This window comes from Bradyrhizobium valentinum (genome assembly GCF_001440405.1).
Taxonomy (GTDB): domain Bacteria; phylum Pseudomonadota; class Alphaproteobacteria; order Rhizobiales; family Xanthobacteraceae; genus Bradyrhizobium; species Bradyrhizobium valentinum.
Genome location: NZ_LLXX01000205.1, coordinates 1 through 43,725, shown reverse-complemented (window position 1 = coordinate 43,725; position 43,725 = coordinate 1). Strand labels below are relative to the sequence as shown.

The window sequence follows — 43,725 nt, the reverse complement described above, 5'->3', positions numbered from 1 at the left end:
GGTGTTCGCAAACTCAGCTTACCCCTGACCACCTGCCACCCCATAGGATCTACGACCACTTTCACTTCAGCAATTTCATCGGGTCGGCAGCCTTCTGCCGGAGCTGATCGAAGGTGCATTGCCGCGGCGCTTTGTCGGGCCGCCAGCGCAGGATGGAGGTGCCGTGGCGAAAGCGCTCGCCGCTGAAATGATCGTAGCAAACCTCGACCACGAGCTTCGGCTTCAGCGGACGCCACTTTGCCGAGCGCTCGGTCGTCCATCGGCTTGGCCCGCCCGGTGCATTGCCGGTGAAGCCCGGCGGCGCAATCAGCGATTCGAGCCTTTCCGTCAGCGCCGGCTTCTCGATCTGCTTGATCGCGGAGGTGAAGCCGACATGATGCAAAAGTCCTTCATCGTCATAGAGGCCGAGCAGCAGCGAGCCTGCGACCTTGCGGTTCGCGATTCTGTTGGTGGCGTAACGGAAGCCGCCGACCACGCAATCGGCGCTCCGGAATTTCTTGATCTTCTGCATGCCGTCGCGGTTGCCGGCCTGATAGGGCAGGTCGATCCGCTTGGCGATCACGCCGTCCGAACCGCCGCCGAATTGCTTCAGCCATTTTTGTGCGATCGCATAGCTCGCCGTGGCGGGTGACAGGCGAAACGCCGGCTGCGATTTGAACTGGGCTCTTGCAAAGGCTTCCAGCGCGGGGCGGCGCTCGCGCAGGATAGATCCGGCCAGCTTCCTGTCCGCCGGGCTTCCCAGCAGGTCGAAAGCGAGGAACAGCGCCGGTGTTTCCTGCGACAGTTTCTGGATGCGACTCGCGGCGGGGTGAATCCGCTGCAGCAGATCATCGAACGAAAATGCTTTGCCACGCGGCACGACGATTTCTCCGTCGAGCACGAATATGCTTGCCTTCAAGGCCAGCGCGGCTTGAACCAGCTCGGGGAAATAGCGGGCAAGGTCCTCGCCGGACTTCGAACGGAGATCGACCTTTTCGCCGTGGCGGGACAGCAGGCAACGAAAGCCATCCCATTTGGGCTCGTACTGCCATTCGGCGCCGCGCGGGATGACATCGACAGAGCGTGCCTCCATTGCCGCGAGTGGGGTGGGGCGCCGACGCGCCTTTCCGGATGGCAGGCCCAGGGACTCTTCAACGGGAGACATGCCGTATCAACGCAAACGGCCGGCTATTCGCCGGCCGTGCTCGGAAAAATTATCTTTAAGCGCCGATCAGACCGCAGCCGTGATCCACTGCTGCAGCTTCGCCTTCGGCGCGGCGCCGACCTGGCGCGAGGCCATCTCGCCGCCCTTGAAGATCATCAGGGTCGGGATCGACATCACGCCGTATTTCGAGGCCGTCTTCGGGCTCTCATCGACGTTCAGCTTCACTATCTTGACCTTGTCGCCCATGGCGCCGGAAATCTCGTCGAGCGCGGGGGCGATCATGCGGCAGGGGCCGCACCATTCGGCCCAGAAGTCGACGACCACCGGCCCGGTCGCCTTGAGCACTTCGGCTTCGAAATCGGCGTCAGAAACCTTGCCAACGGCCATGGGAATTACCTCGTTCGGTTAGAAATTAAGGGGCGCGGTCAAGAATCGCGCCCCGGAGATGGATATGGCAAACCTATGAACGCGATCCTGCCGGGTCAAGCGCGGTCACACCGAGATGATGGATGCCAGCTCGGCTTCCAGCGCGGAAGCGGAAATCTCCATTAATTCAGAGCTTTCGGTCCAAAGCAGCGCGGTTCGGACCACCCGCTGCGGATAAAGCTTGACCAGCACCGCCCGGTACAGCGCGAGCTGGCGGACATAGCCCGTCGGCGCCTCGTCAGGCCGGCTTGGCGGGGCATGGTTGGTCTTGAAATCGACGATCAGGACCTCGCTGTCGGTGACGACGAGGCGGTCGATCTGCCCGGACACCAGCGCCGGTCGCCCGCCCGGCCGCTCCAGCCGCCCCACGATCGAGACTTCGGCGCGGCTGCCGGGGGCGAACACCGGCGCGAACCGCGCATCGGCAATCAGGGCCAGCGTGCTTTCGGCCAGCGCCTGCCGTTCCTCCCCGGTCCAGCCGTCGGCGTTGCGGGCCAGATAGGTCAGCGCGGCTTCGCGGCGGCGTTCGGCGGCGATATCCGGCAGCGATTGCAGGAGCCGGTGCACCAGCGTGCCGCGCTGCAGCGCGCGGGCGCGCTGCGTAACCGATTCGGCCGTCCGTACTCGGCGGCTCTCGCCGTCTGCGGGGTCCGAGGGCCGCAGCACGCTTTCCGGGGAAGCCTCGGGCTGCGCCGGCGTCAGCAGCCAGTTGGGCAGCACCATCGGAGCTGGCGAGGATGGCGCAGCAGCGGGAGCGGCCGACAGCGCGGTCTCCTCATCCCGCGTATAGCGCTTCACCCGGCCTGCGGCGGTCTCGATCTCCTGAAGCTGCAAGGTGGAGCTGGCGAGCCCCTTGGTGATCAGGTCGTACCAGGACAGCGGCCGGACATTCTTCATGTTGCCGGGCATGCAGCCGCCGACGATCAGGCGGTCCGCCGCGCGCGTCATCGCGACATAAAGGAGGCGACGGTATTCATCCTCGGTATCGTCGATCATCGCCGCGCGGGCGGTGGCGACAGCCGGAGGATCCTCGGCCTTGCGGCCGGCCCAGACCACCACACCGGGCGCATGCGGATCGGCATTGCCCTGCGGCAGATTGATGAGCTTCAGCCGCTGCGTATCCGAGGGCGAGGTCGTGGTGTCCACCAGGAACACGACGGAGGCCTCCAGCCCCTTGGCGCCATGCACCGTCATGACGCGGACTTCGTCGCGCGAAATTTCCATGTCGCGCTTCACTTCGAGGTCCGCCGTGCGCAACCACGCCATAAAACCCTGCAGCGAGGCCGGTGCCTTGCGTTCGTAGTTCAGCGCCAGCTCCAGAAATTCGTCGAGCGCATCATTGGCCTCGTGTCCGAGGCGGCCCAGGATTCGCGCGCGGCCGCCGTCGCCGCCGAGCAGCCAGGCATAGAACGCGAACGGCGTCTCGCTGGCAAAGCGGCGTTCGCACTGTTCGAGCCGCCACAGCGCATCCCGCAGCCGGCCGTCGGTTGGCGCGCACGCCGTCAATGCCGCGCGCAGCGATCCCTTGCGCTGCCAGGCGATCTTGAACAGGTCGTCATCGCCAAGGCCGAACAGCGGGCTCTTCAGCGCCACCGCCAGCGCCAGATCGTCCTGCGGCAGCAGGAGCGCGTCAGCCAGGTTCATCAGGTCGATGATCGCGATGTGCTCGGTGAGCTTGAGACGGTCGGCGCCGGCGACCGGGATACCGGCATGCTTCAGCGCCTGGATCACGGCATCGAACGCGTTGCCGCGCCGGCGTACCAGCACCAGCATGTCGCCATAGCGCAGCGGCCGGCGGTCGCTTTTGCTGCCGGTCATCACGCCGCTGCCGACCAGCGCCTTGATCTCGGCCTGAATGCGCCGAGCCAGCTTCACTTCGGGGCTGGTCGCGGAGACGCCGTCGAATGGCGCACGCCAGCCTTCGATGTCCTGCCGGTCGTCGGTTTCCGCGAGCTCCCAGAGATCGATCTGGCTCGGGCCTGCGTCGGCCAGCGAATGATGAATCGGATTTCCGATATCGACCGCGTGAATGCTGCGAAAGATATCCTGCTCGCGAAACACCTGATCAACCGCATGCAGGATCGCCGGCCCCGAGCGGAAAGAATAGGTAAAGGACACCGGATCGAACTTCAGGCCGGCGCCCTCGAATTTCCTTTGTAATGCCCGGCGGCGCAAATCGAATTCGCGCGGGGCCGCGCCCTGGAACGAAAAGATCGACTGCTTCTCGTCGCCGACCGCGAACACCGTTCGCAGCACGCCATCGCGCGCGCCTGCGCCGGAGGTGAATTCGGAAATGATGTGCGCGACGATGTCCCATTGCCGGGGGCTGGTGTCCTGCGCCTCGTCGATCAGTACATGATCGACGCCGCGGTCAAGCTTGTAGTGCACCCAGCCCGAGGAGACGCGGTCGAGCATTTCCAGCGTCTTGTCGATCAGATCGTCATAGTCGAGCAGGCCGCGTTCCTGCTTCTCGCGGCGATAGTTCGCCGCTGCAGCGGTTGCGATATATAGCAGCGCCTCAGTGCGGTCGCGCGCCACCAATGCGCGGCGACGTTCGATCAGGGGAAGGACGCGGCCGAATTCCGAATCGAACAATCGACCAACCGCAGGATTCTTTTTGACAAAGCTGTTGGTGACGACCGTTGCTCTTGGCGTGCGTTCGTCTGTGAGAAATAATCCGAGATACGCGTCAACTTGGGCAGCCCCGGTAAATGCCAGCGCCTCACGAAGTCGGTCGGCCTGTTTCTGGTCGGCCTTACTGCTAGTATCCAGAACCATGGCGATTTCCCGCCATTGCGATCGCGGCAGGTTGGGTCCTTCAACGATCTCACGCTCGACGTCTTCAATGCGATCATTGGGACCGACGCCAAGTGCGGCTGAAATCTGCGCGGCGGCCGCCTGCGCGCTGCCGGCGGCATCCGTCCAGGCCATGAAATGATCGCGGCTGAGACAGGCCTCGCGCACGACGTCCTTGAAGGTGACGTCGGCGGCACTCGCCATCGCCGTCATCAGCGCCCGCCCGGTGGGACTGTCGGGATTGCGCGATGCCTCGAGGAAAACCGCGAGATTGGCGCGCTCCATCATCTCGTTCTGGTCGCGGTCGTCGAGCACGGCGAAACGCGCCGGCACGTTGGCCTCGAACGGGAATTGCTGCAGCAGCCGGGTGCACAGCGCGTGGATGGTCTGCACCTTCAGCCCGCCGGGCGTCTCCAGCGCGCAGGCGAACAGTTTGCGTGCCGACTTGCGCAGGCGTGCGTTGGGGTGCGGAATGCCGGCCTCGCGGATCGCCGCGTCCAGCGCGTCGTCGTCGAGCGTCACCCAATGGCCGAGGGTGGTGAACACCCGCTCCGCCATGTTGGCGGCGGCAGCCTTGGTGAAGGTGATGCAGAGGATCTTTTCCGGCGCCACGCCGTCGAGCAGCAGCCGGATCACCCGCTGCACCAGCACATGGGTCTTGCCCGAGCCTGCATTCGCCGAGACAAATGCGGAAGCCGCCGGATCGGACGCGCGCGCCTGCGTCGCGCGAACGGCATCGGGAATGATGCGGGCAGCCTTCACCATTCCTCGATCCCCAGGCCGCCGGCCGCCGACCATTCCTTGATGCGCGCGAGATCGTCATAGGCGCCGTAGCGGTTCGACCACATCGACAGGTTCAGCGAAGTGTAGGCCGTCTCCTCGTTCTCGAATTTGCGGATCAGCGCTTCAAGCTGCTCGCGGGCGTAATCGGCCGCCTCGTCCGGCGGCTGCGGTGTATCGTTGTTCCTGATCTTCAGCTCCAGCGACCGCTGCTCGCCGGGCGGATTGTTGCCGCTGAGCCTGACATAGACGAGTTCGCCGACGGATGAGCCGGCGTGGATATTCTCAAAGCCGCCCTCGCGCAGGATCGCGGCCTCCAGCGTCAGTTGCGGCGACAGGCCCATGCGTACCTGCTTGCCGGTCGGCGGCTGGCCGGTCTTGTAATCGAGGATCGCAAAGCTGCCGTCATGGCGCTGTTCGATCCGGTCGGCGCGTGCCGACAGCGTAAAGATGCGCTCATTGCCGACCGGAATCTTGATCTCGCCCCTGATCTCGGCGGCAATTTTCTCGATATCGTCGCGCCGTGCCAGCTCCCAATCGGCAAACCAGGCGGCGATGCGCTGAAACCGCGGCCACCACAGCGCCCGCGCCTCGGGACGCTCCATCAGCGGCGCGAAATATTTTTCACCGATGCCGCGCAGCACCAGCGCTGGCTGTGGGGGAAGGGCGTCGGCGAATTCTTGCGTGAATTCGCCGAGCGCGTCATGGATCGCCGAACCGCGATCGGCCGCCGACAGCGGCATGTCCACGGGGTCGAGCGGATCGAGCCGCAGGATGTATTTCGCGTAGATCGTATAGGGATCGCGCAGCCAGTCCTCGATCGCCGTAACCGACAGTTTGAGCGGCCGCGTTGCGACGGGTGGCTTCGGCGCCGGCTGCTCGATCGGCTCGACCTCGTCGGGCTGGTCCAGTTCGGCGGCGAAGCGGACGTAATTTTCTCCGGCGGCTTTGGCCGCGTCCCAGCGCGCTTCGCCGGCGACGGCCTCCAACCGGTGCAGAAAGCGCGAGGCGACAGCGGGCGCGCCGCTGACTTTCGCCGAATGGGTCAGGATCACATCGTCCGTTCCCAACAATTGCGCGAAATCGTGCGCGGAAAGGCCGATGCGCCGCTCCGGTAGATCGAGGCCGAGTTCATGGCGCATCGGCCGGCTCAGCCAGGGATCGACCCGCGGCGCCGGCGGCCATACGCCTTCGACCAGCCCGCCAAGAATGACGCGATCGGATTCGGTCAGCCGCGCTTCGAGTTGGCCGTAGATGTGTAGTTGCGCGCTCGCCGATTCCGGCCGCCGCACCATGCGATCGGCATAGGCGGTCTGGAACACATCAGGGTAATCGCCGAGCTGAACCATCAGGCCGCTCGGCTTTTGCTCGGCAAGCAGGTCGTCGAACGCCGCCGACAATGCAGCGCCTTGCGCTTGCTCGAAGACGATTGCAACGCCGTTTTGATCCGACGACAGCGCGATCAGCGTCTCGCGGTGGCGCTGCGCCAGTTCGGCGAAATCGAACGGCTTCGACGTGCCCATGATTTCCAGCGGCGACAGCGCCTTCTGCAATGCCGCGATCAGCGCCTGCGCCTGATCGAGCTCGTCGTCTCTCAACTTCGCGCGCGGCTCGGAGGCGTGAAGCGAGGAGGTCTCATGGCTCCGGAGCTTCCTGAGCTCGACGCGGAAACGATCGAAGTCGCGCGCCAATCCGGCCGTTCCTGCCTGCGGCCGGGTGCCGCGCAGCAGCGCCAGTTCGAGGGTCTCGATGGCGCGCTTGAACGCGCCGTAGGCGCCGCCGAGCCGGAACAGCGGATGTTTCAGCAGCGCAAGCAACGTCGGCGGCTCCAGCCCTCTGGCGGCAGCTTCCGCGGCGAGGCGGGCAAAAATGCCGCTTGGCGTATCCATCAGCGTGTCGCCGCCGGAATCGTCGAATTCGAGATTCCAGCGCGTCAGCGCCGCCATCACCCGGCGCGCCAGCGCGCGATCCGGCGTCACCAGCGCCGCCGATTTACCCAGATGCCGCGCCTCGCGCATCGCCACCGCAATCGCCAGTGCCTCCATCTCCGAATTGGGCGCCTCGACGACGGCAAGCTTGGTCATGCCGCCGGCAATACTTGCGGCAACATCCGGCTGGATCAGGCGGTCGTGCCATTGTTCGGTCGCGCTCGAGGGACGCATCGTCTCCGACACCAGCACGTCGCGCCCATGCTGTGCCGGCATGCCCAGGATTTCGACGTCGCTACGCTTGATGCCGAAGCGATCCAGCAATCCGTGCATCGCGAATTGCGGATGGTTCGAGGAGGGCTGCGTGGTGAATTTGCCTTGCGCGTCCCTGACGCCGCCAATCGTCTGCCAGGCTTCCTCGTCGAGATCGGTATCGAGCCCGGGCAGCACCACCGCGCCCTGCTTCAGGCCGGCCACGGCGTTGAGGAATTTCGCGGTTGCCGGCATCGAGCCGGTCGAACCTGCCGCGACCACCGGCCCCTCATGATGTGCGGTGAGCCGCGCGGCTTCCGCCTCAATCAGGCGGTCGCGCCGTTCCGCAGGTTCGATCCGGCCGATTTCCTTCAGATGCTCCGGCCATGCCTTGCGCGCGATGCGCAGGAATTCCAGCGAGTGCTGCCAGTATTTGTCGAACTGGTCGGGCACCAGTTTGTCGAGTGCTTCCCAGGCGACCCCGCGCGTGACCATGTCGTCCATCAACCGCGCCAGATCGCCGGCCAGCGCCAGCGTCGAGGCCGGGCCGCCGACCACGAGCGGCGCCGACACCGGGCTTTTTGCCCATGCCGCAACCAGATGCGCCAGCGTCAACCGGCGCTCCAGTTCGCCGAGCCTTGGCGGAATGTCGAGCGGCGCGACGCCGCTGAATTGTTCGGAGCCTTCCGCAAACGTCAGCTCGTCCTCGTCGATGTCGCCGAGCGCCACGATGCGCGGCAGGATCGCCGCCTCCGTCTTCAATTCGTCGAGAAAGATTTCTCGCGCCAGCCGCCCGGCGCGCCGGGTCGGCAGATAGAGCGTCGCTCGCGCGAGATTAAGCGGGTTGCTGCGTGCCTCGAATCCGTCGACCAGCCGGCCGTCGACCAGCGCCGCGATGACGGTGCGCAGGAACGGTGCGGAGACGGGAACGCTGAAAACGCGCATGGACTTCCTGATTCGAGGTCAGGGGCCAATATAGGGGGCGATTTGGGGCAGGTCATGGGTTGGACGGTGGCGTCCCCGTTACTCACTGCTAGACCCTCATGGTGAGGAGGCGCTTTAGCGCCGTCTCCGGACGATGCTTCGCATCGCCGGGAGAACCACGAGGCCCCGCTGGTGCCATTCATCCTTCGAGACGCCGCGGAGCCTGTCATCGGGCGCGCGTTCGCGCGACCCGTTGGCGGCTCCTCAGGATGAGGTCTGACACCATACGGAACGCAACTAGGCCACGCTTTCCAGAAACGCTTCTTCCGCGGCCTGCACCGCATCGGGGGTTCCGACATGCATCCAGACGCCGTCGAGCCTGAGGCCGAACAATCGTTCCTGCTCGTTGGCGCGGTCGAACATCTTGGTCAGCGAGAACTCGCTCTTAGGCGCGTCGGCGAAGAGTGACGGCGACATGATCGCGGCTCCCGCATAGACGAACGGCACCACCTGATGCTCTTTCCGCTTGCGCAGCGCGCCGTCCGGCAGCATGGCATAATCGCCGCGGCCGGCATAGCCGATGCTGCTCGTGGTGGGCGCCATCAAGAGCAGGATGTCCATGCGATCAGGATCGAAGGTTTCGGCAAGCCGCGTCAGATTGGGCCGCACGCCGTCGATCCACATCGTATCGGCGTTGAGATGAAAGAACGGCTCCTTGCCAAGCAGCGGCAGCGCCTTCACCACGGCACCGCCGGTGCCGAGCACTTCGTCGCGCTCATCGGAGATGATGATGCGGGGGCGGGGGCGGCCGGCCGTATGCTGAATGATCTGGTCGGGCAGGTAGTGCACGTTGACCACGGCCTCGCTGACACCGGCATCGGCGAGCTTGTCGAGCACATGATCCAGCAACGGCTGGCCTGCCACGCGCACCAGCGGCTTCGGCATGTGGTCGGTTAGCGGGCGCATGCGCAAGCCGAGACCGGCGGCAAGGACCATGGCTTTGGTGGGCGTGACGGGCATTCCTGGAATTTCTTTCCAACCATTCAAATCGCGCCGCGGATCATACCACGGCGATTCGCCTGAACCAGCGACTGTGACGCCTTAGTCGCCGCAGGTGACGGCCATACGACAGCGCCCAGGTGGCCATTTTCAGGTCTCCGCATCCTCCCCGCGCCTGGCGGCCGCCTTCCTCTTCTTGTCGCCCTGCTTGAGGAAATTGACGCCGATCTGATCGCCATTGACCCAAGCTAGTTCGCAGCGCCGATAGGCCAGCCCCGTCGACGACAACAGGAGGAAGAATTCCTTCAGATGCAGGCCCTCGACCGAACCTTCGACCGTCAGCTTGGCGCCGGTCTCGGAGACGTCTTCCATCACGCAGTCGCGCCGCCAGGTGCCGTCGATGCCCATCATGTGCGCCGCAAAGCCACGCTCGAATACGACTCGATCCCCCCGGCGCCGTTCCGCCCCCGCCATGGCTGTCTTTCCGTTTCAAATTGGCATGCGCCATGCCTGCCCGGCGTGGCCGGTTCCAGATTAAAGGCAGGGTGGCTAACAGGAGGTAAATCAGGGCAGCGGCGGCGGCACGTTGGCGGCATACCATTCGCGAACTGCCGATAGCGCCGGATGCGCCAGCGAGCGGTTCAGATAGGTCCAGATCCGGGGCTGGTGGCGCAGATATTGCGGCTTGCCGTCGCGCCGGTTGAGCCGGGCAAAGGTGCCGAGCAGGCGCGTATTCCGCTGCGCCGACATGATGGCGTAAAGCTCGGCGAAGCTGGCCGGATCGAACTGATTATCGGTCACGCGGCGCGCCTTGATGTAGCGGGTCAAGAGCGCCAGCTCGAGCTGTTCGGGAACGTCGAGCCGCGCATCCTGCAGCAGCGACACCAGATCGTAGGCGGCAGGGCCAAGCACGGCGTCCTGGAAGTCGATGATGCCGATGCGCAAAATCCCCGTGCGGTCGCCGAGCCAGATGATGTTGGGCGAATGAAAATCGCGCAGCACCCAGGTCCGCGGCGCAGCCGCGGGTTTCTCGAGCAGCGCGCGCCACATCGTGACGAATTCATCGCGCCGATGATTGCTGATTTCAGCGCCGCGATCCGGCAGATACCATTCGAGCATCAACCGCATCTCGATCAGCCACGTATCGATACCGTAAACCGGAATATCGTAAGTGAGCTGCGGCGCCAGCGGCGCCGTTTCGGGCAGAGTTTCGCGATGAAGCGCCGCCAGCATGTCGGTGGCAGCCTCGTAGCATTCCACGATCGGCCGCGGCGGGTCACCTTCGACAATCGCGGCGCTGCCGAAATCCTCGGTGATGAGAAAACCGGAATCGATATCGGCATGACGGATCGCGGGCGCCGAGAAGCCGTGCGCGCGCAAGCCGTTGTCGATGGCGACGAACGGCTTGACGTCCTCGGCGAGATGAACGGCTGCGCTGTAGGATTTTCCGTCATAGATCGCCGGGCCGTCCGGACGGCGCGGCGAATTCATCAGGATCGACGTGCCGTCGTCGCGGATCAGCCGCGCGTAGGAGCGCGTCGAGGCGTCGCCGGGCATCCGCTCGCGCGCCGCATCCAGGAAGCCGGCGTCGGCTAAAAATTTGCGCAAGGCCTCCAATCGCGCCACCGGCGCCGCCGCCTTGCCATACCCGGTGATTTCGGCGGCGCGCGCGGTGGATCCAAGGGCGGGGCGATGGCTGAAGGCGATGTCGATGCGATCTTCGGGCAGCGCGTCCGGTGCGCGCTCCGGCCACTCGATCAGCGCCAACGTGCCCTCCGGCAACGGCGACAATCCGATTTCCTCCAGCTCGCTCGCATCATTGATGCGGTAGAGATCGGCGTGGAGAAGCGGAAACGGCAGGTCGTAGCTCTGCGCCAGCGTGAACGTGGGGCTTGGTACTTCCAGCGCGGAATCGTTGGCGAGATAGCGGATCATCGCCCGTGCCGCGGCCGTCTTCCCCGCGCCGAGATCGCCCGAAAGCGTAATCACGTCACCCGGGCCGACCAGGAGCGCGAGGTCGGCCATCAGATGCGCTGTTGCCGTCTCGTTCGCGAGCGCCACCGTAAATGTCGCTGATACGGTCATTCGGCGGCGTTGCGATGCGCGTTCTGGTCGATCGGAAAATCGCAGGCGACCGTCGTGCCCTTGCCGACCACCGAATCGACGCGCACCTTGCCGCCATGCAGTTCGACAAAGGAGCGCACCAGCGACAGGCCGAGGCCGGCGCCGCGATGCCGCGAGCCGTGCGAGTGGCTCTCGAACCAGTCGAACACCTTGTCTTTCACGTCAGCCGGAATGCCGGGACCGGAATCGCTGACGGTGAAGATCACACGATTATCGGTTCGCCGCGCGCTGATTGTGACCGCGGCATCGTGCGGCGAGAAACCGACGGCGTTGGCGAGCAGGTTATAGAGCACCTGCACCACGCGCCGCTCGTCGCCGGTGAAGTTGCCGATATCGGGATCGATATCCACCCTGAGTTCGATGCGATCGGTCGCCAGCCGGTCCTGAATGCCTTCGGCGGCAGCCTGGATGGCTTTTTCAATATTGACGGGGCCGAGCTCGAGCTTCATTGCGCCGGCATCGATGGTGGCGAGATCGAGGATGTTGTTGGTGAGCGCCAGCAGCGCGTTGGTCGACTTGGTGACGTAGTCGAGATACTCGGCCTGCTTCTGCGTCAGCGGGCCGGTTGAGGGATCGCTGAGGAAATGCGCAAAGCCGATGATGGTGGTGAGCGGCGCGCGTAGTTCGTAGGACACGTGGTGGACGAAATCCACCTTCATCTGGTCGGCGGCTTCGAGCGCCTCGTTGCGCTCGCGCAGCGCGCGCTCGACATTTTCGGTGTCGGTGATGTCCTGGAAGGTCAGCATGGTCGCGCCGTCGGGTAGCGGCATGGTCATGCAGTCCAGCACGCTGCCGTCCTTGCGCTCGAGCTTCAGCGCTACCTGCGCACGATTCTCGATCGCGGTGATCGCCTCGCGCAGCGCCCGCCAGGTCAGCGCGTCATCAAACAGCGGCTTGCACCAGGCTTCCACGGTCTCGATGTGGGGTTGCTCTTTCAGCGATTCCGCCGACAGCTTCCACATCTTCGCGAAAGCGGGATTGAACAGTTCCACGCGGCCATTGCTGCCGAACACCGCGACGGCTTCTGCCAGATTGTCGAGCGTTTCGTGCTGGACCCGGCTCAGCCGGTCGTACCGGCGTGCGAGATCAAGGCTCTCGGTGACATTGTCGAACAAATAGGTGACGCCGCCTTCGAGATTCGGAGTGGTGACGACGCTGACGGCGCGGCCGTCGGGCAGGAACCAGGTGTAGGTCTCCGGCTCGACGGCGCGATAGGCTTGGTGCAGCTTGGCCTTCCAGGCCCGGAAATCCGGTTGCTCGGGCAGCTTGCGCGCCGCGCGCAGCCGGTCGAGCACGCTTGAATCGTCGGGATTGGAGTCGAGGAAGGCCTGATCGAGGCCCCACAGCCGCCGGTAGGATTCATTGTAGAAGGCAAGCCGCCGCTGACCGTCGAATACGGCCACCCCCGACGACAACTGGTCGAGGGTACGGCGATGGGCTTCCGCCATCCGCTCCATGGCGTCGCGCAACGCGGTTGCCTCGCTGGCGTCGATGGCGATGCCGGCGCTGCCGCCGCCGAGCTTGAGCGTCTGAACGTCATAGATGCGCCGCTCGCCGCCGACCACGATCGGCAGCCGCGCGCTGAAGGTGGAATTGTCGTTCAGCACCCGGCCCATCTCGGCGCGCTGGTCTTTCTCCAGCAGTTCGAGGTTGCGGTGGATCGTATCCGCGACGCTTGCGCCCTCGGTGGCGCGCACATAGGCAGCGTTCGCGTAACGCAGATTGCCTTCTGCGCTCTTGGCCCACATCGGCCAGGGCGCCGCGGCGGCGAAGTCGCGCAAGAGCTCGGTTTCCTCCAACAGCGTCCGGTAGCGGAGATTGGACTCGGCGAGTTCCCGGCGCAACCCGCCGAGTTCGCGAATCCGCACAATGGCTTGCCCTCCGATGGCGCGGCCCATCGCTTCGATGGCGCGGCCGTTCGAGGTGGAGAGATTGAGCAGAAAGCCTTCGCCGGCCTCGCGTAGCGCATCCACCGCATGGTCCATCCGCAGCGCCGGTTCCGGTGGCAACCAGGTTCCAAAGGCGAGGATGCGTTGCGGGGAATTCGACAGCGCGTCCTGCGAGATCAGCAGCGAGGTGTCGCCGCTGATCTGGGGCCGGTTGTCGCCCGCGGCCCAAGCGATCAGGATCTGGGGCTCGGCGAACAAGAGCGCGCGCAGCCGGTCGGCCTGCACCTGGAGGTCGGCGATATCGGAGCGCAGGTTTAGTTCCGTTCGGGTGGCCTTAATGCGCGTGCGCATCAACAGGATCGCAGCGACGACGGTAAAGCCAAGCAGCGACAGCGCCGTCGTCAGCACGGCGAATTCCTGGTGATTGAGGTCGACCAAGGCCGAAATTGTCTGCGTGATGGTCGAATCAGCGGCCAATGCGGGTTCCGGCGCGGCGGAGAGGACGGTGGCGAGCGCAATCACACCGTGGCGCGCCAGTGAGGTGCACGACAGCAGGTTTCGACGCATCGCCGCGACTACGCCCGACATTATTTGCCCCAAGAACGCACGACTGCAGGCCCGGCGCTACCCCCAGCGCATAATCCGCCAAAGTGTGAGCGGTTTGGCGTGGAGATTATGCGCCGACTAATAGGAGTGAGCGCGCCCGGACGCAAAACCGGACCCCACTTTTGCTGGTCGCGCTCTGCACGAATCGGGTCGAGAGTATCCCCTTCGGGAGTCAGCCGGTAAGAGTCCAGATCGTGAACGCAAATTTGGCTGTGAAAAATTCGGCCGTTACCGTTGAGAGTTGTCTTTACTAACAGATTCAGCGTCCAGTCGAGCCGAAACCGCCACTGCCGCGGTCGGTTGTTGAAAGCGACACCACCGGAACGAGTTGCGCCTGCACGACAGGCGCGATCACCATCTGCGCGATCCGCTCGCCGCGCCGGACCGGGAACGGCGCGTCGCCATGATTGACCAAGAGCACGTTGACCTCACCGCGGTAATCCGCGTCCACCGTGCCCGGCGAATTCAAGACGGTAACGCCATGTTTGGCGGCAAGCCCGGAACGTGGCCGTACCTGGGCCTCAAAGCCCGAAGGCAGCGCGATCGTCAGCCCGGTCGGAACCATCGCGTATTTCCCCGGGGGCAGGATCAAGGGCGTGTCCGCCGGGACTGCCGCGAGCAGGTCGAGCCCGGCGGCGTCGGCGCTCTGATAGGCCGGCAGCGCGAGACCTTCGCCGTGCGGCAATTGGCGGATGTCGACCTTCACTGTCGCGTTCACGAACTCTTCTCCACGGTTTTGGCAATCTTCGCCACCAGTTCGGCTGCGACCTGTTCCTTGGTCATTACCGGCCAGGAGTCCACCTTGATGTTGTCGATGTTGATATCGCCGTCGCGCGTCAGCAGATGAACGGTGTTGCGGTCGCCGCCCATCACGCCTAGCGCGGGCGAGACGTCGTTGGCGACGATCCAGTCGCAGCCCTTGCGCGCGATCTTGGCCTTGGCGTTGTCGATCAGATGCTCGGTCTCGGCGGCAAACCCGATCACCAGCGGCGGGCGCTTGTCCTTCAGTTTCGAGATCGTCGCGAGAATGTCCGGGTTTTCCACCAGTTGCAGCGGTGGCATGCCGGCGGAAGTCTTCTTCAGCTTCTGCTCGCCTTCATTGGCGACCCGCCAGTCGGCGACGGCGGCCGCGAAGATCGCAACATCGGCCGGCAAGGCGGCTTCGACCCGATGCAGCATGTCGCGCGCCGATTCCACCCGGATAACGGTCACGCCTGCGGGATCGCGCAATTCGACCGGGCCGGAGACCAGCGTGACATCGGCGCCCGCTGCCTGCGCGGCGGCGGCGATGGCAAAGCCCTGTTTGCCGGAGGAACGGTTGGCGATATAGCGCACGGGGTCGATCGCCTCATGCGTCGGCCCCGCCGTGATCAGCACGCGCTTGCCTGTGAGCGGACGCGGCCGCGGCGGGCGGAGAATGTCGGCGGCAGCGGCAGCGATTTCGATCGCCTCCGACATCCGTCCGACGCCGGCCTCGCCCGTTTCAGCCATCTCGCCGACATTGGGGCCGATCATATGGATGCCGTCGCGCCGGAGCTGCAGCACGTTGCGGCGGGTGGCGGCGTTGTTCCACATCAAGGGGTTCATCGCCGGCGCCACCAGAATCGGCCGGTTCGCCGCCAGCAGGATGGCGCTGGCGAGATCGTCGGCGTGGCCGTGCGCCATCTTCGCCATCAGATCCGCGGTTGCCGGCGCCACCACGATCAAATCGCATTCGCGCGCCAGACGGATGTGACCGGCGTCGAATTCGCTGCCGGGGTCGAACAGGTCAGTGTAGACACGCTCGTGCGACAGTGCGCTGGCGGAAAGCGGTGTGACGAATTGCTGCGCGGCCTTGGTCAGCACGCAGCGGACGTCGATGTGGCGCTCCTTCAGGCGCCGGATCAGTTCCAACGATTTGAAGGCAGCGATGCCGCCGCCGATGATCAGGGTGACATTCCGCTCGCTGGAAGGGCTGACGGACCGCAAGGTCTGCCCGGGGGCTTCTGTGGACGGTGGCGGGGAGGCGCCGCCTGGTAATTCGGGGCGCCCCTGTATCAGCTCCCCGAGGATGACCCGGACTTCCTCTTCGACCGAGCGGCCGTTGCCCGCCGAGCGAAGACGCAAATAGGCTTTGACGGTTTCGTCGAGTTTTCGGATGGTCAGGCTGGCCATGGCGGCCTCCGGCGAACGCAATCAATGCTATCACACTATGACAGCATTGCAATCACAACTGTCGGATGGCGATCAAAATTCCGATAAAGGTCGCCGCGATGATCCAGAGCGCCACCGTCCGCCAGCGGCTCTTGCGGCCCTCGGCGCGGCCCATGGCCGCAATGGTGTCCGGTGACAGCGTCATGCCCTCCCGGGTCATCTTCTCCATGTTCTCGAGCACGGCAACCGCCCGGGAAGCGATCGCCGGCAGGCTCGCCGCCACGCGACCGAGTTCGCCGGCGCCGGACATTGCGCCCTGAACCCGCCCCAGGGGGCCGAGATTGCGCTCGATCCATTCGCGCACCACGGGATCGGCCACCTTCCAGATATCGAGCTTGGGGTCGAAGCCGCGCGCCACTCCTTCGACCACCACCATGGTCTTTTGCAGCAGGATCAGTTCGGGCCGGGTCTGCATGTCGAACAGCCCGGTGACCTCAAGCAGTAGCGTCAACAGCTTCGCCATCGAGATTTCTTCGGCGGTGCGATTGTGGATCGGCTCACCGATGGCGCGGATGGCTTGCGCGAAATTCTCGACCGAGTGATGGCCCGGCACATAGCCGGCCTCGAAATGCACCTCCGCGACGCGGCGGTAGTCGCGCGTGATGAAGCCCAGCAGAATCTCCGCAAGGAAACGCCGTTCCTTCACCCCGAGCCGGCCCATAATGCCGAAATCGACGGCCACCAGCCGGCCGGCTTCGTCGAGAAACAAATTGCCGGGATGCATGTCGGCATGAAAGAAGCCGTCGCGCAGTGCATGACGGAGGAAACTCTGGATCACCTTGCGGCCGAGATCGGGCCGGTCGACATGCAATTGCTCGAGCCGCGCGTGGTCGTTCAGCGCGACGCCGTCGATCCATTCCATCGTCAGCACGTTGTGGGTGGTGCGGTCCCAATCGACGGTCGGCACGCGGAAATCCGGATCGTCGCGGGTGTTCTCCGCCATCTCCGACAGCGCCGCCGCTTCGAGCCGCAGGTCCATCTCCATCGCGACCGAGCGCGACATCGTGTTGATGACTTCGATCAGCCGCAGCCGGCGCGCTTCGGCCGAATGCGCTTCCGCATTATGCGCGACGAAGAAAAAATCGGAGAGATCGCGGCGGAAGCGCGCGGCCACATGGGGCCGCAGCACTTTTACGGCGACCGGCTGGCGTACGCCATCGCGCTCGATCTCGCCGCGATGCACCTGTGCGATCGAGGCGGCGGCGACCGCCGGCCCGAAGCTGACAAACGCTTTAGCCAGAGGGCGTTCCAGCGACGCGGCGATCACGGCCTCGGCTTCGCTTTGCGAAAACGGCGGCAGCCGGTCCTGCAGGCTTTCCAGATCGCGGGCCATCGCGACGCCGACCACGTCGGGCCGGGTCGCCAGAAACTGTCCGAGCTTGAGGTAAGCAGGGCCGAGCCGTGTCAGCGCGCGCGATAGCCGCGGACCGGATTTGACGCCGGGGCGTTCGATCAATCGCGCCAGCCGGAGCGCGAGCTGACCGGGCGGTGGCACCAGGCTCGGATCGACGACGCCGAACACGCCTTCGCGCGCGAACACGTAAGCGGCGCGGACGAGCCGCGCGATGTGAGTGGCCGCAGAAATCACAAACGCCAGCCCGAATGCAACGCCACGATACCGCCGGAAAGGCTTTCCCACTTCACCCGCGAAAAGCCGGCGTCGCGGATCATCTCGGCAAATACACTGGGCCGGGGAAATTTCCGGATCGATTCCACGAGATACTGATAGGATTCAGCATCGCCTGTCACGGCGCGGCCGAGCGGCGGAATCACCTTGAACGAGAACAGGTCATAGAGCCGGTCGAGCCCCGGAACATCGACGGTGGAGAATTCCAGGCACAAAAATCTGCTGCCGGGCCGCAGCACGCGATAGGCTTCGCGCAGCGCGGCGTCGATCCGCGGCACGTTGCGAATGCCAAACGCAATGGTGTAGGCGTCGAAAGAACGCGCCGGAAACGCCAGTGCCTCGGCATTGCCCTCGACAAAAGACACCTGCTGGTCGAGATGACGCGTGAGCGCGCGGTTGCGGCCAACCTCGAGCATGTCGGTATTAATGTCGCAGACAGTGGCGTGGAAGCCTGCGCCTGCCGCCCCGGCTGCGCGGAAGGCGATATCGCCGGTGCCGCCGGCGACGTCGAGCAGCGCAAACGGCGCATCGCCCTTCGGCGGATTGAGCGCATTGATCATGATGTCTTTCCAGACCCGGTGCAGGCCTACGGACATCAGGTCGTTCATCAGGTCGTAGCGGGACGCCACGCTGTGAAATACGTCGTTCACCAGCGTCTGCTTGTCGCCCAGGGGCACGTCCCTGTAGCCAAAATGGGTGGTTTGATCCGGCCGATCCATCACTTTACTCCATTACCGGACCATAGCGCGCCCGCCGCAATGGCGCTATCACGTCACCTCCATAAGGTGAATGCCTGCATGCCTGAATTGCCTGAAGTTGAGACCGTCCGCCGCGGCCTGCAGCCCGCCATGGAGGGGTCGAAAATCCTCAAAGCGGAAGCCCGGCGCAAGGATTTGCGGTTTCCCTTTCAAAAAGACTTTATCGCGCGGCTGGAAGGCCAGACCGTGACCGGTCTCGGCCGCCGCGCCAAATACCTGATGGCCGATCTCGCCTCCGGCGACGTGCTGCTGATGCATCTGGGCATGTCCGGCTCGTTCCGGGTGCTCGAAGGCGACCTCAATAACGCGCCCGGCCAATTCCACCATCCGCGCAGCGAGGACCGCGCGCACGATCATGTGGTGTTTCACATGTCATCGGGCGCGGCGATCGTGTTCAACGATCCGCGCCGTTTCGGTTACATGAAGATCATCGCCCGCAACGCGCTGGAAGACGAGCCGCTGTTGAAGGGCCTCGGCCCCGAGCCGCTCGGCAACGAATTCGATGCCGCGATGCTGGCGCGCTCGTGCTTCAACAAGAAGACCAGCCTGAAGGCCGCGCTGCTCGACCAGCGCGTGGTCGCAGGGCTCGGCAATATCTATGTCTGCGAGGCGCTGTACCGGTCGCATCTGTCGCCGCGCCGGTTGGCGGCGACGCTGGCGACGAAGAAGGGCGAGCCGACCGACTATGCCGGGCGGTTGGTCGGCGCGATTCACGCGGTGCTCAATCAGGCGATCAAGGCCGGCGGCTCCTCGATCAACGATCATCGGTTGACCTCGGGCGAACTCGGCTATTTCCAGCATTCATTCCAGGTCTATGATCGCGAAGGCGAGAAATGCCAGACCAAGGGCTGCGGCGGCATCGTTCGGCGCTTCGTGCAGAACGGCCGCTCGACCTTCTGGTGCCCGAAATGTCAGAAATAACCCGTACGCCGACGTTGCATACGGCGCGACTGATCTTGCGGCCGCTCGCGCTATCAGATGCGCCGGCGATCCAACGCCATTTCAACAACTGGAACATCATCCAGCATCTCGCGTCGGTTGTCCCCTGGCCATATCCGGACGACGGCGCCAAGACCTTCATCGCGAGGGAATTGGAAAGGGTGGCCGCGGGCGAGGAAATCTATAATTGGATGCTGACGCTGCGCGGCGGTGACGGCGAGGCGATCGGGAATATTCGCTTTCGCCCGAGGTCGGACAATGCGAAGGGCAACCGAGGCTTCTGGCTCGCGGAGCGCTATTGGAATCAGGGCCTGATGAGCGAAGCCGTCTCGGCGGTGAACGATTTTGCCTTCCGTACGCTCGGGATCGAGAGCTTCTACGCCTGCAATGCGGTGACCAACGTAGCGTCACGCCGGGTCAAGCAAAAGACCGGCGCCGAACTTGTCGGCTACGTCGAGCTTGCCCATCACAGCGGTCAGGCGCTCGCGGAAAAATGGCGCGTGACGCGGGAGAACTGGCTGCGCCGAAACCGATAGCGAAGCGAAGGCAATCCGGCCGGGGGCTGGTGGCCTGGATTGCTTTCGCCTTCGCTCGCCGAATTTCGGCGGACAAGTCGTCGCGTTGCTCCCTTGCGCAAACGCTTCGCGTTTGTAGCAGGCAATGACGTTGCGGGGAGCTGGGTATCAGCTTCGAGCCGGCGCTCTCAGGAAGAAGGCGCTGTCGTTTTGGGTGGAGGGCAGAGCCGCCATGGCGGGAAGCCTCGCGGGCGTTTCCACGATTTCCTCGATGATCGGTTCGTCGATAGCCGCAGCCTCATTGCCCAGCCGCGCCTCGACCCACCGCCAGAGGTCGCGGATTTCTTCGGCGGATTTGCTGCCGGGTGCGTATTCGCAGACCGCGAGGCCGGCGCTCAGCGCGTCCTGGTGATCGTTGCGCATCATGATGATGGGTCGGGCAACGATATCGTCGATGTCGAGCGCGGCCTCGTTACTCAGCGCGTTCTCCGCGCCAGCGAGGCGCGCCGCGCCCCGGATCGGCGTCTGGTTCAGGACATAGGCGAACGGCTTGTGCCAAGCCCTGATGACGCTGAGGGTGGCGGCAGTCGCCTCGATGTCGGCGATGCTGGGGCGGGTCGGGATCAGGCAGAAGTCGGCATAGCGAATGGCTGAATTGGTCGCCGCGCTGATACCGCCGGCGGTATCCACGATCGTCACCGTCACGCCCTCGCCGCCAAGCGATTGCAGGCGTTGTTCGACCTCCCTGGCGGCATAGATCGGCTCGACGATCGGCGCGGCATGGGGGCGTCTCCGCTTCCAGTTCGAAAGCGTGCCTTGCGAGTCCGTCTCGATCACGCGGACGGTGTGTCCGGCCCGGATGGCGGCAAGCGCAAGGCTGATGGTGAGCGTGCTTTTCCCCGAGCCGCCCTTCTGGGTGGCCAATACGATCGTCTGCATTCTGGATCCTCTGGATGGCTTTCAGGCATTTGGATTACGCCACACGAGCCGCGCCGCATTCTGCGACGTCGAGATACGCGCTCGCTCAGACGTGCCCAGCCCGATCCAAAGGTCAGGGGATCGCGGTAGTCCGAATCAGTCAGCTTGCAATGATGCCCGATTCTGGAATGGTGGTCATCCGGGCAAATACTGCCGTGCGGCGCATTTTGCCCCCATTGAAACCACAACAAGAAACGGGGCGAAACAGCATGACGGGGTCATTGGCGAGGACTTACTTCCTCACGCAGATCACGCGGACCACCGACGCCTTCGCATCGCTCGCTCCGCCGGCCGCGCCGACGCCATTAGCCTTGAGGAAGTCGCGCACGGTGTTGGTGGTCACCAGCACCGCCTGCGCCGCGGGTGCACCGTTTGCCGGCCCGGCTATTTGAACCGGCTTCAACAGCGCGATGCCGGCAAACTTGCCGTCGCCATCCTGCGCGGGCGCGCCGGAGAAGCCGAGCGCCGGTGCCGGCGTCAGTGCGATGTCGCTGGCGCCGCCAAGCTGGGCTACCGAAGCCTTGACGCTGGTGACCGCGGCGCCACCACCCTGGTTCTGCGGATCGGCAATGCCGGTGAGGTCGAGCGCGGTTTTCGTCGCGGCGTTGGCGAGATCGAGCGGTTTCAATCCGCGCGCGCCATAGATGCGCAGCAGCGCGAGATCGTGCTCCTTGTCCTCGGCGACGCGATCGGCATTGCCAAAGCCCGCGATCGCGACTGTGAGGCAACCATCGGTGATCTGGCGGTCGGCAATGATGGAGCCGTCGTCACCAATGACGACACCGGTGCCATATTCCACGGTCTTGCGCGGGGGCGGCCCCGCGATTTGCGCCGCCGCCGGGAACGCGTTGAACGCGCTCGACATCGCGATCACGACCGGTTCCACGGTATTCTCAGTCGCCTGATCGTAGAGGATAGTGAGGATGCGGACCTCGTCACCCCTGAACGTGCCGCGCATGTAGAATTTCTTCAGGCCCTGCAGGCCGGACAGCACGAAGAAATCAGGCTTGACCACGGTGTAGTCGATGCTGCGGCCCGGCTCCTTCTTCTCGCGCTCGGCGAGCTTTGCCGTGGTGGGACCGGCTTCCTTGCGCCGCGCCAGTTGAACCTGGATCGTGCCGGTCGGGGAGGTCCATTTGGTGCCGTTCGCATCGCTGGCTTGCTGCGGCACCAGTTTGCCGGGAATGCCGAGCCGCACCCCGGTGCCGGGATCGGTGACGATCTTCCAGCCGACGCTTTCCTGTTTTTTCTTGGCGGTGTCGGCGAGGATGCCGCGCTCCTGCGGATTGAGCACACCGGTCTGCTTGGCTCCGCGGGATTTCTGGAATTCCTTGATCGCATTGACCATGCGCTCGCTGACGTCGCCTGTGATCGCGCCGTTATATTGTCCGACCCAGGCGAGATCCGACTGCAGCGCCAGCTGCTCGGCCTGCCCCAATGCCTTGGCCGTGTCCTCGGGCTTCTGCAGCGCGGGACGGATCGGCACCGTCATCACCGGCCTCGCCTTGGCTCCTGCGGTGGACGGCGGCGTCATCTGCGCCCGCGCCGGTGGTCCGGAGGCCGCCAAACCCAAGGCCGCCATCATCAATGTTGCCGAAAGCACCGATCTCATGACAAATCCAGGAGAATGCCGGAGTGGAATAGGGGAGCGCTCATTGACGTCCCGCCAATTAAGCACATCTGCTTAGTCGGCAACAACCGCGCCCCGGTTCAGAGCGTCTGCCCCTCATCCTGAGGAGCCGCGAAGCGGCGTCTCGAAGGATGAGGCCACCAGCCGGGCCTCATGGTTCGAGACGGCGCCAAGGCGCCTCCTCACCATGAGGGGCTGTCAGGTGCGACAGAGGATTTGACTGACCATGCTGACGGCTGACGAACTCGAACGCTATGCCCGCCATATCGTGCTGCGCGAAGTCGGCGGCCCGGGGCAGGCCGCGCTGAAAAAGGCGTCGGTGCTGGTGGTCGGCGCCGGCGGTCTTGGCGCGCCGGTCTTGATGTATCTGGCGGCGGCCGGCGTCGGCAGACTCGGCGCGGTTGATGACGACGTCGTCTCGTTGTCCAACCTGCAGCGCCAGATCATCCACACCACGCCGGACATCGGACGGCGCAAGGTAGATAGCGCGGCGGAGACGGTCCATGCGCTCAACCCCCACGTTCGCTTCGAGGCGCATGCGGTTCGCCTCGATGCGGGGAATGTGATGTCGCTGATCGACGACTACGATCTTGTGCTCGACGGCTCCGACAATTTCGAAACCCGCTATCTGGTTTCCGATGCCTGCTTCTTCGCCGGCAAGCCGCTGATCACGGCGGCGCTGGGGGTGTTCGACGGATCGCTGACCACGATCCGTGCGCATGAACGGGACGCCGACGGCCACTTCAACCCGACCTATCGCTGCCTGTTTCCCGAGCGGCCGCCGCCGGGCACCGTGCCGGCCTGCGCCGAAGCCGGCGTGATGGGTGCGCTGGCGGGCATGCTGGGTTCGATGATGGCGCTGGAAGCGATCCGCGAAATCGTCGGCTTCGGCGAGAGCCTGGTCGGGCGGCTGGTGATGGTGGATGCGCGCGCGATGCGATTTGAAACCTTGCGCTACACGCGCGATCCGCAAAACCCGCTCAACGGCGATACGCCGGTCATCATCGATTTGAGCGGGCACGCGGCGTAGTATTCACCGCTTCTCGCTGTCCATATGCGCGAGCTGCGCCTCGGGATAGCGCGCCCCCGCGGCCACGCCCGGTGGGAACGCATCGGCAAGTGCGGCCAGATGAGCCGGCGTCAGCTTCACGTCGAGTGCACCGAGCGCTTCAGCGAGACGGTCGCGACGGCGGGCGCCGACCAGCGGCACGATATCGTTGCCCTGCGCCGCCACCCAGGCGATGGCGACCTGCGCCGGCGAAGCACCGACATCGTCGGCAATTCGTCGCAACGAGTCCGCCAGCACCAGGTTGGCATCGAGATTGCTGCCCTGAAAGCGCGGGCTGATGGCGCGAAAGTCCTGCGCGCCGGACCGATCCCTGGTCCAGTGCCCGCTGATCAGGCCGCGCGCCAGCACGCCGTAGGCGGTGATGCCGATGCCGAGCTCGCGGCAGGTCTTCAGGATGTCGTTCTCGATGCCGCGTGCGAGCAGTGAATATTCGATCTGCAGGTCGGCGATCGGATGCACGGCGTGCGCCCGACGAATGGTGTCGGAGCCGACTTCGGAAAGACCGATATGTCTGATCCAGCCGGCTTTCACCATGTCGGCCATCGCGCCGACGGTTTCTTCGATCGGCACATCCGGATCGAGCCGCGCCGGCCGATAGATGTCGATGGTGTCGACGCCGAGCCGCTGCAGCGAATAGGCGACAAAATTCCTGATCGCGGCCGGGCGGCTGTCATAGCCGAGAAAGCCCTTGTTGGGATCGCGCAGCGCCCCGAACTTCACGCTGATCTGCAGATTGTCGCGTTTGCGTCCTGTGAGCGCTTCGCGGATCAGCATCTCATTGTGGCCCATGCCGTAGAAATCGCCGGTGTCGAGCAACGTAATTCCTGCATCGAGCGCGGCATGGATCGTTGCGATGCTCTCGCTGCGGTCGGCAGGGCCATAGAAATCCGACATGCCCATGCAGCCGAGTCCGATGGCGGAGACGGTCGGGCCGGTGGAGCCAAGTTTGCGCTTTTCCATCGTAGTTCTCCTCGTAAGCGGTGGCGGCGATGCCGCCGTGGTGATGACGAGGCTGATATGAACCTTCTCCGCCGAGGCGATAAGCTGGACAATTCAAAATAGCTTGTTCATTATATCGAACAATGAAGGATTTTGATCTCCGCGATCTCGACGCGTTCGTTGCCGTGGCGCGCACGCGGAATTTCCGCCGTGCCGCGACCGAGCAGGGCGTCTCCGTCTCCAGCCTCAGCCAGCGGCTGCGCGACATGGAGGAGCGGCTCGGCGTCCGGTTGATGAATCGCACGACGCGCAGCGTTGCCCTCACCGAAGCCGGCGAGCTGCTATTGGCCCGCGTCGGTCCGGCGATATCGGATGTCAGCGAAGCGCTGGATCAGGTGCGTGGCCTGCGCGCCGTGCCGTCAGGACGTTTGCGCATCAATGCGCCGCCGCCGGCGATCGATCTGGTGCTGGCGCCGATGGTCGCTCCGTTTCTTGCAGCGCATCCCAAGATCGATCTGGAGATCGTCGGCGAGAGTTCGTTCGTCGATATCGTGGCCGGGGGCTTCGACGCTGGGGTGCGTTATGGCGAGCATCTGGCGCAGGACATGATCGCGGTCTCGCTCGGCGCACCGCAGCGCTACGCCGTGGTCGCTTCGCGCGAATACGTGGCGCAACATGGCCGACCGAAACATCCGAAGGAGCTGCTCGATCACGCCTGCATCCGCACCCGCTTTGGCAGCGGCGCGATGCTGGATTGGGAATTCGAGAAGGCGGGACGCGTCGTCAAGGTCTCGCCGCCGGCAAAGTTGATCGCGACCCATCTGGGACTGGCGCTGCGCGCCGTCCATGACGGCACGGGCTTCTGGCTGACATTCGAGGGTTACGTTCGCTACGGCATCAAATCAGGCGCGCTCGTCAGCGTGCTCGACGATTGGTGCGCGCCGTTTCCGGGGCCGTTTCTCTATTACCCCAGTCGCCGCCAGCCACCGCCGGCGCTGGCCGCGTTCGTGGCCTTTGTCGCGGATTGGCGGAAGCGCGAGCGGCGCAGGAACAAGCCAGCATAGTTAGCCACGAGCTTGTCGTCGTCCCGGCCTTGAGCCGGGACCCATAACCACTGGCCGACGTGGTTGTGCCGAGCTTGTGCTCCAGCTGTTAGCTACAATTGACTTCGGTGGTTATGGGTCCCCGCGCCCCGTGCGCAATTGCGCACTAGGCGGGGACGACTCGCCGAGGAATCGCCCTCACAGCATGCTGGGCAGCACGCGGTCCGGCGGCTTGTGGTTGTCGAGGAAGGTCCGGATATTGATGATGACCTTCTCGCCCATCTCGACGCGGCCTTCGATCGTAGCCGAGCCCATATGCGGCAGGAGCGTCACCTTGCCGGCTTTCGCCAGCCGCACCAGTTTCGGATTGACCGCGGGCTCGTGCTCGTAGACGTCGAGGCCGGCGCCGCCGACGTCGCCGGCTTCGATCAGCTTGATCAGCGTGTCCTCGTCGATCACCCCGCCGCGCGCGGTGTTGACGATATAGGCGTCTTTTCGGATCAGCTTCAGCCGCCGCGCCGACAGCAGATGATAGGTCGCCGGCGTATGCGGACAGTTCACCGAGATGATGTCCATCCTAGCCAGCATCTGGTCGAGGCTTTCCCAATAGGTCGCGCCGAGTTCTTCGGCGATGCGCGGCGCCACCGGACGGCGGTTGTGATAGTGGATCTGCAGGCCGAAGGCGCGCGCCCGCCGGGCCACGGCCTGGCCGATCCGGCCCATACCGATGATGCCGAGGCGTTTTCCGCCGATGCGATGGCCCAGCATCCATGTCGGCGACCAGCCCGGCCAGCCCTTGCCGTCAGTCAGGATCGAGGCGCCCTCGATCAGCCGCCGCGGCACCGCGAGAATCAGCGCCATGGTCATGTCGGCGGTGTCTTCGGTCAGTACCTTTGGCGTGTTGGTCACCGTGATGCCGCGCGCATGCGCCGCCGTGACGTCGATATTGTCGACGCCGTTGCCGAAATTGGCGATCATGCGCAGCTTGCAGTCGGGATCTTTGAGGATCTCTTCGCTGATCATGTCGGTGACGGTCGGCACCAGCACGTCGGCAGTGCGGACCGCATCCGCAATTTGTTCCGGCGTCATCGGCGCATCGTCGAGGTTCAACCTCGCGTCGAACAACTCGCGCATCCGGGTCTCGATGGAGTCCGGCAGTTTGCGGGTGACGACGACGAGAGGTTTTTTCTTAACCGACATGTCCTGCTCTCATGAGGCGATGGCTCGCCAACCCTTCAGGCCGTCAAAGGCTTCGCCGTTCAGACCTCATTAACCCGGTTGTTCGACACTGCAGATGCCGCGCGGTCCCGGCGGCCCGCTGTTTCCTTAGGTCAGTCCTTGGGTTCCCAATACTTACCTCGGATTCAAGCGAAAAAGCCGGGTGTTCTTGTTCTCAACGTTCCGTCCTCTCTATCAGAAGGCCGGGCCAAGACAAGAACCCCTCGGACGTCACAATCCGGGGTACGACCATAGCGGGCAGGGGTCTGGGGTTTTCGGGCGTTAGCGGGCGGTTTCAACTCGAAGAATTTGAGTTGGGAGTATCTCGGCAGGAGACGAGTTGATGGCGTTGGGGCGTTTCTGTTCGGTGGCGGTGCTGGCGGGGTGCTGGCTTCTTGCATCGGTCAGCACCGGGTTTTCGGCCAAGGATTCGGCCATCACCACGAGCGGCCTGCCGGTGCCGCGATATGTCAGCCTCAAATCCGACCATGTGAATGTCCGGGCCGGTCCGACCAAGGATAACGACGTCGCCTGGATCTATACCCGTTCGGGCCTGCCGGTCGAAGTAACGGCCGAGTTCGAGAACTGGCGCCGCGTGCGCGATTCCGAAGGCGCCGAGGGCTGGGTCTATCACTCCCTGCTGTCCGGCCGCCGCACCGCGGTCGTAACCATGAAGACCAAGGACGATCTGGCCTCGCTCTACGATCGCCCCGATCCGACCAGTGCTGTAGCGGCCCGTTTACAGGCTGGCGTCGTCGCCCAGGTCAAGAAATGCGCCAATGGTTGGTGCCGTGTGATTGGCAACGGCTTTGACGGCTGGATCGAGCAGCAAAGGCTGTGGGGCGTCTACGCCGACGAGAAGGTGGATTGAATTTATCCGTCGCCCTCGCGAACGCGGGGGCCCATACGCCGCGGCCTATCAATGAGGCGAGCGGGTAGGCGCCTTCCTTCACTACATAGATTTGTGGTTATGGGTCCCTGCGTTCGCAGGGACGACTCCGAGAGAGACGCGTTACCGCTTCTTGCGCAGGCGCACCACCATGTCGACGCGGGCGATCTCGTAGCCTTCCGGCACGTCCGGCATCTTCGACAGCACGAGATGCGGATCTGGAATGTCGACCAGCTCGTGGTTGTTCTCGAGATAGAAGTGGTGGTGTGCGGTGACGTTGGTGTCGAAATAGGTCTTGGTGCCGTCGACCGAGACCTGGCGCAGCAGACCGGCATCGGTGAGCTGATTGAGCGTGTTGTAGACGGTCGCCAGTGACACCGGAACCTTGGCTAGCGTCGCTTCCTCGTACAGCATTTCCGCGGTCAGATGGCGGGCGCCCTTGCCGAACAACAGCCAGCCGAGAGCCATGCGCTGGCGGGTGGGTCGGAGACCGGCAGCCTGCAGCATTTCGTTGACGTCGTGCCAGGGACAGCCGGTCAACGCCGGCTGATGTCCGGCGGCGCGGGCGGCCGGATCGATACCGTCGTCGTTCGGGGTCGGAGCTTGGTCGTTCATGTCCACTTCGGGCACCACGCGCTAACTTGGGCAATATTCTTGCCCAATATAAAAGGAAATCAGGTAGATGCAAGTTTTTCGCAACTAGAACCCGCCCAAGGTTAAGGGGGAACGAGCGCACCAACGCGGCATTTTAGCCCGTTCCAGTGCTTTGCCGGGCATTGGTGCCTATGTTACAGAGCGCGCGGACCACATATGCGATTTCGGCAGAGGCTAATGCCGATAGCACCCTAAGTAGCGCCAAATTGCGGGAAGCAGACGTTCTCCCGTAGGGAAACGGGTCCGGTTCGCTCAGAAAGCGCTCCATCGGGACATCTAACGAGAGGCTGGACACGATGCTGGATCGCCGCGGCGGTTATGAATACGAGGATTTGCTGGCCTGCGGCCGAGGCGAGATGTTCGGCCCGGGCAATGCCCAATTACCGCTGCCGCCGATGCTGATGTTCGACCGCATCACCGAAATTAGCGAGAATGGCGGTGAATTCGGCAAGGGTCTGATCCGCGCCGAACTCGATGTGAAGCCGGACCTGTGGTTCTTTGGCTGTCATTTCAAGAACGATCCGGTCATGCCCGGATGTCTCGGCCTCGACGCGATGTGGCAGATGGTCGGCTTCTACCTGGGCTGGATCGGTGGCGAAGGACGCGGCCGGGCACTGGGGCTGGGCGAACTGAAGTTCTCCGGCCAGGTGCTGCCGAACGCTCGCAAGGTTGTGTACAACATCGACATGAAACGCGTGATGCGCTCAAAGCTGGTGCTTGGCGTTGCCGACGGCTGGCTTTCCATGGATGGCGAGATTATCTATCGCGCCAAGGACCTGAAGGTCGGGCTGTTCAAGCAGGGCACCGCGCCCACCTGAGCGGCGTGATCATGCATCAAATATCTTCACTGACGAACGGAAACGGTAGGGCGAGGCGATCATGAAGCGGGTTGTCATAACGGGGATGGGCATTGTCTCGTCCATCGGAAACAACACCCAGGAAGTGCTTGCGAGCCTTCACGACGCAAAATCCGGGATCAAGCGCGCCGACAAGTACGCCGAGCTGGGCTTCCGTTCGCAGGTGCAGGGCGCGCCGACCATCAATCCGGCCGACGTCATCGACCGCCGCGCGATGCGCTTCCTCGGTGAGGGCGCAGCGTGGAATCACATCGCGATGGAGCAGGCGATCCAGGATTCCGGACTGACGCCCACGGAAGTCTCCGACGTCCGTACCGGCATTATTATGGGCTCTGGCGGGCCGTCCGCGCGCACCATCGTGGAAGCGGCCGACATCACCCGGAGCAAGGGGCCCAAACGGGTTGGGCCATTCGCGGTGCCGAAGGCTATGTCGTCGACGGCATCGGCCACGCTCGCGACCTGGTTCAAGATCAAGGGCGTGAACTATTCGATCTCGTCGGCCTGCGCGACCTCGAACCATTGCATCGGCAACGCCTATGAGACGATCCAGATCGGCAAGCAGGACGTGATCTTCGCCGGCGGCTGTGAGGAGCTCGACTGGTCGCTGTCGGTGCTGTTCGACGCGATGGGCGCGATGTCCTCGAAATACAACGACACCCCCGCCACGGCCTCGCGCCCCTACGACGTCAACCGCGACGGCTTCGTCATCGCCGGCGGCGCCGGCGTGGTGGTGCTGGAAGAGCTGGAGCACGCCAAGGCGCGCGGCGCGCGCATCTACGCCGAAGTGGTTGGCTATGGCGCCACGTCTGATGGTTACGACATGGTCGCGCCGTCGGGCGAAGGCGCCGAGCGCTGCATGCGCATGGCGCTCGAAACCGTGAAGACGCCGATCGATTACATCAATCCGCATGCGACCTCGACGCCGGCCGGCGATCCCCCGGAGATCGAGGCGATCCGCAAGGTCTTTGGCACCGGCGACAAGTGCCCGCCGATCTCGGCGACCAAGGCGCTGACCGGCCACTCGCTCGGTGCCACCGGCGTGCAGGAGGCGATCTATTCGCTTCTGATGATGAACAACGGCTTCGTCTGCGAGAGCGCTCACATCACCGAGCTCGATCCGGTCTTCGCCGACATGCCGATCGTGCGCAAGCGCATCGACAACGCCAAGCTCGGCACTGTGCTGTCGAACTCCTTCGGCTTCGGTGGCACCAACGCCACGCTGGTGTTCAAGCGGATGGATGCGTGATGTACTCGTCATGCCTCGCCTTATGCGCAATTGCGCACTGGGGCGGGGCATCCAGTACGCCGCGGCCTTTCGGCTAAATCACTGACCCCTCTGGAATACTGCATCACCCGCATTCGCGGGTGATGACGTCGAAGACAATGGGAGCGAGCGTACGATGCAAGACCTGATGAAAGGCAAGCGCGGACTGGTCATGGGCGTCGCCAATGATCATTCGATCGCATGGGGTATTGCGAAAGCGCTGCACGCGCAGGGCGCCGAACTCGCCTTCACCTACCAGGGCGATGCGCTCGGCAAGCGCGTCAAGCCCCTGGCGCAATCGCTCGGTATCGACACCGTGTTGCCGTGCGACGTCGAGGATATTGCGAGCGTCGATTCCGTATTCGCGGCGCTGAAGGCCAAATGGGGCCATCTCGATTTTCTCGTCCATGCCATCGCGTTCTCCGACAAGAACGAGTTGAAGGGACGCTATGCCGACACCACGCGCGAGAATTTCTCGCGCACCATGCTGATCTCCTGCTTCTCCTTTACGGAGCTAGCCAAGCGCGCGGCCGAACTGATGCCGGAGAGCGGCGGCTCGATGATCACGCTGACCTTCGGCGGCTCGGTGCGCGTGATGCCGAATTATAACGTGATGGGCGTGGCGAAGGCGGCGCTTGAAGCCACAGTGCGCTATCTCGCTGCCGATTTCGGCCCCCGCAAGATCCGCATCAATTCGATCTCGGCGGGGCCGGTGCGCACGCTCGCAGGCTCGGGCATCGGCGATGCGCGCGCGATGTTCGCGTTCCAGCAGAAGCATTCGCCGCTCGGCCGCGGCGTGACACTGGAAGAACTCGGCGGCTCGGCGCTATATTTGCTGTCCGACCTTTCGGGCGGCGTCACCGGCGAAATCCACTACGTCGATTCCGGCTACAACGTGATTTCGATGCCGCGGCCGGAAGAACTGAAGGCGGAGTAGCGCTCGAGTCGCCCATGACTAAGTCGTCATGCCCCGCGCAGGCGGGGCATCCAGTACGCCGCGGCCCCTCGTTTCAATCACTGATGTCTCTGGAGTACTGGGTCACCCGCCTTCGCGGGTGACGACAGGAGTAGGCGGTTCATCCCGCCGCGATCTTCTCCGCGCGCTGGAACGCCGGGCGCGCCACGCAGCGGTCGATATAGGCGTCGAACGACGGTCGTGGCGACACCATCTTGAACGCCCGCACCGCGAAGTTCAGGCCCGAGCCCAACATGATGTCGGCGGCGGAGAATTTTTCGCCGAGAATCCATGGACCCTTTTGCAAGGCGGCATCGAGCACGTCGAACGTCTGCGTCGCGCTGCCCCACGCCGCCGTGCTCGGCGGCACTTCCAGTTTCGTGAACATCTGGATCAACGCCGGCTCGATGCAACTGGGTGAAAAGAACAGCCACTGCAGATATCTCGCCCGCAGCGGATCGGTCGCGGCCGGTGCCAGCCCGGTTTCCGGATAGCGGTCGGCGATATAGGCGCAGATCGCGGCGGCTTCGCCAAGCGCGGCGTCGCCGTCCTTCAGCCCCGGCACCTTGCCCATCGGATTGATCGCGAGATATTCCGGCGCCTTCTGCGCGCCGGTCGAAATATCGGTCAGCACGCGTTCGTAAGGCAGCCCGGTCTCTTCCAGCAGCCAAATCGCGGAGATGGAGCGGGAGCGGGGCGACCAGTAGAGCTTTATCATCAGACGTTTCCCTTTCGGATCAATTGCGAAATGTCGCGCAGGATTGCGTCAGCGTCACGACTGGCGGCTGAGATGATACCGGAGCTTCAGCTCAGCATTGCTCTGTAAGCATCGCTGGCATGGTCTGCTCTAGGCTTGCGGCCAGCAGGTCCGAAGCGCGGGGCGCGTCGGAGTCTTTGTGAAACTAGAGCGTGTGCAAGCGATGCGCAAGGCGAAGATGCTTCGCACGCCCCGGATCAGTCGCTCTTCTTCCATCGGTAATACTTCATCACGAAGCCGGTCATCGGCTCGACCTGCTCCTTCTCGAACACAAAGCCCTCGCGCTCGTACCAGCGCCATGCCTTTTCATTCTCGCGCACGCAGCGCAGCCAGATTTCATCCGGCAGATGTTGTCGCGTGAAGGCAAGCAATCGGCGCCCGAGACCGTTGCCCTGATACTCCGGCGCGACGAATAGCTGGTCGAGATAGCGGTCAGGCAAATGCACCGCCAGCATCGCCGCCAATCTGCCATTGTCGTCGGCGACGTAAAGGCTCCAGCCCTTCTCGACCTCCATCGGAACGCGCGCGCGCAGTTTCGCCAGCAGGAAATTGCTGGCGTCTTCGAGCCCGGTCGATACCCAGCTCTCCATCCAGACCCGCGCGACCTCGTCATATTCGTCAGCAAGGGCGAGGCGAATGACGGGTTGTGGCAAATCGGTATCTCCCGAAGCGGGCATCGTCAGGCCCGTCATTTCCGCAATGGCGATTTCGCCTTGCGCTGTTCGCGCAATGCGTCGGCTGCGAGGCAAACCACTTCGGAGATTTGCTGGAGCTGTGCGGCGAGCGGACTGGTCTTGCGCCAGACCATGCCAATGGTTCGCGACGGTTGCGGGTTCCTGAAGCGCGCGACGGAGACCGGCGCCGAACGGGTTTCTACCGCGACCGCCATTTCCGGGATCAGGGTGACGCCGATGCCGGCGCCGACCATCTGAACGAGCGTCGAGAGCGAGCTCGCGTCCAGCACCTCCCGCGGCGGCGAGGATTGCATGTTGCAGAACGACAGCGCCTGGTCGCGGAAACAGTGTCCCTCTTCGAGCAGCAAAAGGCGCATCTCGCGCAGCGTCTCGTGGCTCGGCACCGGCGTGCCCTCATCCTCGCCCGGCCGCACCAGCAGGAAATTTTCCGAAAAACACGCGACTTCGGTCAGCGAAGGTTCGGATACCGGAAGCGCAACGATCGCCGTATCCAGCCGGCCTTCAGCGACTTCCTTGATCAGCTTCGGCGTCAGCGTCTCGCGGACGTGAATGTCGAGTTCCGGATGCATGCGCGCGAGGTTCTCGATCACCTTCGGCAACAAATAGGGTGCAATCGTCGGGATCATGCCGATGCGCAGCCGGCCCGCGAGCCGGTCGCGCGAGGCGCGCGCGAAGTCGCCGAGTTCGTCGACCGAACGCAGGATGTCACGGACGCGCTGGACGATCTCTTCGCCGAATTTCGTCAGCGTCACCTGTCGTGCACTGCGCTCCAGCAGCACGCCGCCGAGGGTTTCCTCCATTTCCTTGATCTGCATCGACAGCGCCGGCTGCGAGATGGAACACGACTCTGCCGCGCGTCCGAAATGGCCGTGCCGTACCAGCGCGTCGAAGTAGCGGAGCTGTCTGAGCGTCATCTGGATCATCAGATCATCTTATCGGTTCGATCATTAAAATCAACTTTACCTGATGAGAGGCGGCGCTTAGATTGCTTCCAATCCGACCAGGAACCATCAGGAGACGACCATGGATGATAAAACCAAATGCCCGTTCACGGGCTCGCGCGGACACACCAACCGCGACTGGTGGCCGGACGCGCTGGACGTTTCGATTCTCCACCGCAACTCCACTCTTTCCGATCCGATGGGCAAGGCGTTCGACTACGCCAAGGAGTTCAAGACTCTCGACCTCAACGCCGTGATCAAGGACCTGCATGCGCTGATGACGGAGTCGCAGGAATGGTGGCCGGCCGACTTCGGTCACTACGGCGGTCTGATGATCCGCATGGCGTGGCACAGCGCAGGCACCTACCGCATCACCGATGGCCGCGGCGGCGCCGGCGCGGGTCAGCAGCGCTTCGCGCCGCTGAATAGCTGGCCTGACAACGCCAATCTCGACAAGGCGCGCCGGCTCTTGTGGCCGATCAAGCAGAAATACGGCCAGAAAATCTCGTGGGCCGACCTGATGATCCTCGCCGGCAACGTCGCCCTCGAATCGATGGGCTTCAAGACGTTCGGCTTCGCCGGCGGCCGCGCCGACGTCTGGGAGCCGGAAGAGCTGTTCTGGGGTCCCGAAGGCACCTGGCTCGGCGACGAACGCTACAGCGGCGAGCGTCAACTCGCCGAACCCCTCGGGGCCGTGCAGATGGGCCTCATCTACGTCAATCCGGAAGGGCCGAACGGCAATCCGGATCCGATCGCGGCGGCCAAGGACATCCGCGAAACGTTCTTCCGCATGGCGATGAACGACGAAGAGACCGTCGCGCTGATCGCCGGCGGCCACTCCTTCGGCAAGACCCACGGCGCCGGCGATCCGTCGCTGGTGGGACCGGACCCGGAAAGCGGTGCGCTTGAGGATCAGGGCCTCGGCTGGAAGAGCAAGCATGGCACGGGCGTCGGCGCGGACGCCATCACCGGCGGCCCGGAAGTCACCTGGGTGCAGACGCCGACGAAGTGGAGCAATCTGTTCTTCAAGAACCTGTTCGAAAATGAATGGGAGCTGACCCAGAGCCCGGCCGGTGCGAAGCAGTGGAAGGCGAAGGGCGCGGAAGCCTCGATCCCGGACGCTTACGACAAATCGAAGAAGCATGTGCCGACCATGCTGACCACCGACCTGTCGCTGCGCTTCGACCCGGCCTACGAGAAGATCTCGCGGCGCTTCTACGAGCATCCGGATCAGTTCGCCGACGCGTTCGCGCGTGCCTGGTTCAAGCTCACGCACCGCGACATGGGCCCGATCGCGCGCTACCTCGGCCCGCTGGTACCGAAGGAAACGCTGATCTGGCAGGATCCGATCCCCGCGGTGGATCACCCGCTGATCGGCGAGGCTGATATCACCGCGCTGAAGGCGAATATTCTTAGCTCAGGCCTGTCGGTATCCCAGCTTGTCTCGACCGCATGGGCGTCGGCGTCGACGTTCCGCGGCTCCGACAAGCGCGGCGGCGCGAACGGCGCGCGTATTCGTCTCAGCCCGCAGAAGGACTGGGACGTCAACCAGCCGGCCGAACTCAAGACGGTGCTGCAGAAGCTCGAAGCGATCCAGAAGGAGTTCGGCAAGAAGGTCTCGCTTGCCGACCTGATCGTTCTCGGCGGCTGCGCGGCGGTCGAGAAAGCCGCCAAGGACGCCGGGGTCGACGTGAAGGTGCCCTTCACGCCGGGGCGCATGGATGCGTCGCAGGATCAAACCGACGTCGAGTCCTTTGCACCACTTGAGCCGCGGGCCGACGGCTTCCGCAACTACGTCAACGCCAAAAAGCTTCAGTTCATGCAGCCAGAGGAGGCGTTGGTGGACCGGGCGCAATTGCTGCGGCTCACGGGTCCCGAGATGACCGCTCTCGTCGGCGGCCTGCGCGTCCTCGGCGCGAATTTCGGCGGCTCCAAGCATGGCGTGTTCACCAACAAGCCCGGCACGCTGACGAATGATTTCTTCGTCAACCTGCTCGACATGGGCACGCAATGGCAGCCCGCCGGCTCAGACGGCGCTTACGAGGGCCGCGATCGCAAGACGAATGCGGTCAAGTGGACCGGCGCCCGCGTCGACCTGATCTTCGGTTCGCACTCGCAGCTCCGCGCCTTTGCGGAAGTCTATGCGTGCGCGGACTCGAAGGAGAAGTTCGCCAAGGATTTCGTGGCGGCGTGGGCCAAGGTGATGAACCTCGATCGGTTCGAGGTCGCCTGAGGCTTGGCGGAAACGCAATGACAAAACAAAGGGCGGCCGAAAGGCCGCCCTTTTTCGTGCCGCTAAATCCTAATTACGCGCCGAGCGTACCGGCCTTTGCCGCCGCATAGCGCTCCGCGATCTTGGCCCAATTCACCGTGTTCCACCACGCCTTCAGATAGTCGGCGCGGCGGTTCTGGTAGTTCAGATAATAAGCGTGCTCCCAGACGTCGTTGCCCATCAAAGCGCGCTTGCCGTCCATCATCGGATTATCCTGGTTCGGGCGGGTTTCGATCGCGAGCTTGCCGTCCTTGCTGACGGTCACGAACACCCAGCCGGAGCCGAACTGGCGCCCGCCGGCGGCGTTGAAGTCGTTCTGGAATTTTTCCATGCCGCCAAGGTCGCGGTCGATCGCCGCCAGCACCTCGCCCTCGGGCTTGCCGCCGTTCGGGCCCATGATTTCCCAGAACATGGTGTGGTTGGCGTGGCCGCCGAGATTGTTGCGGACGGTGAACTTGATGCTGTCGTCCAGCGCGTTCAGATTGCCGAGCACGTCCTCGATCTTCGCCGTTCCCAACCGCGGATTGGTCTTGGCGACATTGTTGAGGTTGGCGACATAGGCGGCGTGGTGCTTGCCGTGATGGATTTCCATCGTCTTGGTGTCGATATGAGGCTCGAACGCATTCGTCGGATAGCCAAGCGGCGGCAGCGTGAATGGACCCTCTGCGGCAGCGGGAGCCGCGGCCTGCGCGAATACGAAACGGGGGGCCGCCGCAACGGCAGCGATACCGGTTGCGGCAAACATCAGTTGGCGCCGGGACATGAATGACATCGATTTCTCCTTACCTGTGGGCAATTGGTGTGGGTACCTTGTGAACGGGACGCCGTACGCCGCTGCGCGGCAAGCTACGGGTGACTATCGGGATCGGGTTCGTTTTTTGTCTTCGCGCCCTGCGGCGGAACCGCACAGGTGCCTCAATACTCCCAATGTAACGCAGGCGGATAACAAAAAAGGGCGGCCTTTCGGCCGCCCTCTGTTCACATTTTAGAGCGTTTTCGAGCGAAGCATGCCCTCGGACTTGATCCGTGGGTGGGTACCGGTTCGCGTGAAGAAAACGCGTCAAAGAAAGACTGGAGCCCGGTTCTGATCCATCAGAACCGGGCTCCAGCGATGCCTTACTCGCCGGCCGCTTCGCGCGGGGCCTGACCTTCCGCCTTCTGCTTGGCCTCGAGGTCCTCGCCCGTGGTCTGGTCGACCACTTTCATCGACAGCCGGGTCTTGCCGCGGTCGTCGAAGCCGAGCAGCTTGACCTTGACCTTGTCGCCTTCCTTGACGACGTCGGAGGTCTTCTGCACGCGCGCCGAAGCGAGCTGGCTGATGTGGACGAGGCCGTCCTTGGCGCCGAAGAAGTTCACGAAGGCGCCGAACTCCATCACCTTGACCACGGTGCCGTCGTAGATCTGACCGATCTCCGGATCGGAGGCGATCGACTTGATCCACTTGATCGCGGCCTTCATCGCCTCGCCGTCGTTGGAGGCGACCTTGACGGTGCCGTCGTCCTCGATGTTGACCTTGGCGCCGGTCTTCTCGACGATCTCGCGGATCACCTTGCCGCCGGTGCCGATCACTTCACGGATCTTGTCGGTCGCGATCTTGAAGGTCTCGATGCGCGGTGCGTACTCGCCGAGCTCGGCGCGGGCATTGGTGAGCGCCTTGGCCATTTCGCCGAGGATGTGGATCCGCCCTTCCCTGGCCTGGCCGAGCGCGACCTTCATGATCTCCTCGGTGATGCCCTCGATCTTGATGTCCATCTGCAGCGAGGTGATGCCCTGGTCGGTGCCGGCCACCTTGAAGTCCATGTCGCCGAGATGATCCTCGTCGCCGAGGATGTCGGACAGAACCGCAAAGCGCGATCCTTCCAGGATCAGGCCCATCGCGATGCCCGCGGTCGGCCGCTTCAGCGGCACGCCCGCATCCATCAGCGCCAGCGAGGCGCCGCACACCGAGGCCATCGACGAGGAGCCGTTGGATTCGGTGATCTCGGAGACCACGCGCACCGTGTAGGGGAATTCGTGGTGCGGCGGCAGGACCGGGTGGATCGCGCGCCAGGCGAGCTTGCCGTGGCCGATTTCGCGACGCTTGGTACCGCCGAGGCGTCCGGTTTCACCGACCGAGTAGGGAGGGAAGTTGTAGTGCAGCAGGAACGTCTCTTTATAAGTTCCCGACAGCGCGTCGATGTACTGCTCGTCCTCGCCGGTGCCGAGCGTGGTCACAACCATCGCCTGGGTCTCACCGCGGGTGAACAGCGCCGAACCGTGGGCGCGCGGCAGCACGCCGACTTCGGCGATGATGTTGCGCACGGTCTTGGAATCGCGGCCGTCGATGCGCTTGCCGGTGTCGAGGATGTTCCAGCGAACGATCTTGGCCTCGAGCTCTTTGAACACCCCGGCGATGCGCAGCTTGTCGTATTTCGGCTCCTGCCCTTCCGGGAAGTAGTGGGCAATCACCTTTTCCTTGGCCTTGCCGACCGCCGCGTAGCGGTCCTGCTTGATCGGGATGGCGTAGGCCGAGCGCAGCTCCTGCTCGATCAGGCCAAGCATTTCCTTCTCGATCGCGCTGTTGTCGATGATGGTGACCTCGCGCGGATCCTTGGCGGCCTTCTCGGCCAGTTCGATGATCGCCTTGATCACCGGCTGGAAGTGCCGATGACCGAACATGACGGCGCCGAGCATGATCTCTTCCGAAAGCTCCTTGGCTTCGGATTCGACCATCAGCACCGCGTCCGACGTGCCGGCGACGACGAGCTCGAGCTGCGTGTCGGTCATTTCATCGAGCGTCGGGTTGAGGATGTATTCGTCGTTGCTGAAGGCGACGCGCGCGGCGCCGATCGGTCCCTTGAAGGGCACGCCCGACAGCGTCAGCGCTGCGGAGGCGGCGACCATCGCCACGACGTCGGGATCGTTCTCCATGTCGTGCGAGAGCACGGTGACGATGACCTGCGTTTCGTTGCGCCAGCCGTCGGCGAACAGCGGGCGGATCGGGCGGTCGATCAGGCGGGAAACCAGCGTTTCCTTTTCGGTCGGGCGTCCCTCGCGCTTGAAATAGCCGCCGGGAATGCGGCCCGCGGCGTAGGTCTTTTCCTGATAGTCGACGGTCAGCGGCAGGAAGTCGACGCCCTCGCGCGGCGACTTCGCGGCGACGACGGTGGCGAGCACGACGGTCTCGCCATAGGTGGCGAGCACGGCGCCGTCGGCCTGACGGGCGATCTTGCCGGTTTCCAGCTTGAGGGGACGTCCACCCCAGTCGATTTCGACGGAATGCTTATTGAACATAGTGGCTTCTTTCATGGGTTCACGAGAGAGCGGAGCCCAGAAACACAAAGACCATGCGCAAGATTGCGGGACGCTGGTCGCAATGCGCGATCAGCATCCGGCGATCCTGCCATGGTCTTTATCTTTCGGATGGCGTCCATCCTCTCGGCAGTCACGGGCACCTTGCCCTGTCCAGCGGCCGGATTGCTGCTGGACGTTTGTCGAGCATGATCCTTGTCGGATGATGCTCCTTGCGCATGATCGTCTCCCAAAACGGGAGTCCGGTTGTTCGGAAGATCATGCGAAAACGCGCGCAAACTGCGCGCGCGTACTCTCAAATCAACGACGAATGTTATGCTTTTCGAGCAACGCCTTGTAACGCGCCTCGTCCTTCTTCTTGATGTAGTCGAGAAGCGAGCGGCGTGTCGACACGAGCTTCAGAAGGCCGCGGCGTGAATGATTGTCCTTCACGTGGGTCTTGAAGTGGCCCGTGAGATTGTTGATGCGTTCCGACAGGATCGCAACCTGGACCTCGGGCGAGCCGGTGTCGCCGGCTTTGGTAGCACTCGTCTTGATGACTTCCGCTTTGCGTTCGGCGGTAATCGACATCGTCAAACTCTCTCATTGCTGCGACCGGGACTGGCAGTCAGCCCGGTCAGGTTGAACACGCGCTTGGGGATGAGTTCGCCATTGCCAATTTCGGCGAGGGCCAGAAGCCGGCCTGCCACCGTGACATAGACTGTGCCGCTACTATTGGGCGCATCCCGTCCGCGCAACAAAACGGCCTGGCCCCTATGGAGCCTTGCCGCATCAGCCCGTGTGACGGCCAGTGCCGGGATGTCGTCCAGCGCGGTCTCAACGGGCAAAAGCGCGTCGGCGAGGCTTCCCTCGCCAGACGCGGCTCTATTGCATAAAGCCTCCAACTCTTCCAGCGGAATCATGTCCGTCTCGCGGAATGGGCCCACCAAAGTCCGCCGCAACGCGCAGATATGGCCGAAACAGCCCAGAATCCGGCCGATATCGCGGGCCAGCGCCCGGACATAGGTGCCCTTGCCACATTCGGCCTCGAACACGGACTGGCCGTTATCTCCATGTTCTACAAGGGCTAATTCGTGAATCTCGATCGGCCGGGGCTTTAGTTCCACGGTTTCGCCGTCCCGCGCCAGGTCATAGGCGCGTTCGCCCTGGACCTTGATCGCGGAATATTGCGGCGGGATCTGCTCGATCAGGCCGGTGAACTGCGGCAGCAGCGCCCGGATCGCGTCGGCCGACGGCCGCAGATCGCTGGTTTTAACAACCCGGCCCTCGGTGTCGTCGGTGTCGCGCTCCTCGCCCCAGGCGACCGTAAAGCGGTAGCGCTTGCGGCCGTCCATCACGAAAGGCACCGTCTTGGTGGCCTCGCCGAGAGCGATCGGCAAACCGCCGGACGCCAACGGATCGAGCGTGCCGGCGTGGCCCGCGCGCTTGGCCTGGAACAGGCGCTTGAGCACGGCAACCGCATGCGTCGAGGTCATGCCGATCGGCTTGTCGAGAATCACCCAGCCATGAACGTCGCGCTTGTCGCGACGGGGCTGGTTGTTCTGCCGCGGCTGCTTGGTGTGGCGCGGATCGTTGTTGCTGCGGCGTTCGCCGTTATCGACGCGGCGCTCGCCGTCGTTGCGGGACTCATCTGAAAAAATATTTTCCTCAGCGTCGTGCGAATCGGCAGTTTGCTGGGCGATCACGCCGTTGGCGGTGGGCATAATCATCACTTGTCGTCCGAATCGGGTGCGAGGTCTCTTTGCACCGCAGGTGTTCTCAGTAATTTCTCGATCCGTTCCGCTTCGTCGAATCGTTCGTCGACGCGAAAGCGAAGGTCAGGAGCAAATTTCAGGTTAACGCGGTGAGCGATCTCGCCGCGCAGGAACTTCTTGTTGCGCGCGAGCGCCGCGATCACGATGTCGGTGTCGCGCCCGCCGAGCGGCATCACGTAAATCGTCGCAAGTTTCAGGTCCGGCGACATCCTCACCTCGGGAACAGTGATGATGTGACCCTCGAGATCCGGGTCGTGCACGTTACCCTGCGATAGAATATCGGCGAGGGCGTGGCGCACGGTCTCGCCAACGCGCAATTGCCGTTGCGAGCCGCCGGGGGCGGAATCCTTGTTGTGATGGCGGGGCATTGTCGAAATCCCAATTGTCGTCATCACCCGCCTTGTGCGCGATGGCGCACTGGAGCGGGTGATCCAGTATTCCGTGGCCAAAGTATTGCGGCGACTACTGGATGCCCCGCCCCAGTGCGCAATTGCGCACAAGGCGGGGCATGACGGTCTAGTTCAGAAATCCCAATCTCTTCGTAAGATTTGGACTTACAGAGAGCGCTGGATGGTTTCCACGCGATAACACTCGATCACGTCGCCGACACGCATGTCGCCGTAATTCTCGAACGCCATGCCGCATTCCTGGCCGGACTGCACTTCTTTCACTTCGTCCTTGAAGCGCTTCAGCGTCGAAAGCTTGCCTTCGTGCACGACGACGTTGTCGCGGATCAGGCGAACATTGGCGCCGCGCTCCACGGTGCCGTCGGTGACGCGGCAGCCGGCGACCTTGCCGACCTTGGAAATGTTGAACACTTCCAGGATCTGGGCATTGCCCAGCATGGTTTCGCGCAACGTCGGCGCGAGCAGGCCGGACATCGCCTTTTTGATGTCGTCGACCAGATCGTAGATGATGTTGTAGTAGCGGATCTCGATGCCGTTGCGCTTGGCGGCCGCCGCGGCTTCCTTGTTGGCTCGCACCGAGAAGCCGATGATCGCGGCGTTGAAACCTTCCGCCAGCGTGACGTCGGATTCCGAGATGCCGCCGACGCCCGCATGCAGGATACGCGCGGCAACTTCCTCGGTGCCGAGCTTTTCCAGCGAACCCAGGATGGCTTCGAGCGAGCCCTGCACGTCGGCTTTCACGATCAGCGGGAATTCCTTGCGGCCCGCGGTCTTGAGCTGCGACATCATCTGTTCGAGCGAGCCGCGCATGCCGGAGATCGAGGCGGCGGCGTTCTCGCGCTTCTGGTGGGCGCGATAGCTCGTCACCTGGCGGGCGCGGGCTTCGTTCTCGACCACGGCGAGGCGGTCGCCGGCTTCCGGCGGTCCGTTGAAGCCGAGCACTTCGACCGGCACCGAGGGACCGGCCTCGTCGATGTTTTCACCCTGGTCGGAGATCAGCGCGCGGACACGGCCCATTTCGGCGCCGGCCACGATGATGTCGCCGACCTTGAGCGTGCCGCGCTGAACCAGCACGGTGGCCACCGGGCCGCGGCCGCGATCGAGTTTGGCCTCGATCACGGTGCCCTCGGCAGGCCGTTCCGAATTGGTCTTGAGGTCGAGCAGTTCGGCCTGCAGCGCGATCATCTCGAGCAGCTTGTCGAGATTGGTCTTGTTCTTGGCGGAAACCTCGACGTCGACGACTTCACCGCCGAACGATTCGACCTGAACCTCGTGCTGCAGCAGTTCGGTGCGCACGCGCTCCGCCTTGGCGTCGGGCTTGTCGATCTTGTTGATCGCCACGATCATCGGAACCTTCGCCGCCTTGGCGTGGTTGATCGCCTCGACCGTCTGCGGCATGACACCGTCATCGGCCGCAACCACCAGGATCACGATATCGGTGACCTTGGCGCCGCGCGCGCGCATCGCGGTGAACGCGGCGTGGCCGGGCGTATCGATGAAGGTGATCTTCTTGCCGCTTTCCGGCGAGGTCACCTGGTAGGCGCCGATATGCTGGGTGATGCCGCCGGCTTCGCCTGACACCACGTTGGCGTGACGAAGCGCGTCGAGCAGCGAGGTCTTGCCGTGGTCGACATGGCCCATCACGGTGACGACCGGCGAGCGCGGCTCGGTATCGGTGGAATCGTCGACGACGTCGAACAGGCCCTCTTCAACGTCGGACGCGGCGACGCGCTTGACGGAGTGGCCCATTTCCTCGGCGATTAGCTGCGCGGTGTCGGCGTCGATCACGTCGGTGATCTTGTGCATCGCGCCCTGCTTCATCAGCAGACGGATGACGTCGACCGCGCGCTCCGACATGCGGTTGGCGAGTTCCTGGATCGTGATCGCTTCCGGAATCGTGACTTCGCGGACCAGCTTTTCCTTCGGCTCGTTCGCGGCGTGGCCCTTCAGGCGCTGGGTGCGGCGGCGGAACGAGGCGATCGAACGTTCGCGCACGTCATCGGCATTGAGCGCGGTGACCAGCGTCAGGCGGCCGCGTTCCTTCTGCGGCCCGGGCTTGTGGGTGGTCTTGGGGGGTACCGCGGGACGCATGGCGCCGCCGGGGCCGCGCCGGACCTGACGCGGACCTTCATCTTCATCGGAACCGTCGGCGGCAACGCCTGGGGCGCGCGCGGGCGGCACGGCTGCTGCAGTCGGACGGGCGCCAGCCGGG

35 protein-coding genes are annotated in these 43,725 nt (G+C 63.9%); 9 read left to right on the top strand and 26 right to left on the bottom strand.

Annotation, left to right across the window (positions count from 1 at the left end; genetic code table 11):
* Nucleotides 1-61: 61 nt before the first annotated feature.
* From CP49_RS35910 to ubiE, 12 genes are all read right to left on the bottom strand, one after another.
* Nucleotides 62-1,144 carry an ATP-dependent DNA ligase gene (locus CP49_RS35910; protein ID WP_420807683.1) on the bottom strand — a complete coding sequence of 361 codons (1,083 nt, stop codon included), beginning with the start codon at nt 1,142-1,144 and terminating at the stop codon, nt 62-64.
* Between the two features lie 66 nt (nt 1,145-1,210).
* Nucleotides 1,211-1,531, bottom strand: a complete 321-nt coding sequence (gene trxA, locus CP49_RS35905) for a thioredoxin (RefSeq protein ID WP_016847387.1) — start codon at nt 1,529-1,531, stop codon at nt 1,211-1,213.
* 105 nt (nt 1,532-1,636) lie between these two features.
* Nucleotides 1,637-5,131: a double-strand break repair helicase AddA gene (gene addA / locus CP49_RS35900; protein ID WP_057854833.1), complete on the bottom strand. Its 3,495-nt coding sequence runs from the start codon at nt 5,129-5,131 to the stop codon at nt 1,637-1,639.
* Nucleotides 5,125-8,271: a double-strand break repair protein AddB gene (gene addB, locus CP49_RS35895; RefSeq protein ID WP_057854832.1), complete on the bottom strand. Its 3,147-nt coding sequence runs from the start codon at nt 8,269-8,271 to the stop codon at nt 5,125-5,127. Before addB ends, addA begins: the two co-directional genes overlap by 7 nt.
* 276 nt (nt 8,272-8,547) lie before the next feature.
* The gene (locus CP49_RS35890; protein ID WP_057854831.1) at nt 8,548-9,270 is read right to left on the bottom strand and encodes a nucleotidyltransferase family protein; all 723 of its coding nucleotides are present in this window, start codon (nt 9,268-9,270) and stop codon (nt 8,548-8,550) included.
* Nucleotides 9,271-9,399: 129 nt separating this feature from the next.
* Nucleotides 9,400-9,723, bottom strand: a complete 324-nt coding sequence (locus CP49_RS35885; protein WP_057854830.1) for a PilZ domain-containing protein — start codon at nt 9,721-9,723, stop codon at nt 9,400-9,402.
* Nucleotides 9,724-9,813: 90 nt separating this feature from the next.
* A complete protein-coding gene (tsaE, locus tag CP49_RS35880) occupies nt 9,814-11,334 on the bottom strand; it encodes a tRNA (adenosine(37)-N6)-threonylcarbamoyltransferase complex ATPase subunit type 1 TsaE (protein ID WP_057854829.1) in 1,521 nt (506 codons plus the stop codon).
* Complete coding sequence (locus tag CP49_RS35875) at nt 11,331-13,850, bottom strand: PAS domain-containing sensor histidine kinase (RefSeq protein WP_057854828.1); 2,520 nt, start codon at nt 13,848-13,850, stop codon at nt 11,331-11,333. Before CP49_RS35875 ends, tsaE begins: the two co-directional genes overlap by 4 nt.
* 277 nt (nt 13,851-14,127) lie before the next feature.
* Nucleotides 14,128-14,586, bottom strand: coding sequence for a dUTP diphosphatase (gene dut / locus CP49_RS35870; RefSeq protein ID WP_057854827.1), 459 nt, complete (start codon nt 14,584-14,586; stop codon nt 14,128-14,130).
* Entirely contained in the window at nt 14,583-16,022 is a 1,440-nt protein-coding gene (gene coaBC / locus CP49_RS35865) for a bifunctional phosphopantothenoylcysteine decarboxylase/phosphopantothenate--cysteine ligase CoaBC (RefSeq protein ID WP_057854838.1), read from the bottom strand. Before coaBC ends, dut begins: the two co-directional genes overlap by 4 nt.
* A gap of 52 nt (nt 16,023-16,074) precedes the next feature.
* A complete protein-coding gene (gene ubiB / locus CP49_RS35860) occupies nt 16,075-17,649 on the bottom strand; it encodes a 2-polyprenylphenol 6-hydroxylase (RefSeq protein ID WP_057854826.1) in 1,575 nt (524 codons plus the stop codon).
* The gene (gene ubiE, locus CP49_RS35855; protein ID WP_057854825.1) at nt 17,646-18,407 is read right to left on the bottom strand and encodes a bifunctional demethylmenaquinone methyltransferase/2-methoxy-6-polyprenyl-1,4-benzoquinol methylase UbiE; all 762 of its coding nucleotides are present in this window, start codon (nt 18,405-18,407) and stop codon (nt 17,646-17,648) included. The genes ubiB and ubiE overlap by 4 nt, the downstream gene beginning before the upstream one ends.
* 78 nt (nt 18,408-18,485) lie before the next feature.
* On the opposite strand from ubiE, the gene mutM reads away from it, so the two are divergent.
* Both mutM and CP49_RS35845 read left to right on the top strand, forming a co-directional pair.
* A complete protein-coding gene (mutM, locus tag CP49_RS35850) occupies nt 18,486-19,367 on the top strand; it encodes a bifunctional DNA-formamidopyrimidine glycosylase/DNA-(apurinic or apyrimidinic site) lyase (protein ID WP_057854837.1) in 882 nt (293 codons plus the stop codon).
* Nucleotides 19,355-19,921 (top strand): GNAT family N-acetyltransferase, encoded by a 567-nt coding sequence (locus tag CP49_RS35845; RefSeq protein WP_057854824.1) that lies wholly within the window; start codon nt 19,355-19,357, stop codon nt 19,919-19,921. The genes mutM and CP49_RS35845 overlap by 13 nt, the downstream gene beginning before the upstream one ends.
* 147 nt (nt 19,922-20,068) lie before the next feature.
* Here CP49_RS35845 and CP49_RS35840 read toward each other — a convergent pair whose 3' ends face one another.
* Together CP49_RS35840 and CP49_RS35835 are read right to left on the bottom strand one after the other, a co-directional pair.
* The gene (locus CP49_RS35840; protein ID WP_057854823.1) at nt 20,069-20,839 is read right to left on the bottom strand and encodes a ParA family protein; all 771 of its coding nucleotides are present in this window, start codon (nt 20,837-20,839) and stop codon (nt 20,069-20,071) included.
* Nucleotides 20,840-21,110: 271 nt separating this feature from the next.
* The gene (locus CP49_RS35835; RefSeq protein ID WP_057854822.1) at nt 21,111-22,490 is read right to left on the bottom strand and encodes a serine protease; all 1,380 of its coding nucleotides are present in this window, start codon (nt 22,488-22,490) and stop codon (nt 21,111-21,113) included.
* A 244-nt stretch (nt 22,491-22,734) separates the two neighbouring features.
* Between CP49_RS35835 and CP49_RS35830 the strand changes: the two genes are divergently transcribed.
* A complete protein-coding gene (locus CP49_RS35830; RefSeq protein ID WP_057854821.1) occupies nt 22,735-23,538 on the top strand; it encodes a HesA/MoeB/ThiF family protein in 804 nt (267 codons plus the stop codon).
* A 3-nt stretch (nt 23,539-23,541) separates the two neighbouring features.
* On the opposite strand, the gene CP49_RS35825 is transcribed toward CP49_RS35830, so the two are convergent.
* Complete coding sequence (locus CP49_RS35825) at nt 23,542-24,537, bottom strand: aldo/keto reductase (RefSeq protein ID WP_057854820.1); 996 nt, start codon at nt 24,535-24,537, stop codon at nt 23,542-23,544.
* 122 nt (nt 24,538-24,659) lie between these two features.
* Between CP49_RS35825 and CP49_RS35820 the strand changes: the two genes are divergently transcribed.
* Nucleotides 24,660-25,580, top strand: a complete 921-nt coding sequence (locus CP49_RS35820) for a LysR family transcriptional regulator (protein ID WP_057854819.1) — start codon at nt 24,660-24,662, stop codon at nt 25,578-25,580.
* A 177-nt stretch (nt 25,581-25,757) separates the two neighbouring features.
* On the opposite strand, the gene CP49_RS35815 is transcribed toward CP49_RS35820, so the two are convergent.
* A complete protein-coding gene (locus tag CP49_RS35815) occupies nt 25,758-26,759 on the bottom strand; it encodes a 2-hydroxyacid dehydrogenase (protein WP_057854818.1) in 1,002 nt (333 codons plus the stop codon).
* A 361-nt stretch (nt 26,760-27,120) separates the two neighbouring features.
* Here CP49_RS35815 and CP49_RS35810 point away from each other — a divergent pair, with 361 nt between their 5' ends.
* A complete protein-coding gene (locus CP49_RS35810; protein ID WP_057854817.1) occupies nt 27,121-27,648 on the top strand; it encodes an SH3 domain-containing protein in 528 nt (175 codons plus the stop codon).
* Between the two features lie 141 nt (nt 27,649-27,789).
* Here the strand turns inward: CP49_RS35810 and irrA are convergent, their stop codons facing one another.
* Nucleotides 27,790-28,281 carry an iron response transcriptional regulator IrrA gene (gene irrA / locus CP49_RS35805; protein WP_057854836.1) on the bottom strand — a complete coding sequence of 164 codons (492 nt, stop codon included), beginning with the start codon at nt 28,279-28,281 and terminating at the stop codon, nt 27,790-27,792.
* Between the two features lie 335 nt (nt 28,282-28,616).
* Here irrA and fabA point away from each other — a divergent pair, with 335 nt between their 5' ends.
* From fabA to fabI, 3 genes are all read left to right on the top strand, one after another.
* Nucleotides 28,617-29,138 carry a 3-hydroxyacyl-[acyl-carrier-protein] dehydratase FabA gene (gene fabA / locus CP49_RS35800; protein WP_057854816.1) on the top strand — a complete coding sequence of 174 codons (522 nt, stop codon included), beginning with the start codon at nt 28,617-28,619 and terminating at the stop codon, nt 29,136-29,138.
* A 61-nt stretch (nt 29,139-29,199) separates the two neighbouring features.
* Nucleotides 29,200-30,423: a beta-ketoacyl-ACP synthase I gene (gene fabB, locus CP49_RS35795; RefSeq protein ID WP_057854815.1), complete on the top strand. Its 1,224-nt coding sequence runs from the start codon at nt 29,200-29,202 to the stop codon at nt 30,421-30,423.
* 154 nt (nt 30,424-30,577) lie between these two features.
* Complete coding sequence (gene fabI / locus CP49_RS35790) at nt 30,578-31,378, top strand: enoyl-ACP reductase FabI (protein ID WP_057854814.1); 801 nt, start codon at nt 30,578-30,580, stop codon at nt 31,376-31,378.
* Between the two features lie 139 nt (nt 31,379-31,517).
* Here fabI and CP49_RS35785 read toward each other — a convergent pair whose 3' ends face one another.
* The 3 genes from CP49_RS35785 to CP49_RS35775 all read right to left on the bottom strand — a co-directional run bounded on the left by CP49_RS35785 (nt 31,518) and on the right by CP49_RS35775 (nt 33,771).
* The gene (locus CP49_RS35785) at nt 31,518-32,114 is read right to left on the bottom strand and encodes a glutathione S-transferase family protein (protein ID WP_057854813.1); all 597 of its coding nucleotides are present in this window, start codon (nt 32,112-32,114) and stop codon (nt 31,518-31,520) included.
* 236 nt (nt 32,115-32,350) lie between these two features.
* Nucleotides 32,351-32,806: a GNAT family N-acetyltransferase gene (locus CP49_RS35780; protein WP_156438846.1), complete on the bottom strand. Its 456-nt coding sequence runs from the start codon at nt 32,804-32,806 to the stop codon at nt 32,351-32,353.
* 35 nt (nt 32,807-32,841) lie between these two features.
* A complete protein-coding gene (locus CP49_RS35775) occupies nt 32,842-33,771 on the bottom strand; it encodes a hydrogen peroxide-inducible genes activator (protein ID WP_057854812.1) in 930 nt (309 codons plus the stop codon).
* A gap of 100 nt (nt 33,772-33,871) precedes the next feature.
* Here CP49_RS35775 and katG point away from each other — a divergent pair, with 100 nt between their 5' ends.
* On the top strand, nt 33,872-36,022 hold the full coding sequence (gene katG, locus CP49_RS35770; protein WP_057854811.1) for a catalase/peroxidase HPI: 2,151 nt from the start codon (nt 33,872-33,874) through the stop codon (nt 36,020-36,022).
* Between the two features lie 73 nt (nt 36,023-36,095).
* Here the strand turns inward: katG and CP49_RS35765 are convergent, their stop codons facing one another.
* From CP49_RS35765 to infB, 6 genes are all read right to left on the bottom strand, one after another.
* Nucleotides 36,096-36,833: a superoxide dismutase gene (locus CP49_RS35765; protein WP_057854810.1), complete on the bottom strand. Its 738-nt coding sequence runs from the start codon at nt 36,831-36,833 to the stop codon at nt 36,096-36,098.
* Nucleotides 36,834-37,177: 344 nt separating this feature from the next.
* Nucleotides 37,178-39,334 (bottom strand): polyribonucleotide nucleotidyltransferase, encoded by a 2,157-nt coding sequence (pnp, locus tag CP49_RS35760; protein ID WP_057854809.1) that lies wholly within the window; start codon nt 39,332-39,334, stop codon nt 37,178-37,180.
* 318 nt (nt 39,335-39,652) lie between these two features.
* Complete coding sequence (rpsO, locus tag CP49_RS35755; protein WP_057854808.1) at nt 39,653-39,922, bottom strand: 30S ribosomal protein S15; 270 nt, start codon at nt 39,920-39,922, stop codon at nt 39,653-39,655.
* A 2-nt stretch (nt 39,923-39,924) separates the two neighbouring features.
* A complete protein-coding gene (truB, locus tag CP49_RS35750; RefSeq protein WP_057854807.1) occupies nt 39,925-41,061 on the bottom strand; it encodes a tRNA pseudouridine(55) synthase TruB in 1,137 nt (378 codons plus the stop codon).
* On the bottom strand, nt 41,061-41,474 hold the full coding sequence (rbfA, locus tag CP49_RS35745; protein WP_057854806.1) for a 30S ribosome-binding factor RbfA: 414 nt from the start codon (nt 41,472-41,474) through the stop codon (nt 41,061-41,063). The genes truB and rbfA overlap by 1 nt, the downstream gene beginning before the upstream one ends.
* Nucleotides 41,475-41,660: 186 nt before the next feature.
* A partial coding sequence (gene infB, locus CP49_RS35740) for a translation initiation factor IF-2 (RefSeq protein WP_057854805.1) occupies nt 41,661-43,725 on the bottom strand: 2,065 nt, incomplete at its 5' end.

What these genes read in the sequence shown, in the direction of transcription:
- tsaE (WP_057854829.1), bottom strand. Translation starts at nt 11,334, where the DNA reads ATGACCGTATCAGCGACATTTACGGTGGCGCTCGCGAACGAGACGGCA.
- CP49_RS35815 (WP_057854818.1), bottom strand. Translation starts at nt 26,759, where the DNA reads ATGTCGGTTAAGAAAAAACCTCTCGTCGTCGTCACCCGCAAACTGCCG.
- CP49_RS35810 (WP_057854817.1), top strand. Translation starts at nt 27,121, where the DNA reads ATGGCGTTGGGGCGTTTCTGTTCGGTGGCGGTGCTGGCGGGGTGCTGG.
- CP49_RS35775 (WP_057854812.1), bottom strand. Translation starts at nt 33,771, where the DNA reads ATGATCCAGATGACGCTCAGACAGCTCCGCTACTTCGACGCGCTGGTA.
- rpsO (WP_057854808.1), bottom strand. Translation starts at nt 39,922, where the DNA reads ATGTCGATTACCGCCGAACGCAAAGCGGAAGTCATCAAGACGAGTGCT.
- mutM (WP_057854837.1), top strand. Translation starts at nt 18,486, where the DNA reads ATGCCTGAATTGCCTGAAGTTGAGACCGTCCGCCGCGGCCTGCAGCCC.
- CP49_RS35825 (WP_057854820.1), bottom strand. Translation starts at nt 24,537, where the DNA reads ATGGAAAAGCGCAAACTTGGCTCCACCGGCCCGACCGTCTCCGCCATC.
- CP49_RS35830 (WP_057854821.1), top strand. Translation starts at nt 22,735, where the DNA reads ATGCTGACGGCTGACGAACTCGAACGCTATGCCCGCCATATCGTGCTG.
- fabA (WP_057854816.1), top strand. Translation starts at nt 28,617, where the DNA reads ATGCTGGATCGCCGCGGCGGTTATGAATACGAGGATTTGCTGGCCTGC.
- CP49_RS35845 (WP_057854824.1), top strand. Translation starts at nt 19,355, where the DNA reads ATGTCAGAAATAACCCGTACGCCGACGTTGCATACGGCGCGACTGATC.
- CP49_RS35785 (WP_057854813.1), bottom strand. Translation starts at nt 32,114, where the DNA reads ATGATAAAGCTCTACTGGTCGCCCCGCTCCCGCTCCATCTCCGCGATT.
- CP49_RS35820 (WP_057854819.1), top strand. Translation starts at nt 24,660, where the DNA reads ATGAAGGATTTTGATCTCCGCGATCTCGACGCGTTCGTTGCCGTGGCG.
- fabB (WP_057854815.1), top strand. Translation starts at nt 29,200, where the DNA reads ATGAAGCGGGTTGTCATAACGGGGATGGGCATTGTCTCGTCCATCGGA.
- addB (WP_057854832.1), bottom strand. Translation starts at nt 8,271, where the DNA reads ATGCGCGTTTTCAGCGTTCCCGTCTCCGCACCGTTCCTGCGCACCGTC.
- CP49_RS35910 (WP_420807683.1), bottom strand. Translation starts at nt 1,144, where the DNA reads ATGTCTCCCGTTGAAGAGTCCCTGGGCCTGCCATCCGGAAAGGCGCGT.
- trxA (WP_016847387.1), bottom strand. Translation starts at nt 1,531, where the DNA reads ATGGCCGTTGGCAAGGTTTCTGACGCCGATTTCGAAGCCGAAGTGCTC.
- fabI (WP_057854814.1), top strand. Translation starts at nt 30,578, where the DNA reads ATGCAAGACCTGATGAAAGGCAAGCGCGGACTGGTCATGGGCGTCGCC.
- addA (WP_057854833.1), bottom strand. Translation starts at nt 5,131, where the DNA reads ATGGTGAAGGCTGCCCGCATCATTCCCGATGCCGTTCGCGCGACGCAG.
- truB (WP_057854807.1), bottom strand. Translation starts at nt 41,061, where the DNA reads ATGATTATGCCCACCGCCAACGGCGTGATCGCCCAGCAAACTGCCGAT.
- irrA (WP_057854836.1), bottom strand. Translation starts at nt 28,281, where the DNA reads ATGAACGACCAAGCTCCGACCCCGAACGACGACGGTATCGATCCGGCC.
- CP49_RS35890 (WP_057854831.1), bottom strand. Translation starts at nt 9,270, where the DNA reads ATGCCCGTCACGCCCACCAAAGCCATGGTCCTTGCCGCCGGTCTCGGC.
- pnp (WP_057854809.1), bottom strand. Translation starts at nt 39,334, where the DNA reads ATGTTCAATAAGCATTCCGTCGAAATCGACTGGGGTGGACGTCCCCTC.
- CP49_RS35875 (WP_057854828.1), bottom strand. Translation starts at nt 13,850, where the DNA reads ATGTCGGGCGTAGTCGCGGCGATGCGTCGAAACCTGCTGTCGTGCACC.
- ubiE (WP_057854825.1), bottom strand. Translation starts at nt 18,407, where the DNA reads ATGGATCGGCCGGATCAAACCACCCATTTTGGCTACAGGGACGTGCCC.
- coaBC (WP_057854838.1), bottom strand. Translation starts at nt 16,022, where the DNA reads ATGGCCAGCCTGACCATCCGAAAACTCGACGAAACCGTCAAAGCCTAT.
- rbfA (WP_057854806.1), bottom strand. Translation starts at nt 41,474, where the DNA reads ATGCCCCGCCATCACAACAAGGATTCCGCCCCCGGCGGCTCGCAACGG.
- CP49_RS35885 (WP_057854830.1), bottom strand. Translation starts at nt 9,723, where the DNA reads ATGGCGGGGGCGGAACGGCGCCGGGGGGATCGAGTCGTATTCGAGCGT.
- CP49_RS35835 (WP_057854822.1), bottom strand. Translation starts at nt 22,490, where the DNA reads ATGAGATCGGTGCTTTCGGCAACATTGATGATGGCGGCCTTGGGTTTG.
- CP49_RS35765 (WP_057854810.1), bottom strand. Translation starts at nt 36,833, where the DNA reads ATGTCATTCATGTCCCGGCGCCAACTGATGTTTGCCGCAACCGGTATC.
- CP49_RS35840 (WP_057854823.1), bottom strand. Translation starts at nt 20,839, where the DNA reads ATGCAGACGATCGTATTGGCCACCCAGAAGGGCGGCTCGGGGAAAAGC.
- katG (WP_057854811.1), top strand. Translation starts at nt 33,872, where the DNA reads ATGGATGATAAAACCAAATGCCCGTTCACGGGCTCGCGCGGACACACC.